Source organism: Flavobacterium sp. NG2, from assembly GCF_034119845.1.
Taxonomy (GTDB): Bacteria; Bacteroidota; Bacteroidia; order Flavobacteriales; family Flavobacteriaceae; genus Flavobacterium.
The window spans coordinates 1,424,117-1,481,787 of the sequence record NZ_CP139420.1 but is presented as its reverse complement, the minus strand read 5'-3'; the positions used below and the strand labels follow the sequence as shown (position 1 = coordinate 1,481,787).

The following is a 57,671-nucleotide window of genomic DNA, read 5'->3' as shown; positions in this document are numbered from 1 at the left end:
GCTGTAGCAAAACAAACGCAGAAAGTACTAGAAAATCAAGTTGGCTTTTCAACTGAAAAAGAAAATCAGCCTATATTCTACACCAACACAAATCCATCTGTTTTAAAAGGTATCCTTGGAAAAGATTTCCAAGTAGAAGAACTAGACTTTTAATTCTAGAACACTTCTTTTAGAATTTATTTTAGATATAATACTCTTGTCCCCTCTGAGGTATCGTACAATCATAACCATAATCCTCTCTAATCTTAAATCGAAGTTCGTCAGCAGGGCCATTTTCTCCATGTACTAAAAAGACTTTTTTAGGTTTGCTTTCTAATTCGGAAATCCAATTTAATAAATCCTTTTGGTCTCCATGTGCCGACATTCCTTGAATTTCCACGACTTTAGCACGCACCGTATAATAATTCCCATAAATCTTGATTGACTTAGCACCTTCCAACAACTTTCTCCCTCTTGTACCTTCTGCCTGATAACCTACAATAGCAACTACAGTTTCTGGCAGACCAATATAATATTCTAAATAACTTAAAACGCGTCCACCCGTTATCATACCGCTGGCCGCAACTACAACCTTAGGACCTTTATCATAAATAGCATCCAATGTTTCTTGATAATCGGAATGAATACTAAACATTTTACTCATGGCTTGACAATCAGCCAACGATAATTTATGCCAATCCGTATTGTTGAAAAAAACTTGAAAGGCACTTGCTCCCATTGGAGAATCTACGATATATGGAATGTCTGGAATTTTCTTTTCTTTTTTTAACTGCCACAACAAATACATTACCCCTTGGGCTCGTTCAACAGCAAAACTGGGAATAATGATTGTTCCCCGCTTTTCAAAAGCCGAATTCACATATTGCTCTAATTCCAACTTTGCATCGGTATCAGGATGTAACCTATCGCCATAAGTACTTTCTAGAAAAACGTAATCAGCATGTTTAGGCTTAACAGGAGGATCTAACAACAAATCATTATCCCTACCAACATCACCAGAAAAAACAAGTGACTTACCCTCTATTTTTAAAGTTATGCTACAAGCCCCAATAATATGACCTACAGGAGTAAAAATAGCCGTCACATCCTCAGCTAAAACAACCGAAGCAAATGGTTTAACAGTCCGAAACAAAGGAAAAACTTTTTCCGCTTGTTCGACAGTATACAAAGGCTCAGCTTGTTCATGCTTCGAATAATTCTTTTCATTTGCTTTTTCAGCCTCTTCCTCTTGAATTTTAGCACTATCTACCATAATCAATTTTGCAACCGAAAAAGTAGGACCTGAACAATAGATCTTTCCGTTAAAACCCTCATTGACTAATCTTGGTAGCCATCCACAATGGTCTAAATGTCCATGAGTCAACAAAACAATATCTATTGTAGATGCTAAAATAGGCAAAGGCTCCCAATTGAGCTCTCTTAACATTTTGACACCTTGAAAAAGACCACAATCAATTAAAATTCGCAATCCATCACTCTCTATTAAAGTCTTCGAACCTGTCACTGTCCCAGCTCCTCCTATAAATTGAACTCTCATATGCTTTAGAATTTAAAATTAAAACTGAAGTTTAACCCAAAATCTGCATTAGGATTTTTTTGTTTTTTTATGCAGACCTTTATACAAACAGGCCTATGGTCCAATGCGGAATCTAGATCTAAAAACATTTACATAATTCTTCAACCTCTCTTAAAACATTTATCTTTCTTTTGGAACTAATATTTAATTCATTTAACACTTCGGGCTCTTCAAGCAATTCTCTAGCTAAAATCACTCCCGCATTCAACAACTTATCTTTTTCGGCGGAAGCCAAAGTCGTTAAACAAGTTACTGGATACAGGCAATCTCTAAGATTTTTAGTTTCCAAATTATTGTTTTCAGGATAATCCCAACTCAACAAATTAATACCTGAACAATTTGCAAAATCAATAGCATCAGTTGTAAAACGATTGTTAGTTACTATCAAGCAACTGCTTATTACATCTTTATGCGAAAATATTTCATGCTCTTTTACATTTAAATCATTGTATCGAGAAAGGATATACATTGGAATTTTAACATCTGAAACCGCTGCTTGACTACCATGAAACTTACATTCAACCATTTCAATTCTATCATTTTTTTTAACCAAGATATCCACCTCATGCGACACACATTTTCCTTGTAAGGTCATATTAATCTTGGTTTCAAATTTTTCAGACTCAAAAAGCCGAGCAATATATTTTTCAAAATGGAAACCTGCTGGACCCAACATTTGAATGGCTGTCTTAACATTATATCTAGCCGCAAAAGAATTTGCTCCCTTCTTTAGTAAACCAAAAGCTTTTTTATAAATATTCTTAGTAGAAATGCCATCGTAAACCTCATCGCTTACTTTTTGTAAAATCAAATCTACAACAGCGACACTGGCACCAGATTTAAAAAGGGAACTTCTTAATTTTTCAGGTTCAAAATTTACACGTTCTCCTGATTGCTTTATTACTTTCATATCTAAGAGTATTGATTTTCAATTTAATAAAACCTTCCTTTAAAGATACAGAAAAAAAAGCTATTTGGATTGTTTTTGATAATAAAAGGCTGGAATAAACAATAAAACAAACAGTGGTTGAATCAAAAATCTACGGATATAAAAAAGCATTAAATTATTGCTAGCCCCATAAACATATATAACACTAAAGAAGCAAATAATTAAAAACGAAAAGAATAAAATATAGAGTAAGAAAGAAAATTTAATCATTTCGATTTCTTTGAAAATAACATAAATCAAAGCCAATGAAATCAACATATTCAATGAATAGCGAAACAATAATCCTAAAAACAATTGAAACGAATGAAATAATGGCAAGGGTTGATTATGAAAATCACCTTCAAAATACCCCAAGAACGGGTCATAAAACAAATCGTGTTCAAAAACACGAACCAATGCCAACAAGAAAACCAAGCAAACGCCAAGTAAAAACCTAACCTTATGTTGGAATAGTATTTTTAGCATATAAAGAATATTTATTAACCCAGATTACCCATAGCACAAAAACAAAACCGTAGATAAACAACGGAAAAAAGACACGATGCAAAATTGTTTCTTGTTCAGGAAAAGAATACAACAACACACACAATATGGCAACTCGCAAGACATTTAAAGTATAAATCAAGACAGAACCGCCTAAAATAAACAACAATGTCGTTTTTATTTTCCCCGAAAAAGAGACAATAAAAGCAATAAATAAAATCACAATACTAATGGCATTACAACCTTCCACCATACGAGCGACATATTTTTGATTGTATAGCAATTTAATATACTGCTCTGAATGATTTTCTTCTATTTTGAAATCAACATTAAAAACATCAAGCACATTGGTCGTGTTTTTAGCCACCAATACAGTTACCGCATCAATATCATTTGCCCCATAACGCTGCAAATAGGCTTGATAAACCAAAGTCAGCAAGAAATAAGTCAAGAAAAATTTAGCTAAAAAAAGCAAAAATGGTTTGTAAATTATAAGGTATTTTTTCAAAATAAAATTTTAACAGAACCAAATTTAAGGAATTTTTAAAGTCTTCTCTCCAATACTTATAAATTATTAGCCTTTCAATTGACCATTTAGATATAAAAAAACATTTGGACTCCTCAATTTTGCTTTAAAATTGCCAATTAATTATCCCTAACCATTTTATCTTGAATATTTCGACTACAAAAAATATATTTTCAAAAAATAAATACTATCTTTGCGCCCGTTCTGCATTAAACTGCTGGACATACATAAAAATCATTTAAAAAAATATTAGCATGTATTTAACTAAAGAAGGAAAAGCGGAAATTTTCGCTCAACACGGAGGAAAAGCAGAAAACACTGGTTCTGCTGAAGGGCAAATCGCTTTGTTCTCATTCAGAATCAACCACTTGACTGGACACTTGAAAAAAAATCGTCACGATTACAACACAGAGCGTTCACTTGTGAAATTAGTAGGTAAAAGAAGATCTTTACTTGACTACTTGAAAAAGAAAGATATCAACAGATATCGTGAAATTATCAAAGTATTGGGTATCAGAAAATAGTCAATATAAAAAAGAGGTGCGCAAGTACCTCTTTTTTAATTTATAGATTTAAATGTTTTTAAAATTTAGAATAGATTTTAAAAACATTAAGAAGTTAAGACTTCAAACCAAATGAAACTTAATTCCTTAATGGTTTAAATTAGATTTTTTTTATCTAAAAAATTTAAATCTTTCCGTTTTAGTACAATAAAAAAAAGTTTGGTTTTTCATTGGGTTTTCGCATTAACTACGCGAGCAAAGACAACACAACTAGTCACCCATTTATTAATCAAAAAAACAAAAATTTATGATTCCACAATTATTTGTAGAAAACATCGATTTAGGTGATGGAAGAAACATCACAATCGAAACAGGTCGTTTAGCTAAACAAGCTGACGGTTCTGTAGTAGTAAGAATAGGAAAAACAGTTATTTTAGGAACTGTAGTTGCTGCAAGAAAAGCAAGTCCTGGAATTGACTTTTTGCCACTTACTGTAGATTATCGTGAAAAATTTGCTGCTGCGGGACGTTTCCCAGGTGGATTTTTCAAAAGAGAAGCGCGTCCAAGTGACAGCGAAGTATTAACAATGCGTTTAGTAGACCGTGTTTTACGTCCACTTTTCCCAGATGATTACCATGCAGAAGTTCAGGTAATGATCCAATTAATGTCTTACGACGAAGACGTAATGCCAGATGCATTAGCAGGTTTAGCAGCATCAGCAGCTTTAGCTTTATCTGACATTCCTTTCGAAAAATTAATTTCTGAAGTGAGAGTAGGTCGTGTTGATGGAAAATTCATTGTTAACCCAAGTCGTGCACAATTAGCATTATCTGATATTGATATGATGATTGGAGCTTCAACTGACTCTATCGCAATGGTAGAAGGTGAGATGAAAGAAATCTCAGAAGCTGAAATGCTTGAAGCAATTAAATTTGCTCACGAGCACATCAAAGTACAAATTGCTGCACAAGAACGTTTGGCTGCTGCATTTGGAAAAAAAGAAACAAGAACCTACGAAGAAGAAAAAGAAGACGAAGCTATTTACGCTAAAGTAAAAGCTGCAGCTTACGATAAAATCTACGCTATTGCTAGCAAAGGTTCTTCTAAACAAGAACGTACAGCTGCATTTGAAGAAGTAAAAGAAGAAGTAAAAGGGTTGTTTACTGAAGAAGAATTAGCTGAAAACGGAGATTTAGTTTCTAAATACTTCAAAAAAACAAATAAAGAAGCTGTTCGTAACGTAACCTTAGATTTAGGAACACGTTTGGACGGAAGAAAAACTACTGAAATCAGACCTATCTGGAGTGAAGTAGATTATTTACCATCTGTACACGGATCAGCTTTGTTTACACGTGGAGAAACTCAAGCTTTGGCTACTGCAACTTTAGGAACTTCTAGAGAAGCTAACCAAATTGACTCGCCTAGCGAGCAAGGTGAAGAAAAATTCTACTTACATTATAACTTCCCTCCTTTCTCTACTGGTGAAGCACGTCCTTTGAGAGGAACTTCAAGAAGAGAAGTAGGTCACGGAAACTTAGCTCAAAGAGCTTTGAAAAACATGATTCCTGCTGATTGTCCTTACACTATTCGTGTAGTATCTGAAGTTTTAGAATCTAACGGATCCTCTTCTATGGCAACTGTTTGTGCTGGAACTTTATCATTAATGGATGCTGGTATCCAAATGATTCGTCCAGTTTCAGGAATTGCAATGGGATTAATTACTGACGGAGAGCGTTTTGCTGTATTGTCTGATATTCTTGGTGACGAAGATCACTTAGGAGATATGGACTTTAAAGTAACTGGAACTTCTGAAGGAATTACAGCTTGCCAAATGGACATCAAAATTGATGGATTGAAATACGAAATTATGGAAGCGGCACTAGCACAAGCTCGTGATGGTCGTTTGCATATCCTTGGTAAATTAATCGAAACATTGGCTGCTCCAAAAGTAGATGTAAAAGCACACGCTCCAAAAATCATCACAAGAACCATTCCTGGTGCTTACATTGGTGCATTAATTGGACCTGGTGGAAAAGTAATTCAAGAATTACAAAAAGCTACTGGAACTACCATCGTAATCAACGAAGTAGACGAGCAAGGTGTTATCGAAATCTTAGGAACGGATCCTACTGGAATCGAAGCGGTATTGGCTAAAATTAAGTCAATCACTTTCAAACCACAAGTAGGAGAAGCTTACGAAGTGAAAGTAATCAAAATGCTAGATTTTGGTGCAGTAGTAGAATATACTGAAGCTCCAGGAAACGAAGTTTTATTACACGTATCTGAATTGGCTTGGGAACGTACTGAAAACGTAACCGATGTAGTAAACATGGGAGATGTATTCCAAGTGAAATACTTAGGTGTTGACCCAAAAACTAGAAAAGAGAAAGTGTCAAGAAAAGCACTTATCGCTAGACCTCCACGCGAGGCAAAACAAGAGTAATCCATCTTAGTTTACTAAAGGTTTATTTATAGAAAATCCCGTTTCATTCAGTTGAAACGGGATTTTTGTTTATAATCGTTTTAGATTTCCAGGAGCAGAACAATTGGTGTTTTCAGGAAAGTTGGTTTCCTGCCATTCGCTATATCTTGTGGCGGCATAAATGCCAGCCGCCACAAGGATGCCGCTGCTGTCAGGGCTAAGGAGGGAGATTTGTAATTTTAGGAAGATTTTAAAAAAAGAGAATAGAACAAAGAAAAATAGACATAACTTCGGGATTTCTTGGCGGGGAATGCCCTAATTTATCTTCTATTTGAAAATAAAATAAAATTTCTTTATCCTTTTTGTAACTTTTTCGGAACTCTGTACGTATAACTACATGTACACATTTAAATTTGAGGAGATAAACACATGAGACAACTTAAAATTACCAAACAGGTTACTAATCGTGAAACCGCATCATTAGACAAATATTTACAAGAAATAGGTAAAGTTGATCTTATTACTGCAGACGAAGAAGTAGAATTAGCTCAAAGAATTAAAGCCGGAGACCAACGTGCTTTGGAGAAATTAACTAAAGCGAATTTACGTTTCGTGGTTTCGGTTGCTAAACAATACCAAAACCAAGGATTAACCCTTCCCGATTTGATTAACGAAGGAAACTTAGGTTTGATTAAAGCGGCACAACGTTTTGATGAAACGCGTGGTTTTAAATTTATCTCGTATGCTGTTTGGTGGATTCGTCAATCGATCCTACAAGCTTTGGCTGAACAATCACGTATCGTTCGTTTGCCATTGAACAAAATTGGTTCTATCAATAAAATCAACAAAATGTATGCTTTATTAGAGCAATCTAACGAGCGTCCACCATCTGCTGAGGAAATTGCTAAGGAACTTGACATGACGGTAAATGATGTGAAGGAGTCTATGAAAAACTCTGGTCGTCACTTATCAATGGATGCGCCTCTTGTTGAAGGAGAAGATTCTAACCTTTATGACGTTTTACGTTCTGGTGAGTCTCCAAACCCTGATAGAGAGTTAATCCACGAATCATTACGTACCGAAATTGAACGTTCTCTTGAAACATTAACTCCACGTGAGGCTGATGTGGTTCGTTTGTATTTTGGCCTTGGTGACCAACACCCAATGACGCTAGAAGAAATTGGAGAAACTTTTGACCTAACTCGTGAGCGTGTACGTCAGATTAAAGAAAAAGCAATCCGTAGATTAAAACACACTTCTAGAAGTAAAATCTTAAAAACGTATTTAGGTTAAGCCCTAAATCGCGGAAATACCATAGAAACGCCGACCATTTATTTGGTTGGCGTTTTTTTTTTGCACTTAGAATCGGCATCATTTTATCCCAAAATCAGCATTTGGATTTTATTGATAGTTTTCACGCAGATTAGGCAGATTCTATGTTGTAAAACGATTAAAAAATCTGTGTAAATCCGTTACATCTGTGTTCCAGTACGTAATCTAGTTTATTCACATGACCAGCTATGTCAACTAACCTAAGCAAGGCGCCTTTTCACAATCAAGAATCTATGTCCCTATGTGTTTAAAAAAATATGTTCAAAATAGATAGGCACTGCATTGCCTATCTACAATAGACCATTAAACAAACCCAAATAAAAAATTTTCGGTTTTGTTTTAAATAAACTAATTTTGCAGCCAACAACACACTAAACAAAAAAAATGAAAAATACACTTATTGCGCCATCAGTATTGGCTGCTGATTTTGCCAACTTACAACGCGATATCGAAATGATTAACAAAAGTGAAGCGGACTGGTTTCATATTGACATCATGGATGGTGTTTTTGTGCCTAATATTTCTTTTGGAATGCCCGTTTTAGAAGCAATTAAAAGACATGCAACTAAAACTATCGACGTACACTTGATGATTGTGGACCCTGACCGTTACATCTCTACTTTCAAAAAACTAGGAGCTGATGTATTGACTGTTCACCTTGAAGCGTGCACACACTTACATAGAACCCTACAAGCTATCAAAGCTGAAGGTATGAAAGCGGGGGTTGCCTTAAACCCACATACTAATGTTGATTTACTAGAAGATGTTATTAATGACATTGACCTAGTGTGTATCATGAGTGTGAATCCAGGTTTTGGAGGTCAATCGTTTATCGAAAATACTTATGACAAAGTAAGAAAGTTAAAAGCCTTAATCAACAAAAAAGGCGCTTCGACTATCATTGAAATTGACGGTGGAGTTACCAATAAAAACGCCAAACAACTTGCCGAAGCTGGAGCTGATGTTCTAGTAGCAGGTAGTTATGTTTTTGGTGCTGCTGATCCAATTGCAACAGTTGCTGATTTGAAGCAATTGACTGCTTTCTAACTAAAAAACACATACTACATATTTAGCACCCTTAAAACAGTAATTGCTGTTTTAAGGGTGCTTTTTTTTTCACCAAACTTATACTCCTAATAGAGAATCAGATTTTTTCTGTCCTAATAGGGCTTTTATTTTTTTATGAAAAAATTCACTTTTAAATCAAAATAATTCTCCTACAAGCATTATTTCAAGATTTACGACCTTTAAAAATTGATTTTTATTAAAAAAAATGCCAAAATATGATGTTTTTAAGTCTAAAAAAGCCCTTAAAAACCAATTTTATTTTCACCCGTACTTTTTCTGTCTAACAAGCCTAAAATAGTCGTTTATTCATACAAAAAAATAACTATTGATTCTTACTTTTTAAAATTGACTATATAAAAGTTATTTTTCATTTTACAAATCCCGCTAACTTCTTTTATTCTAGTAAACTCCACCATTTTCAACAAAACAAATTATTAGACTGAAAATGGGTTTTAGCCTCTCTTCAATTCTTACACTTTTTACGCATTAAAAATACGGTTTTTAAAAATTGACAATTAAGCATATTTTGACTCGTTTTAAACTCAAAAACGAAGTTAAACTCATCAAAATGGCTAGAAAATTTTTATTAACGCAAAAATATGCGTATATTGCAAAATCTAAAACTGGTAAACCAATCTAATATTCCAGATTGGTTTATTCAAAATTATTAATCCAAACTAATCCATTATGAATTTAAGAATTAAATTATCATTACTGGTCATTCTACTATTTAACATAGTGGCTGTTGCACAAAACAGCTATAAATTGACAGGAACAGTAGTATCAGCATCTGACAAACTTCCTATACCAGGAGTAAACGTAAATGTTTTAAAATCCAAAAAAGGAGTTTCTACAGATTTTGATGGTAATTATGCAATTGAAGTAAAAGCCGGAGATGTCCTTCAGTTTTCCTATATTGGTTTTACTACACAGGTACAAATTATAGATAAACAAAAAAAGCTCGATATAGTACTTAAGGAAATCGCTTCGCAATTGGATGACGTAGTAGTAATTGGATATGGTACTCAGAAAAAATCACATTTGACGGGTTCGATCTCTAAAGTTGTAAATGATGATTTAGACCAAATAGCAGTATCTAGAATTGATGATGCATTAGTTGGTCAAGTTTCTGGGGTAAATATTCAAGCTACAGATGGAGAAGCTGGTGCAGCACCAACAATTACCATTAGAGGGGTAGGTTCTATGGCTGGTGACTCAACACCGTTAATTGTGGTAGATGGAATCATCGTTGATTCAAGCTTCTTAGGTTCCTTAAACATGAACAATGTTGAATCATTTGAAATATTAAAAGATGCCGCATCATCTTCAATATACGGTTCTAAAGGATCTAATGGTATTATCATGATTACTATGAAATCTGGAGTATCAGGAAAAACAAAAATCAACTACAGCACCTACACAGGTATCAAAACACCTAGAAAAAGTGACGCCTATGGTTACACAACAGCTGATTGGGCAAAACAGCAAACAGATGCTGGTTTAACACTTTCTCCCTATACAGTTGCGCAATTGCAAATAGGAACAGATCGTTCTTGGCAAGATGTGTTTTTTGAAACAGGTGTTATCACCAATCATGCTATTTCATTAAGAGGTGGTAATGACAAAACTAAGTTTGCCACTAGTTTAAACTACACTAACGATGAAGGTGTGATGTTATTAGACAACTATAAAAAATACGGTGCCAGATTAAAAATGGACAGTAAATTGAGTGATAAGTTTAGCATTGGTGCCAATTTAAGTCCTTCTTATACTAATAGAAGAAGATTTTCTGAAAACATACATAACGTAGCGAGACACCAACCTTGGTTACCTATTTATCATACCGAAGAGACACTACGTTTTATTGACCCTAACGGTGTATATGCAGGACTTGTTCCTGGAGACTATGCTAGAATGGTTCATTTTGAAATGTTCGATTTAGATGGCGATGGTCAAATAAACGATAGATTAACCAATATAGGTAATAGTAACAACCAAAACCCTTACGCTAGAGTAACTGAACGTAATCGAACAGATAAGAAATTCCAATTATATGGAAGTTTTTACGGTCAATATAACATTACTAAAGATTTAACTTTTAAATCTACATTGGCAGGTTCTTATGACGATACCAAAAGAACAGATTACTTAGGTACTCTAGGAAAAGAAAGCCCTACAGATGCCTATATGACTGAGATTGCTCAAAAAGAAAACTACATGATTTTTGACAACTTTTTCAACTACAATAAATCATTTGGAAAACATGATTTAGGTGTAACTGCAGGTACCTCTGTTGAAAGTAGAAATTATTTCTTTTCAACAGTTACAGGAACAGGATACACTAATGATGTGGTACAACAAATTACAAATGCTACCACTATATCGGATGCAGATGCTTTTGAATGGCAAAAACGAGGAATATCATATGTATCAAGAGTTAACTATGCTTATAACAACAAGTACTTAGCATCAGTTAGTATGAGACGTGATGGAAGTTCTATTTTTGGATCTAAATACAAATATGGTAATTTCCCAGCAGCCTCAATTGGTTGGAATATTGGTAAAGAAGATTTCTTACTAGAAAGTAATTTCGTTAAAAATCTTAAACTGAGAGCAAGTTATGGTGTTACTGGTAACGACCGTCTAAACACTGGTTCAGTTGACCCAGATGCTCAAGGAAGTACATCAACATTAAGTACTGGTAACATCCTAGTTGACTACTACCCACATTTAGCTTTATTAACAGCCGATGGTTCTAGCTATAGTGTTGACGGTGGTGTTCAAGCAGGTTTATCACCAGCAAATATTGCTAACCCAGAATTAAGATGGGAGCGATTAATCGAATTTAACCCTGGTTTGGATTTTGGAATTTTAAATAACAAAATAACAGGGTCTATTGATTGGTACCAAAGAACTAGTGACCAATTATTACTTCCAAATCCTATTTCAGCTACTACAGGTTTTTCAAACGCTTTAGTAAATTTAGGTAAAGTTAAAAATAGCGGTTGGGAATTTGAATTAAAAACAAGAAACATCAGTTCAAAAAATTTCAAATGGAGCACCACATTCATAGGTACTACTAATAAAAATACTTTGATTGATTTTGCAGATTCTAATGGTCAAATTACCAGTTTAGATCCTAGCAGACCTGCTGAATGGATTAACTTAGAAGGACAGCCTATCTCTTTGTATTATGGATATGTTGTAGACAAAGAATTATCATTTGATGATAGAGACAGACCTTGGAGACATGTAGGTGCTCAAGCAGGTTTAGTTTATGTTAAAGATTTAAATGGAGATGGAGTTTTAGACGACGAAGACAAAACTGTTTTAGGAAACCCTTACCCTGAATTAATTTGGAGTATTACAAACGAATTTAGCATTGGAGACGTAGATGTATCTTTTATGTTCCAAGGTTCGCATGGAGCTGAAGTTAGAAACATTGCAGACCATTATTTATTTAGTAACAATAACAACAGAACCTACTTAGATTCTGCAACAAATACAGAGTTTTTAGTAGATAAATTTTTCACAAGTAGCATCATTCAAGACGCATCTTATATAGCGTTAAGAAATGTTAGCATCGGTTATAATTTCCCAAAAGACTTGTTAAACAAAATTGGTGTTTCTGGTTTAAAGATTTATGCAACAGGACAAAATTTAATTTACAAAACTGCATCAAATTACACAGGATGGAATCCTGAGGCCTTAGACAAAACAAGTCCAACTCAATATGGATATCAAAGAGGTGGATCACCTATTTACAGCACGGTATCTTTAGGTTTGAATTTAGACTTTTAATGATTTTTTTTAACGAATAAAATAAATAATATTATGAAATATATAAAATATCTCTCTGTGATTTTAACAGTAAGTGTATTTGTTTCTTGTAGCGATTTCCTAGAGCCCGTTCCAAGTTCTAGTATAACTTCTGGTAATTATTACAACAATGCAGCAGAATTAGAAACTGGATTAATTGGAGCCTATGCAGCTGTCAAAGGAATTAACGATTATGACAAAGACAACAATCACGGTATCCAATATGAGTTTTATGTAACTGAAATGCGTAGTGACAATACTAGTACAAAAAGTCCTGATTCTGAAGATGCTTCTGATGCTGGTCAATTGGAAAGTTTCAACATACTTCCTACTAACAGTTTTGTATTGAATTACTATTCTAGTTATTTTCAAGTAATTTACAGAGCCAATGTCATATTAGAAAATTTAGGTATTGTGACTGATGCTAAAAAAGCAGCCTCACTTGAAGCAGAAGCTAAGTTTTTAAGAGCATACGCCTATTTTAATCTAGTTCGACTTTTTGGAGACTTACCTTTAATCAATCGTGTTATCTCTCCTGCTGAAACCGACATTCAATATACAAGAGTAGGTACCGGTGCCATTTACGACTTTATAGTATCTGATTTAAATACTGCTATTTCTGGATTAGACCCTGAAGTTACTGGATTTCCAACTTACAAAACAAGAGCTTCAAAAGCAGCAGCTCAAGCTTTATTAGCCAAAGTATATTTGACCATCAAAACTCCAGAGTCGTATACCAAAGCACAACTATTATGTGAAAGTATAATTAATAGTAAAAAGTATTCTTTAAAAGATAATTTCCACGATGTATTTTATAGCGAATTAAACTCTGAAATTATTTTTGCTATAGGTTACGAAAATGGAGTACAAAACAATAGTCAATTATTTTCATCTGAATGGATGAATGCTGTAGGGAGAACAAGTGGTGTGAATTATGCTACTACCGATGTTGTTGCAGCGATTGATGCCAATGGAGGAAGCAGAAAAGCGGATTCATATAGAGCGGATCCAATTTCAACTGGTACGATTAGATACCAAGTAGCAAAATACTTCCCAAATGGAGAAACAGGAGGAAGTGACGGAAAAACCTTTAGCGGACTACCACGATTAGCAGGAAACGATTGGATTGTTATACGTTATGCTGATGTGCTTTTAATGCATGTAGAAGCCATTATGGCAGGTGCAAGCGAAACTTCAGCTTCAACAGCGGTAGCTTCATTTAAAGAAGTACGAGATAGAGCAGATTTAACGACACCTAGTATCATCAAAAAACAAGATTTACTATTAGAAAGACGTGTTGAATTTGCCTTTGAAAATCAACGATTTTTTGATTTAGTTCGTTTTGGTGAAGCAGAAACTATACTTAGAGCTTTTGCATTAGCTAATGATTTCAAATTTGAATCAACAGATTTATTATTACCAATTCCGCAAAACGAAATCAATTTAAGCAAAGGAGCAATGAAACAAAATCCAGGCTATAATTAAGATAAATAAAAAATATTATTATGAAGAAAATTAGTATAATAAAAAAACGAATAGAAAAAATAAGTAGCTGTGCGCTAGTACTTATAGCTTGTTTTTTAATCACGTCTTGCGATCCTACTATTGATGCTTTGGCATTTGATTTGCCAGAGGCGAACTCAAAAGCTGATATAAAACCTCCTGTAGCTAGCTTTGTAGCAACCGTTACCTCTGATTATTTAACCTATACCTTTTCGAACACCTCTTCAAGCGCAACTGATTATGTTTGGAATTATGGAAACGGAACAACAGCTAATACCAAGGATGGTACCGCTACTTTTCCAGGAGAAGGAGACTTCACTGTAACCTTAACAGCCTCAGACAAATTAGGAAAAACAAGCACCTTTTCATTAATCATTACAGTTGTTAAGCCAGCAATTCCACCTGCAATAATTCCGGAGATTTTAAACGGAGATTTTTCAGACGGACAAAATAATTGGAAATTTAGCAGTTTCTCTGGTGGAACGACAAGTCCTTACAACACTAGTAGTGATGGATCATGGTTAAATTATGACGGATCAGATAATGGTTCTAAAACCGCTGGAGCAAAATGGACGCAATCTACTTCTGCTGGCCCTTATTTAAGTAGTTCTACTAGATATGCTTATCAAGCAATAGTGGTTACTCCTAATACACAGTATATTTTAGAATTTGAATACGCCATTAAAACGGAATCAGAACAATCAGGAGTTGCTCCAGGTGGAAACCGAATTATTGGAGAGATTTTAAATGGACACTTTTCTGATGGAGCTGATGCAATCGTAAGTTCAAATGCAGGCCCATTAGTTAGACATATTGGAGATCAAGTTTTAGGTAAAACTAGCTTCACTAAGGTTACAAAAGTATTTACATCTAATGCTACTGGTGAAGTATCTATTTTGATATATGGTGTAACTGATGTTGATGCTTATGTTGACAATGTGAAAGTATATCCCGCAAATTAATTAATAAGATGAAAAAAAAGCTAAAAAGCTTATTTTCAATTCTATTAATCGCATTTATTTCTGTTAATGCTACTTGCCAAGATAAGGCAAGTAGCGCTACAGATTCAGGTTCAAAAATTGAAAAGAAAGCTAGAAAAAAGAAGAAGAAAAAAAGATATAAACTACCAAATATTGATTTAAGTCACTGGAGTGTAACCACACCTGAATTAAATAAGAAAGGGAGTGCTATGAACATACAGCCACCCGAAATCTTGAATTACGCAACAGACGAAAGACTCTTGCCTTATATGTACAATGACTCTACAAGTGGTGCTTTAGTTTTTTACTCTTTCCCTAGTGCTGCTAAAACAGCCAATACTAAATACACCCGATGTGAATTAAGAGAACAGATGGTTCCAGGCAGCAACAAGGTCAACTGGACTTTTGCTCAAGGAGCCAAAATGAAAGGTAAACTTGCCATGGGTGAGGTATCAAAAGATTCAAACGGAAAATACCACCGAGTAATCATCATGCAAATACATGGTATATTGACTGATGAGCAACGTGACTTAATAGGTCAGAAGGACAATAATGCGCCACCAATTTTAAAAATCTATTGGCAAGACGGAAAGATAAGAGTTAAAACCAAAATCTTAAAAAACCTAGATGCAACTGGAAACGAGCTTTTACATGAAGACGCTTGGGATGATGACCATGGCTTTAATTTTGAACAAGAAGTTGGTTTCGGAAAGTTCACTTTAGAAGTAAAAGTATCTGATGGCGAAATGGTAGTCATTTTAAATGAGAGCGAATATAAAGTATACGACAGTATCCACATCAGAAAATGGGGTATATTCGAAAATTATTTTAAAGCTGGAAACTATTTTCAATCAAGAGATGAAGGCGCTTATGCTAAAGTCAAATATTATGAATTAGACGTTAGCCATTAATACCACATTTTATATAGTTTTTATAGGTCCTTATTTAAAGCAGGAATTATAATAAAAAGAATAAGGCTGTCCGTTTGGACAGCCTTATTCTTTTTTAATTAAATGACATTATTTTTTAGTCATCATGAAATTTTTAATTTCAGCATCACTGATTTTAGGATTAGCTCCCTCTTGTCCAGCAACTAAAGCACCAACAGCACAAGCATAATTCAATGCTTTTTGTGGTGATTTCCCTCTAAGCAAACGCAAGATCAAAGAAGCTAAAAAAGAATCACCTGCCCCAACAGTATCTACCACTTTAATAAAATAACCACTATTATAATAGAACTTTTCATTACAATATAATACTGCTCCAAATTCTCCCTTTGTAACACAGACTTGTTTCGAGCCTGTTTTTTCGGCAATAAACTTTATGTTCTGTTCAAAAGAATTATAGGGTGAGCCTAATTTTTTGCTGATTTCTTTTAATTCTTCATCATTTAATTTAATAAAATTAGCTTTTTGCATCAATTCGAATAGCACTTCTACTGTATAATAGGGAGCTCTTAAATTAGCATCCAGTACTTTGAATTTTGCCAAATCTAATAAGGAATACAAAGAAGATCTAGAAACCTCATCCCTACAAGCCAAACTTCCGAAAACAAAAACATCTGATTTTGAAACTTTTTCTTTAATTGTTTTATTCAACTCAATTTTGTCCCAAGCAGAAGGATAAGCAATATCATAAGAGGCATTTCCCTTTTCATTAATCATCACATTAACAACGCCCGTTTTATACTCTTCAGCAGTTTGCACTTCGTCAATATTAATGTCATTTTCTTTCAAAAAACTGATGATAGCATCTCCATTGCTATCCGTACCAACACGACTTATCATAGTCGTTGCAATCCCTAACGAATTCATACGCAAAGCGACATTTAAAGGCGCTCCTCCTATCTTTTTGTGAGTGGGAAAAACATCCCATAAAACCTCTCCAAAACAAACCGCTTTTAATTCCTTTTTATTTTTCATAATCTTAAAATTAAGAACATTATAAATGTTCTATAAACAATTCAAATTACAATCAATTACTTAATCAATAATGATCTCATTTAATTTCTGTTTTAATTGGTTTTTATAAAAAGTTAAAGGCAAGCCTAAACTTGCCCTTAACATCAATCAAACTTCAATCAAACATCAATAACCAAATTGAATCATAAATAACCTGGATTTTGTTTGTATAATCCAGCTGTAAAATTAATTTCTCTTTGAGGTATTGGATAGTATTCATCTCTACCTGCTGTAAACTTAGCATTAGAAAGGAAATCTCTTTTTGTTTTCTCTTTAGTAAGATAAGCATTTAATACTGGCTCAGCAATACCCCATCTTACAAGGTCAAAAAATCGAGGTCCTTCCATACCAAACTCTAATCTTCTTTCAAACATCAAGGCTTTCATCGCATATTCTTTTGATGGAAAAGCAACATCGTATGTAGAAATTTTATAAACATTAGATGCTCCAGCTGCTAATGGCATAGCAGCACTAGCCGCTGCTCTTGCTCTAATACGATTGATAATAGGTCTTGCTTCTTCTTGACGATTTAACTGGATTAAGGCTTCTGCTTTGAATAACAATACGTCAGCATATCTAATAAAATCAACATTTTTTGAAGTTCCAATAAATGGTCCGTTTTTCACATAACAAGCGCAATCTGGTGATTGTTGCTCTTTCATGTTTCCAAAATACCCGTAAACACCTGGATCTCTAGCCCAACTAAATTTATAAATCATATCTCCAGCGTCTTTCAATGTGTTTTTATACTTAAAAGGTCTTCCTGGAATCCCTACAGTATGGTCAATTCTTGGATCAAGAGTTACACCCGAAGCAAGTGGAGCATTACCATTACTATCCACACTATTATAGATATCAGAATTATTAAAAGTATCAAACATTGGCAATCCAGCAGCATCTGTTTTAAAGGCATTCACCATATTTTGGCTTGCTAAGTGAAAACCACAACATCCATATAGAGGTGTTCCGTGAGGAGAGTTTAATCCCGTTACATAACTTACTCTTCCTACATTCGTTCCATCATTGATAGAAAACTGCACTGCCCAGATAGACTCTTGTCCATTATCATTTCCATCTAAGAAGTTTTTACCAAAATCTGTTTCTAAGTCACCTGTAACAGCATCAGCATAAGTAATCACCTCTAGTAATCTTGCTGAGTTTATACTTGTCACTTGATGTCTATCATCTTGTTGGTACGCTTGATATAATCTTAATTTTGCTAAATAAGCCGCTGCTGCATTTTTATCAGCTCTACCTACTTGCTCTTGTGCTTGCTCTAAATTATTGAACGCAAAAAGAAAATCCTCAGCTATTTTATCCCACAATTGATCACTTGTCAAATCATTAGATGTTTTTAAAATTTGCTCTTTCGTTAAATCCTCAGTAATGAAAGGAACTTTATTAAATAGTAATTTCAACATAAAATGAGAATGTGCTCTTAAAAAACGCAATTCTGCTTGTCTTGTTTTCTTCTTTGGAAATTCAGCTTCAGACAATCCGTTCACAACTGACAAGGCAAAGTTAGCTCTTGAAATCGCTTTATAGTGATTCGTCCAAGTTCTTGGCAACATCCAATCGCCAAAATCAGCAATAGTAGTATTGTATTGTTCGTAACGATCAATTACATCAACATCGCCACGTCCTCCACCGCCTTTGTAAGCGTCATCAGAACGCACACTTCCGTAAACCCATTGGTTGGTAATTGGTCCAACCATTTCGTCATTCCCAATTGCTGCATAGGCAGCAGTTACAAGTGCTTCAGCATTTTCAGCTGTTGCAACACTTTCAGAAGTCAAGACTCCTGTTGGTTCATAATCTAAAAAATCGGAGCTACATGCTGCCAAGAATAAAATTGACAAGCAGCTTAAAACTATTTTATTATATTTCTTCATGATAATTGCTTAAAAATTAATGTTTAGACCTAATGAAAATGTAGTTGGAACTGGAATTCTATTCACGTCAGTTCTCTCAGGGTCTTGTCCTATATATCCATTTGGTGTAAACCAAAATAAGTTTTCACCTTGTGCATAGATTCTACAGTTTGTGATGAACCCTGTTTTTTCTACTAATTTTTCAGAAAGTGTATATCCCAATTGCATGTTTCTAACTTTGAAATAAGAGTTGTTTCTGAAAAAATAATCAGACACTTGGTTGTCATTGTTAGCCAATGAAAGTGCTGGTACATCTGTATTCGTATTTGTTGGTGTCCATGCATTTAAAGTCCCAGGACCTGCATTTTCTCTACCTTGAACAAAGTTGTTCCAATAGATATAAGGATCTTGTCCGATACGTCCTGTTACACCAGAACCAAAAACAGAAAAATCAAAATCTTTATACGCCAAACTAATATTAATACCGTATTCTAGTTTTGGCAATGTACTTCCGATAAAAGTTCTATCGTCAGAGTTAATGACACCATTCCCATCAAGATCAACATATTTGATACCACCTAATCTAGCAGCTACTTGTGTTGCATGATCATCAATTTCTTTTTGATTTTGAAACAATCCAGCTGTTTTATATCCAAAAATTTCAAATTGAGAATGTCCTACGATTGAATTAGCAGCTGTTCCTGGATAAGCAGCTCTTACCTCTTCTGGTAATTCTGTAATTTTATTTTTGGTTGCACCAAAGTTAGTCGTTACATTAAAAGTCAAGCCGTTATCCAAAGTTTCTCCATAACCTACACTAAGTTCCCATCCTCTGTTTGCAGTCGAAGCACCGTTTACAGAACGTTGTTGACCTTCACCAACAGCAGATGCTACAGGTGGTACAATTAAGATACCGTCAGTTTTTCTAGAGAAGTAATCAAAAGATCCAGATAATTTATTTCCAAAGAAACCAAAATCTAAACCAACATTGTATTCCTTAGTGGTTTCCCACTTAAGACCTGGATTTACACCTTGTGTAGATACAAAACCAGAAGGTAAATTTCCTGTATTAGTACCATTCAAATCGTATGCAGTACCTACATTATAGTAAATATTGAAAAAATCTGGAGCATAAACATTTTGATTAGGACCATATCTCGTCTCGAACAAACCAAAACGAGCATTGTCTCCAATATTTTGATTTCCTACTTCACCATAACCAGCACGTAATTTAAGATTTGAAACTGCCGTAATGTCTTTAAAAAACTCTTCATTATTAATTCTCCACCCTCCAGATACTGATGGAAAAATACCAAATCTATTATCACTACCAAATCTTGAAGAACCATCTCTACGAATGGTAAAAGATGCTAAATAACGATCAGAAAAAGCATAATTAAATTTACCAAACTGTGATACTAATCTACTACCAGTTGTTATTCCATTATTGGTTCTAGCTCCAGTGGCTGCAGCCAATGTAAAATATGATTCCGTTTCAACTGCAAATCCTTCAGCACGTGCAAATAAAGAGTGAAAATCTATTTTAACAGATTCTGTTCCTACCATAACTCCAAACTTATGATCAGAAAGTTTTAAATCATAATTCAATGTATTCGAAATCGTTAAACTTGAATATTTATTAGTATCTAATGCTAAGCTATTTACATTTCTAGTAATAAAACCATTGTTTACTCTTCGTTCAATGTCTTTACGCTTAAGGTCATTGTAATCCATACCTATACTGTTTCTAAAAGTCAATCCTGTAAGGATATCAAATTCAGTAAAAATATTACCGTATAATGCCATCTTTCTAGTATTATCCCACTGATTAATATCTTGCATTAACAAAGGGTTATTTCTATCAGAATATCCAGAACCAATAGGTCCTGCATATTGTCCTGTACTTGTATAAACCGGAATTGTTGGTGCCAATGAAATAGCTAAACCTGGCGTTGGAGCACTACCAACGTCAGTTGAAGCACTTCTTTCATCAGATTGTGTAAATTGAGAGTTAATTCCAAATTTTACTTTGTCATTAAATAACTTAAAATTCGCATTCAATCTGGCAGTGTATCTTTCGTAATTAGTGAATTTCAACATCCCACTATTATCCAAATAACCAAGGTTTAAAACCGCATTGGCTTTATCAGAACCACCTGAAATTGACAAATCATTATTTACTAATAATCCTGTTTGATAAACTGCATCTTGCCAATCTGTATCACCTACAGGTACGTTTGTATCACCTCCTACAAAAGGTTTAACCGACACACTATTTAAGACTGGATTACTGAAATCGTTATTCCAATCAAAATTATAGATTTCTCCATATCCACCTGCTGGATCTGCTCCGTCATTTACAGAGGCTTGCCATAATACCTTACCTCTATCAAGAGCATTTAGCATTTTGTAACGTTGTTTTTTCTCAGAAAGAACTGAAACGTTTGTACTAAATGAAACCGAAGTAACATCGCCTTTTCCTTTGTTTTTAGTCGTTACAATAATAACTCCATTTGCTGCTCTAGAACCATATATAGAAGAAGCAGAAGCATCTTTTAAAACTTGAACTGATTCAATTACACTAGGGTTAATACTTGCAAAAACTTCTGGTCTTACCGTAGGCACCCCATCAATTACATACAAAGGGTCTGTATTTCCTAAGGTACTTACCCCTCTAATTAAAATTTTGCTGCTTCCACCACTTGGATCTCCAGATTTTTCAACTGCTAAACCTGCAACCCTTCCTTGTAGGGCCTGCATTGCGTTACCAGAACTCATACTTTGTCCTTCAATTGGTTTCATTTCGACAACAGTAATCGCACCTGTCAAATCGGCTTTTTTCTCTCTAGAATATCCCGTTACAACCACATCTTCTAACATCATTGAGGTTTCTTTCAATACAATATTAATAGTCGTTTGTCCATTAATTTTAACGATTTGTGTTTCGAATCCAGTATAGCTAAATTGCAAACTAGCATTTTTATCTACTTTGCCTATTACGTATTGTCCATCCATATCAGTTGTAGTTCCAATATTTGTACCTACCACCATTACAGAGGCACTAGGTAAAGTCATGCCATCACTAGAGGATTTCACAACCCCCTTTACAGTGATATTTTGTGCTGTTAATGAGAAAAAGGATCCCATTAAGATTAAGTAAAGAATAATTTTGTTTTTCATAATCGAGATAGTTTAGTTAAAATTTAATTGGTTTATAATTAATTTATCAACAACAAATTCAGTTTTGGCTGTTGAAACCGAAAATGTTTCCATTGGTTTTTCAGGAAAAAATGTTTCCGTCATTACTGTTTTTCCATTATTGTAAAATATTTCTATTGAAGTTTTATCTACTATAACACGTACATCAATTGAATTAAAATCTTCAGTAATTGGAGCTTTTGAAATTACATTGGCAAACAAATCAGAAAAAGCAAGGTTTCCTGACTTAGTTCTATCAATAAAAAAGTATTTATCCTTTTTATTAATCCCAAACTTTATAGTATTCTTCGAATCATTTGAAAGTGAGAAAGTATACGTATCATCCTTTAAATTTTTCAACGTAAATCGAACATCCATACTTGCCAAATTCACTAAGGATTTATCGATGATTATAGTCTCTTTATCAATTTTTAGAGCTTCTTTTTTAATGGTTTTAGCAACATAATTTTGCAGTTCTTTTACCGGTCTTGAACTCACACTATAATGTCCTTTATCTTTTACCAGTACTAATTCTCTTGCTATAGTCATACTACTTCTCCAAGTTTCTGTAGGGACTTTTTGAGCATAATTCCAGTTTGACATCCAACCGATAAATAATTTTCTTCCATCAACCTCAGATATATTTGAAAAGGTTACACCAGCATAATTATCTCTTCCGTAGTCAATCCAAACTCCTTTATCCCCTTTAATATCTTCAGTAAAAGATTCGTCTAGTTTAAATTTCTTTCCGTCAAAATCTCCAACGAAATATTGAGTAGCGGATCCTCCATTAGGTCCTCCAGGATTGATACTTAAAAGAAGTACCCATTTATACTCATCGGTACCTTCAACTGCTAGTGGAAAAAAATCTGGACATTCCCAAACGCCACCATGAGCACCAATATCAGACCCGAAATCAGACTGAAGCGTCCATTCTTTTAGATTTTTTGAAGTATAAAACATGGTTCTATCTCCTGCAGCTAACACCATCAACCATTGTTTATGAATGGCATCCCAAGTCATTTTTGGATCTCTAAAATCTTTGATATTTGGATTTTCAATAACTGGATTAGCTTCATATTTGGTCCAAGTCATTCCTTCATCTAATGAGTATGCAATGGCTTGTGATTGATATTTTGTTTCACCTGCTTTTTCTTTATCCATATCGTGATAGGTAAACATTGCAATAATTGGAGGGTTTTTCAAACTTCCAAAACCTGAGGTGTTATTAATATCTACAACTGCACTTCCTGAGAAAATATAGCCTTTCTCATCAGGATAAATAGCAATAGGTTTTTCTGTCCAACTAATCATATCTGTACTAATGGCGTGCCCCCAGTGCATTGGCCCCCAAACATTATCATCTGGATAATATTGAAAAAACAAATGATAATACCCATTGTAATAAAACATTCCATTAGGATCATTCATCCACCCTTTTGCTGGAGTAAAATGAAAATTAGGTCGATACAATTCTGCTTCCGTATAGTCTCCTTTATCTTGGATTGATGAATCTTTACAACCAAATAAAAGGCTGACTGTTAATACGCAAAACAGCAATCTGAGCGGCTCTTTTTTTAATACATTTTTCATATGCTTACTCTTTAGTTAATTTTTTACTTAATTCTTCTAGGGAAATTCCTTTTGTTTCTGGCATCATAAATGCCACAAACAATAATTGAAAGACCATCATCACTGCAAAGAACAAAAACACGACTCCTGCTCCAACGGTCGAAAATAAATACGGAATTAATGATGGTATAATCGCAGCCAAAATCCAGTGTGTGGTACTCCCGAAGGATTGTCCAGATGCTCTTAGGTGATTTGGGAAAATTTCTGAAATAAATACCCAAATTACAGCTCCTTGACCAATAGCGTGGGCAGCGATAAAGAGGAATAAAAACATTGGTACTGCCATTCCTTCCCAATGAAAGAAGAAAGCCATAGCAACTAGTGTAAGTGAAATTATATACCCAACCGAACCAATGTACATCAAAACTTTACGGCCCAATTTATCAATCAAGAAAACCCCTAATAATGTAAAAATTAGATTCACCACACCAATTCCGATACTGCTTAACAAAGCGGTACTTTCACCCAAACCTGCTTCTTGAAAGATTCTACTTGAATAATATAAAAAAGCATTAATACCTGATAATTGGTTGAAAAACGCCATTAAAAAAGCCAATATCAATGGAGTCCTGTATTTCTTTAAAAAGATATTGTCATTTGCAAGTGCAGCATTGTCATTATCTTCCTCAATTTCTTTTTTCATTTTCTCATAATCTGCTTCTTGTCCCATCATCACCAAAACTTTTCTGGCTTCCTCATTTTTGAATTTGGATAATAACCATCTTGGACTTTTTGGAATAAACAAAACAAGTAACACATATATAATAGAAGGAAAAGCTTCGACACCCATCATCCATCTCCAAGCATTTTCACCAACATCTTTTAAAAGATAGTTCGACAGAAAGGCAACTAAAATTCCAAATACAATATTGAATTGATAAAAAGCTACCAACTTCCCTCTGTCTTTAGCAGGTGCTATTTCAGAAATATAATTTGGTGCCGCAATTGTAGAAGCTCCTACTCCAAGACCTCCTATAAATCTAAAAACCGCAAACACTATTGGATCATTTGCTAAGGCAGAACCTATTGCAGAAACCATAAACAAAATACCAATCCATAGTAAGGTTTTCTTTCTACCTAATACATTAGTAGGAATCCCACCAAATATGGCACCTATTACAGTACCCCACAATGCCATTCCCATTACCACTGTTCCATGAAATGCATCTGATGAATTCCATATTTCTTGCAGCTTTTTATCAGCACCAGAAATCACTACTGTATCGAAACCAAAAAGGAATCCTGCTAATGAAGCTATCAATGCCCAAACGAATATTTTTTTCATTATGTGTTTTTATTTTATTGAATTGCTAAGGTATATGTAAAAAAAGGCGTCTTATTTTACAGATGTTACAAATCACTTCAATAACGTTAATAAAAACATAAAACGGCACGCAACCACCTTAAAACCAAGGAGATTTATAAAATTAACAGCTTACACTATTTCGTTGTAGATACACTTATGTTACATGAATTACAATCATGTTACACTCAGATTGGCTGTTTTCAGGAGTTAAAAAATCAACGGCACTTTTCTTAGAGCATTTTGAAGTTATTTTGGCAAAAAATAAAAATTGAATCGAAAAAATTAACAATTTCTAAGCCTAAAATGAAAGTATAAAAAACAAAAAAACCATCCTATAGAGATGGCTTCATTTGTATTATTATATGATAAAAAGGAATTACTACATAAAGTAAACTACACTTACTTCTAAGCTTTCAATGATTATTTAAAAAAGCACAATTAAGACTACACCCTAACTGCTATTTAATTTTTAAATTCTTTAGGAGAGACACCAAATTTGTTTTTGAAGATAGTAGAGAAATAATTTGGAGACGAATACCCAACAGCATAAGCAATCTCTGAAATATTCATATTAGAACTTACTATCAAGTCTTTGGCCTTATCTAATCGAATATTATTGATGTGATCACTCACGCTAATTCCTAAAATCGCTTTTACTTTACGATACAGTTGCACCCTTGAAATGCTTAAATCATTGGCTAAATCCTCAACGGTATAAACCGAGTTATCAAGATTGGATTCTATCAATCCATTAAGTTTTCTTAGAAAATCTTGTTCAGAGGAACCAAAGTTCTTTTCTTCATTATTAACAATTTTGTCGATATTATTCGAATAATAAAAACGCAACTTTTCACGATTAAACAACAACCCCTTGATGGACTGAACTAATACTTTCAAACTAAAAGGCTTGGTTAAGAAGATATCCGCACCACTTTCTAACGCACTTAAATAAGCTTCTTGATTATCTGTTGCAGTTAATATTATTACAGGAATATGAGAAGTCCTCAAATCTTTCTTTATTAATTGACAAATTTCAAAACCATTTTTCCCAGGTAAATTCAAATCACAAATTACAATATCAGGAATAATGTCAATTACTTTTTCAATAGCGTCAGTGCCATCAGAGGTATAAACCATATATTCAACTGAAAGCTTTTGACTCATGAAATCAAGTAATTCCATATTGTCTTCGATATATAAAATGGAATATTTATCATCAGCGTTAGTTGGCTCACTCAATTGAAAGACTTCGGCTTCTAAATAATCCATTTCATTAACATGTTCAAAAGCAGCGACATCAATTACATTCTTAGCCTCCAGATGCTCTTTCCCTAACGGTAAGCTGATAACAAACTCCGTTCCGTGCTTAGAATGCACTTCAATACTTCCTTTATGTAAATCAATAAAGTTTTTGGATAAATGAAGTCCAATTCCAGAACTGTTTCGATAATTATTAGAACCTTGAAAGAAAGCTCTAAAAACATTCTTTAATTCATGCTCCGGAATCCCAATTCCAGAATCTTTGAAAATCAATTTAACTTCATTCTTGGCTGTATCTTCTTTAATAGCTATCGAAATTTTCCCATTTTCAGGAGTAAATTTTAACGCATTTGATAGCAAATTGAAATATACTTTATCCATCAAATTACGGTCAATGTACACTTCAAGCTCTGGGTTATTGGTTTCTAATGAAAAGTCAATTTTCTTTTTCATTATTTCCTTCTCAAAATCTTTAACTATAGCATTAGAAAAATCTAAAATATTGGTTTTAGATGCTTTTAACTCAAACTTTTTCTCTTCTGCCTTTCTATAGTCTAATAACTGATTAATGAGTCGCAATAACCTTTTAGAATTATGATACATTAAACTGATTTCCTTATTTACCGCTTTTCCTTTATCCTTATAATCATTTGCTAAAGACTCAACAGAACTTAAAATCAATGTCAGCGGCGTTTTAAATTCATGCGATAACCCCATAAAAAAACTTAAACGAGCTTCATTACTCTCTTTTAACTCTTGAGAATACTTCTTGATTTCATTGCGCTGGTATTTTATTTTTCTATTGTTAATTTCTAATTCTCTTTTTTTACGGCTTATGGCTATTTTAGAATAAATACTATAAGCCGCCAAGCAAATTGCAAGTACACTTAAAAAGATTAAAATCTTAACCAAATTACTTTGAGTAGCATACTCTTGCTCTCGGTTTTTAATAATGGATTGTTGTTGTTCAATACTGGATTGCTGAATCGTAATCTTATCCAATTGATTGCTCATAATATCCGCGTTCAGCGAATCAATCAATATCGTATTCAACTTATTATTTTTTGGAACTATCTCCTTATTTATAATTTTCAGTGCTAACTTAATGGCTTCGCTTCCTCCAGTAGGATACAATATCGTCGAATTCAAAATACCGTCTTTGACCAATTGAATTCCTCCAAGAGGACCATTTAAACCATCGACACCAATAAATTTTATTTTATTTCTATGTTCTTTTCTTTTATTGACTATTTTCCATGCGTTGTATGCAATGACGTCATTAAAACAAAATACATAATCTATATTTTTCAAAGTATCTAATACCCTTTCAAAATCAGGTTTTGGATACCCATAATTATCTGAGCTAATAGTATGCACTTTGATTCCAGGATAGTCACGAACAAAATTGTTAAAACCTTCACTTCTTTCTATACCAGGAGAAGTGGTATAATCACCATTTATCTCTACAACAGTTCCAACACCTTTTGACAAAGACACAATTTGTTTTCCAGCCAACTGTCCCACCTCTCTATTATCAGCACCTAAATAAGTAGTATAATTAGAGGTGTTTGCTTTTCTATCAATTAATATAACGGGGATCCCTAGGTTAGTAGCTTTTTCAATAACAGGAACAATCGAGTCTCCTTCAAATGGAGAAACTATTATGACATCAACTTTTTTATCTATAAATTTCTGGATATCCTTAATCTGCTGCTTAGCTTCTTGATGCGCATTATAAATGGTTAAATCCACATTTGGATGAAGTGCCGCTTCAACTTGCATCGAATGATTCATTGACAAACGCCATAAATCATTCCCCACACTTTGAGAAAATCCTATAGTAATTTTATCTTCATCGTTAGATTTACAGGAGTACAAAAAAGCCACCAAAAAAAGCAGTATTATATACCAATATTTTCTTATCATCTAGTAGTTTGGTTAGTTGTAAAAAAATGGATTAATCGAGCGATTTAAAAAACTTAGCAGTTCACAAACAAGAGAGGAAACACTTGTAAATCCATATGTTTTCGATTGAAGAAGATATACAAATATAGTTTTATTTAGCATAAATACATAATCATTTTAAAAAAAATAATATGTCGAATTAAAAGCAAAACCAGCCTATATCAACCCCTTACAAAAGTAATAGTATGCTTACCCAAAATATTTCTCATCAATATTAATCATTCTAGAAACTGAAGTAAAAAGTTCAGGATGTTGTTTTTTAAACATTTGAGGCGTTTCAAAAAAATGCTCTAATATGACTGCTAAAAATTCAAATGGATTACTATAAGCATACAATCGGAAGTAGCCTTTTTGAATTAATGCCAACAGTTTTTCTTCTTCATTAAAATACTTCATTACCTCGACAAATTCATCCTGAAAAATAAGTGCGCTTGTTTGATTGCTTTTTAAACAATAAAAATGCAAAGCATGTGCAAATTCATGCAATCCAAGATTAACATTATCATTAGTTACATTATGTCCCAATAAAAAATCTTCCCAAGAAAACACTATTGCTTTCATTCTCGGATTAAATTCTCCTTTATGATAAACTTTATTTACAGAGGAATAATAGGCAGATGGATAAATGATGATACGAGAAAACAAACCGATTAAATAATCCCTCATTCCGAAAGTCAGCATTATATAAGTAGCACCAATTAGAATTTCCATTTCATCAGTGATTTGAATTTCTTTACCAATAAATTCATATTTGGTTAAAAATTCTTTTAATCGATGTTGAAAAAACTTTTTCTTAGCCGACGATAATTTATTATAAAATGGGAAATTATTTTCTAAAATATGCCTTTGTTTTGAAGACACTTTTTTAGGAAACGGATACCAATATAGATAGAGTGGTCTTTTAAAGACAAACATAAACAATGGCTCTAGAACTCTAAAAAAAAGCACCACAACAAATGGAGCCAAAAATACTAGTAAAATAAAACATTGTAGAAACTTACTTAAAGACATAGCCACTAGCACAGCAGATTACATAAAGAAAGTTTCAAATCACTCTAATTGACAACCCCTTTAAACTTTTACCAAGATATAAAAAAACTATTAATCTTCTGCGTCGTATTGACTTAACAAATATTTAATCAAATCTGTTGTTGTGACAATCCCTACGAGGTTTGAGCCGTCACATACGGGCAAGGCATGAAACTCTTTCTCTGCCAATAGTGTGGCTACCTCTTTAATTGTAGTATAAGGCTTGACTGTAACCACCTCTTTACTCATAACTTGAGCAATTGTAAACATATTATAAACAAGGGACTCAACCCCTTCATTTTCAGCATCGTCAATAGATTCTGGACATGACACCCTCATCAAATCAGTAAGGCTAAGGATTCCAACTATTTCACAATGATTCACCACTGGTATATGCCTTATTTTATTATTCTTAAACAAGACTTCAGCCTTACTTAAATCATCGGTCAGATTTAACTTTACAATATTCTTGGTCATGATTACTGAAACTGGCACCTTTTGTTTCATAAGTTCTAGGTATTGCTATTAAAATAATAATTACTTAACTAACAATTAGTTACACGTAAATTTACAAACAAAAAACAGAATAAAAAAATGAGATAAGGAATCATAAAACACCCAAAGGTTTGTGACTTAAAAAATAATATTCAATAAACTTAGATTACGCATTGGAGCAAGGAAAACACAGATGAAACGGGTTGACACAGATTATTTAATTGTTTTACTATATAAAATCTGTAGAAAACTGCCTAACCTATCTGTTGGCAAACAGGTTTTGTGAATTGAATAATAAAATCCTACTGCCATTTTGGGATAAAAAAAAAGGATAGAAAAACAATTATGTCTCTCTATCCTTTTGGTGACTGCGGAGGGGTTCGAACCCCCAACCCTCAGAGCCGAAATCTGATATTCTATCCAGTTGAACTACGCAGCCAAAATATAAAATTCCAAATTTTAAAAATTCCAAATTCCAAGTATATCATTGGAATTTGGAATTTCTATTTTTGGAATTTACACTTTTATACTAATAATTTTTTTACAATCGAAGAGATCGTTTTTCCTTCAGCTGTTCCACCTAATTGAGCAGATGCAATTCCCATTACTTTTCCCATTGAAGCGATTCCTGAAGCTCCAGTATCAGCAATGATTTTAGCAATGATTTCTTCGATTTCTGCTTCGCTTAATTGTGCTGGTAAAAATTTCTCGATTACTGCAACTTGGGCTAATTCTGGTTCAGCTAAGTCAGGACGATTTTGCTCCGTATAAATGCGAGCACTTTCTTTTCTTGTTTTCACCAAACGTTGTAGCAATTTAATTTCCTCATCTTCTGACAATTCTTCTTTTGAACCAGAAGCTGTTTGTGCCAATAACAATTCTGATTTAATTGCTCTTAAAGCTTCTAAAGCAACAGTATCTTTGGCTCTCATGGCTGCTTTAATTTCGTCCATGATATTTGCTGATAAACTCATATTCTTTTTTTATTTATTTGATGAATCGTTATTCGATTGTTGAATTATTGTTGTGAACTATCTGTCTGCCCCAGATGGAAGTGAAAAGCATTTTGAGAGCCAATGGATTTTTTTCTTGGATTTAAAAAGCGACCAGAGGAAGCTCTTTTAAATCCTTAGAAAAAACCATTTGGCGACAAAATCTTGTAACGAACAGCTGGATTAAGGCACAAAAAAATCTTTTCCCTAAAATAGTGGTGCGAAGATAAAAAAAATAACCCGAAAATTAAATTCAATTTTCGGGTTAGCTCTTTGCGATAAGCAGATTATTAATCTACGTTGTCGTGTAAATAAGAATTGTTAGAACGCAATTGCAAATCGTTGTTACTATCCATTCCTACTGATATTCTTGAGTTAGCATTATTGGTTTGCTGATTTGAAATATCAATTCCTAAACGCTTATATGCTGGCTCTTTTTCGTATTCATCTACCTTAGATACATTGTTGTGAAACTTGTAGTTGAATTCTTTTAATTTCTTTCTTCTTTCGTCAGCTCTCATTCTCAAAGTTTCTTCGATAGTCATTTCCATTGGGGAAATTTCCTCAAAATTAACTTCTTCTTTTTGAGAGAATTCCACTTTTTTCATAGTGATATTTAACTCTTCTGGAACCACTTCCTCTACCACTTTAGCAACTGGCTTAGAAGACATTAAATCATTCTCAGCTTCCATATATTCTTCTAACGAATATTTGATGATACCGTTTTCAGACAGTTCAGTTACTGGAACAAATTGAACTGGTTGGTTTACTTTGATTTCACGAGTTTCGTTAGTCAATTCGAAGATTGTATTTTCTTCTTCTTTCACTACCGCTTTTGGCTTATCGATAGGCAAATCAAAAGTAAAAGCCGTTTGCTCTTGTCTTTCAACAGCTTTTGGTTGCTCTACTTGTTTTACTTCTTCTACCTTAGGAGCTGTAAAAGTAAAATCAACATCCTTCATTGGAGAAACGATTTCGAAAGTCACATCTAAATTCTTAATGAATTCTGACATCACTACTAAATCATCGTTCTCAGCCACTGGAGCAACTACTGGAGCAACAGCAACTGGCTCAGGTGTAAATACTGGTTCAGGAGTAAGTTCGTCTTCAGTTAATTCGAAAACGATTCTTTTTTCTTCCTCTTTCTGTGCAATTGGCAATTCAGCATTTACATCAAAAGACTGAACTGTTTTTTGAGATAGATTATAAACATTACTTTGTTCATCCTCTAATGCGTGAATTATTTTTTTTGGCTCCGTATTTACGATTCCGTTTTGTTGTTCAATATCAAAACCTGTTGCAATAATAGTAACTGCAATAGCATCACCAAGAGATTCATCCTCACCAACACCCATAATAATATTAGCATTGTGACCAGCTTCATTTTGAATATGGTCATTGATTTCTCCAATTTCATCTAAAGTGATTTCATTTGAGCCAGAAACGATGAGCAACAATACGTTTTTGGCACCTGTGATTTTATTATCATTTAGTAATGGAGAATCTAAAGCAGAAATAATTGCTTCTTTAGCTCTGTTTTCACCTTCAGCTTTAGCCGATCCCATGATAGCAGTTCCACTATTAGACAAAACGGTTTTAGCATCACGTAAATCGATATTTTGAGTATAGTGATGTGTAATTACTTCGGCTATACCTCTAGAGGCTGTTGCCAATACTTCATCGGCTTTTGAAAATCCAGCTTTGAAACCAAGATTTCCATAAACTTCTCTTAATTTATTATTATTGATAACAATTAAAGAGTCTACTTGTTTACGTAATTTTTCGATACCTATTTTTGCTTGTTCTTGACGCACTTTCCCTTCAAATAAAAACGGAAGTGTTACAATACCAACGGTAAGAATTTCTCTTTCTTTTGCTAACTGAGCAATAACTGGAGCTGCACCTGTACCAGTTCCACCCCCCATTCCTGCAGTAATAAAAACCATCTTAGTATTTCGATCCAACATCTTTTCGATATCGGCAATACTCTCAATAGCTGATTGCTGTCCTACATCTGGATTTGCACCTGCTCCAAGACCTTCAGTAAGATTTACCCCTAACTGAATTTTATTAGGAACAGCACTGTTTTGTAATGCCTGAGAATCAGTATTACATACAATAAAATCCACTCCTTTAATTCCTTGTTGAAACATGTGATTGATAGCATTGCTACCTCCTCCACCTACACCTATAACTTTGATTACATTTGATTGATTTTTTGGTAAATCAAATGAAATACTTCCAAATTCTGAGTTGCTCATCATTTTATTTGGTTTTTGATATTAATACTAATATTGTTATTCTTCCTTTTGGGTAAAACCCCTATTCTGCGTTATCTAAAAAATCTTTAATCTTATCTACATAACGATCAAAAAATGACCTTTTGATTTTATCTCCTGTAGATTCTTCTTTTTTAGTATAGACCACTTCTCGCTCTTCTTCTTGCTCCTCCACTTGTGGTGCACGCTCGTACTGATCTGCCATTTGCCGTACTGGTTCACGATAAAAACCTGCTTTTGGTTGCACTAACTCTTCCACGCGTACAGCACTCTGAGAATTGTTTTCGATACTATTCATTACCAAGCCAACAGCTGTAGCATATAATGGACTTGAAAACTCTTCATCAGAATCACCAGCTAAATGCTCGTTAGGATATCCAATTCTAGTATCCATCCCCGTGATATATTCAACTAATTGCTTGATGTGTTTAAGCTGTGCTCCTCCACCAGTAAGTACAATACCTGCAATTAATTTCTTGCGAGGATCTTCATGACCGTATGCTTTTATTTCTGTAAAAACTTGCTCAATTATCTCAACCACTCTTGCATGGATGATTTTTGATAAGTTTTTCAACGAAATTTCTTTTGGTTCTCTTCCTCTTAACCCTGGTATAGAAACAATCTCATTGTCTTTATTTTCTCCTGGCCAAGCTGAACCAAATTTTACTTTCAATAACTCCGCTTGTTTTTCAATAATCGAACATCCTTCTTTAATATCATCTGAAATTACATTTCCTCCAAAAGGAATAACCGCAGTATGACGAATGATTCCGTCTTTGAAAATAGCTAAATCTGTTGTTCCACCACCAATGTCAATTAACGCTACACCCGCTTCTTTTTCTTCTTGACTCAAAACAGCATCAGACGATGCTAATGGCTCTAATGTCAATCCAGATAACTCGATCCCTGAACTCTGAATACAACGTCCTACATTGCGTATTGACGATGCTTGCCCTACAACGACATGAAAACTAGATTCTAGTCTTCCACCGTACATTCCTATCGGCTCTTTAATTTCAGATTGCCCATCAATTTTAAATTCTTGTGGCAATACGTGAATAATTTCTTCCCCTGGCAACATGGCCAATTTATTCACTTGATCAATCAACAATTGAATATCTGCTCCTCCAATTACTTCTTCTGGATTATTTCTGCTGATGTAATCAGTATGTTGAATACTACGTATATGTTGACCCGCAATACCTACAACTACATCTTTAATTTTATATCCCGAATTATTTTCAGCTTCTTGTACTGCCTGTTGTATGGATTGAATGGTTTGTGTAATATTATTTACAACTCCCCTAGCCACACCTAAACTTTTAGATTTCCCGACACCTAAAATTTCGAGTTTCCCATACTCGTTTTTTTTACCAATCATGGCAACAATTTTGGTCGTCCCAATATCTAGACCCACTGCAATGTTCTCTTTTTCCATTATCTATTATTTAGTGCAAACTACTTGTTGTGTAAACCTGAGATCAATTTTCTTATAATTGTACAAGGAACTATCCAAAATTGCTTTTTGAAAAAAAGCTTTATAATTTTTGAATTTCCCTTCAACATTTATAACACTACCAAAATTTATTTGATAATTAAAATCTCTATTGAGCATTTTTAAGCTTCCGTTCGGCATAATTTCAATCGAAATGATATTTTTTTTCAAAAAATCATCGTCATAAATAATGCGTAATAAATCAGCTATTTTCTCTCTGTTTTTTTCATTAATCCTGCCCGAAACAAGTGGAACTCTAGCTGTAAAGTTATCGGATAATGGCATTTTACTCCCCTCATACCCAATATAAAAAGAACTATCACCATCAAAAACTCTTGCTATTGGAGTCTTCTGCTTTACCACTGCTTTAAGAATACCATCAACACTTACAAACACATCTGATTTCTCAATCATTTCATTTGAATCTAGTGCATTCTCTAGCTTATTCAAATCTAATTTATCTTTTTCAATGCTTGAAGCATTCCTATTATTTTCTATTAACAATTTATTAACCGTTTCTCTTTTTAAAAAAAGAGGATTATCTCCTACAAAAACAACTACAGATTTTTTTAATTTTCGGCTTTTATTTCGGTTTGAAGTAAAGGAAAATAACGAAAATAAAATTCCTACAATAAGAAGCAATCTAATATTTGTCCAATTAATTAGTTTTTTCATTTAATGCCGATTTTATGGTTCCTACTAATTCTCCAATATCACCAGCACCAATTGTTACAATTATTGGCGCATCAGAAGACAAAATAGCCGGTATTAATGCTTCTTTTGAAATCAATTTTTTATTCTCTGAAGTCATTTTACTCATCAACCAAGTTGAGGTTACACCTTCCATTGGCAATTCACGAGCTGGATAAATATCCATTAAAAGAATTTCATCAAAGGCTGACAAACTTTTTGCAAAATCATCTGCAAAATCATTTGTTCTACTAAATAAGTGAGGTTGAAATACCGCCAACACTTTTTTTCCTGGATATAATTCCCTAACCGCTTGGTGCACTGCATTTATCTCCGTTGGATGATGTGCATAATCATCAATATAAACTAACTTTTCGGATTGAATTTGGTACGAAAAGCGTCTACGAATCCCTTTAAATGAAGCTAAGGCCATTGCAATTTTGTCGGTTGGGGTGCCGTAAATATCAGCCATTGCAACGGCCATTAAAGCATTCATTAAATTATGTTTCCCAGGTAATCTAAAACGAAAATCTTTCAGAATCCCTTTAGGTGTTTTTATATCAAATACGTAACTACTATTTTCGATTCTTACATTAAAAGCAGAATATACGGCTTCTTCATTAACAGCTACTGTAATTCCTTTTAACGGCAATTCATTAGTAACAATTAGATTTTTTGTGTCTTCAATTTTATCAGCAAACTCCACAAATGATTTTTCAATTTCATCACTTGTGCCATAAATATCTAAATGATCCGCATCCATGGAAGTCACACATGCGATATTAGGATGCAAGTGCAAGAACGAACGATCAAATTCATCAGCTTCTACAACAGTTACCGTTTTTCCACTACCAATTAAGTTAGAATTGTAATTTTCGACAATACCTCCAATAAAAGCGGTAACATCAGCCCCTGTTTCATATAAAATATGACCTAAAATACTTGAAGTTGTCGTTTTACCATGGGTTCCTGCAACAGCAAAACAAAAAGTATCTTTAGTAATTATCCCTAAAACTTCAGCTCTTTTTCTAACATGATAATTGCGCTCCAAAAAGTAATTCCATTGTGAATGCGCTTTTGGAACAGCCGGCGTTATGATAACCAATGTGTTTTCGACAAAATAGTCCTCAGGAATCAAATCAATTCTATCTTCAAAATGTATTGAAATCCCATTTTCAATCAACTCAGAAGTTAGCAAAGTTGGTGTTTTATCATATCCAGATACGTTCTTACCGATATTTTTAAAATAACGAGCCAAAGCACTCATTCCGATACCTCCGACACCAATGAAAAAGACGTTTTGTATTTGATTTAAATTCATTTTTTTATATTATTATGCCACAAAGCGGCTAAGAAACAAAGTTTTAAGTATTACTACTTTATTAATTTCACTATGACATCCGCAATCTGTTTCGTTGCTTCAGGCAGCGCTAATTCTTTTATATTCTCACTTAACTGAGCTTGTTTACCCTCGTCTTTTAATAAAGCTTCAAAAACCACTCGAAACAATTCATCAAGTTCATGTTCTTTCAATAACAAAGCTCCTTTTTTATCAACTATTGCTCTAGCATTTTTTGTTTGATGATCTTCGGCAACATTTGGAGAAGGGATAAAAATCACTGGTTTCCCCACAATACACAACTCTGAAACCGAGGAAGCTCCCGCTCTCGAAATAATCACATCTGCAGCGGCATAAACCAAGTCCATTCTTTCAATAAACGAAACAACTTGTACATTCTTTGAATTGTACTTTTTGTAATCCTCATAATAAAGTTTACCACATTGCCATAGGACTTGTACATTAAGAGCACCGAAATTATCAAGTTCCTTCTCTATCAATTGATTAACTCTACGAGCTCCTAAACTCCCACCAAGAACCAATAATGTTTTTTTATTAGGGTCTAGATTAAAATGGAAAAAGGCCTCTTCACGTTTACTAGCAATATCAATTAAATCTTGACGCACTGGATTTCCAGTAAGGATCATTTTTTCTTTTGGAAAAAAACTTTCTAAATTTTCATAAGCCACACAAATAGCATGAGCTTTTTTACTCAATAATTTATTTGTAATACCAGGAAATGAATTTTGCTCCTGAATCACTGTTGGAATCCCCAACATATTAGCTGCCTGCAATAACGGACCACTAGCAAAACCACCAGTACCTATTACTACATCAGGCTTAAATTGTTTTATAATCTTCCTAGATTTCCATAGACTATCTACCACCTTAATTGGAAACAAAGCATTTTGCAAGGTTAATTTTCTCTGTAAACCTGCAATCCACAACCCTTTTATAGCATAACCTGCTTGCGGGACTTTTTGCATCTCCATCTTATCCTGAGCACCTACAAAAAGGAATTCTGCGTCAGGGAAACGGGCTTTTAATTCATTGGCAATAGCAATGGCAGGATAAATATGCCCTCCAGTTCCACCACCACTTAAAATGAATTTATAAGGTTTCATTGTATCGAAAATTTAATTAATTATTTATTTGCTACAGCATCCATCGGATTTGAAGATTTATCTTCAATTGAATAATCACCTACAACTGATTCTTCATCAGCCAAGAGTTGTGCATCTATTAATTTTTGCAAAGCTTCTTCACGTTTAGCCGCTTCTTTTTGTTCTTCTTCAATTTCTTCTTCTTTCTTGGTAACATTAATAATAATCCCCAACGAAAAACAAGTCATCCATATGGAGCTTCCTCCACTACTAATCAACGGCAAGGTTTGCCCCGTTACCGGCAATAATTCGACAGCTACCGCCATATTAATCATTGCTTGAAAAATCATTGGAAAACCAAGTCCTATCACCACTAATTTTCCAAATAAGGTATTCGCTTTATGAGAAGCTACAACAAATCGAAAAAGCAATAACAAATACAAAATTAAAACTCCAAAACCTCCCACAAGTCCATATTCTTCGACAATAATCGCATAAATAAAATCGGAGGATGATTGTGGTAAGAAATTTTTCTGCACACTTTTTCCAGGTCCTAAGCCGTAAATTTTACCCGAAGCAATTGCGATTTTCGCTTTTTCTATTTGATAATCATCTTCATCTGGTTTATCTGTGGTAAAATTTTCTATTCGACTTTCCCATGTATTCACACGACTAAAGAATCTAGAATCTGGAAAAGCTTTTGCTAAAAGCACAAAAAACAATAAGAAAACAACACCTGAACCGATGACATACATCAAATACTTCAAAGGATATTTCCCCACAAAAACCAACATGACAACCATTGAAAAAATCAATGCTGTTGTTGAGAAATTGGCAGGAAGTATAAACATCAATGTAATAAACACTGGAACCCACAACTCCTTCAACGAACTAACAAAATCAATTGGTTCTTCTCTGGTTTTTGACAAGTAGCGCGCTACATATATAAACAATACAAGGGCTGCCACTGTAGAGGTCTGAAAGGTAATCCCAACAAACGGAATTTGTATCCATCGACTTGCATTTGCTCCTGCAATAACTGTCCCTTTGACTAAGGTATACAATAATAACAGCCATACAATAGGCAAGCCAATTCTTGACATTCCCCTAAAATAATGGTAAGGAATTTTATGAACACCATAAATAATTCCAAAACCAATACATACATGAAAAAAATGTTTAATCAAGTATCCCAAAGTATTCCCAGTACCATGACCTAGGTAAGCCAAATTACTACTAGCACTAAAAACAGGCATAAACGAAAACAAAGCCAATAAAGCCACAAAGGACCAAATTCCTTTATCTCCCTTTAAATTGTTTACTAAGTTTTTCATTTGTTATTTAGGATTTGGTATTTAAGAATTAGAATTTACATTAAAATCCTAATTCCTAAACCTTGATTTTATTATAAATTCTGAACGGCTTGCTTGAATTGATTCCCTCTATCTTCGTAATTTTCGAATAAATCAAAACTAGCACAAGCAGGCGATAGCAAAACTGAATCCCCTTTTTCTGTTAATCGTTGCGCCATGATAACCGCCTCGCGCATATTGTGCACTTCGACCATCACATCAACAACATTTCCAAAAGCATCTATAATTTTTCTATTATCAACACCAAGACAAACAATTGCTTTTACTTTTTCACGAACTAACGACATCAATTCGTTATAATCATTCCCTTTATCAACACCTCCAACAATCCAAACTGTTGGTGTATTCATACTATCTAAAGCAAAAAAAGTAGCATTTACATTTGTTGCTTTAGAGTCATTAATATATTGTACATTTTGAATTTTCAACACTTTTTCCAAACGGTGTTCTACCCCTTGAAAATTAGATAAACTCTCACGAATTGTTGCTTTTCTAATTTGCATCAATTTAGCTACAGAAGTTGCTGCCATTGCATTTTTCATATTATGCTTTCCTTCTAAAGCAATAGTTTCTGTTTCCATTTTAAATTCGTCTTGGTTGATTGTTACTTCCATAATGTTATTTTGTATAAAGGCTCCTTCACTGAATGTTTGCGTCAACGAAAAAGGAATTAGTTTTGCTTTTGTTTTATTAGTCTTTAACCAGTTTGTTATTGCCTCATCATCGGCATCGTAAATCAAATAATCATCTTCCGTTTGATTCATCGTAATCCGAAACTTAGCTTCAATATAATTTTCATATTTATAATCGTATCGATCCAAATGATCCGGACTTATATTTGTTATTATCGCAATATGTGGCTTGTAATTAACTATCCCATCAAGTTGAAAACTACTTAACTCTAGAACATAAGAATCATAATTTTCATCAGCCACTTGCCAAGCAAAACTTTTTCCAATATTCCCTCCTAAACCCACATTCAATCCAGCTGATTTTAGCAAGTGATAGGTCAACATGGTTGTGGTTGTTTTTCCGTTACTTCCTGTTATCCCAATGGTAACAGCATTGGTAAATTGTGCTGAAAACTCAATTTCAGAAATAACTGAAACACCTTTAGCTACCAACTTTTTGATAATCGAAGCTTTGTCTGGAATTCCTGGGCTTTTCATCACAACATCGGCATTGAGAACCAAATCCTCGGTATGCTGTTCTTCTTCCCAGCCTATTTCATTATCTATAAGAACTTGTTTGTATTTATCTTTTATCTTTCCAAAATCAGATACAAAAACATCATATCCTTTTTTCTTTCCTAGGATAGCAGTACCTACACCGCTTTCTCCTCCTCCTAATACCACTAGTCTCATCTTATCTCAATTTTAGTGTCACAATAGATAAAATGGCGAGCAAAATAGCAACAATCCAAAATCGGGTAACTATCTTACTTTCATGATACCCCTTCTTTTGATAATGATGATGTAAAGGTGACATCAAGAATATTCTTTGGCCTTCGCCAAAACGTTTTTTGGTATATTTAAAATAACTCACCTGCAATACCACCGATAAGTTTTCGACTAAGAAAATCCCACATAATAAAGGAATCAACATCTCTTTTCTTACGGCTATAGCCAAGACCGCAATGATTCCTCCAATGGTTAAACTTCCTGTATCCCCCATAAATACCGAAGCGGGATAGGAATTATACCAAAGAAACCCAATCAATGCCCCAACAAATGCCGAAATGAACACTGTCATCTCTCCCGAATTTGGGATGTACATAATATTGAGATAATTCGAAAAAATGATATTACCCGAAAGGAAGGTGAAAATACCCAGTGCAAGTACCGAAATAGCTGATGTCCCTGCGGCTAGTCCGTCAATACCATCCGTTAGATTTGCACCATTAGAAACAGCAGTAATAATAAAAATAACTACTGGTATAAATACTAACCAAGCCCATTTTTCATAGCCTTCACCTGTCCAAGCTAAAATTTCAGCATAGTCAAATTCGTTGTTTTTAAAGAACGGAATGGTGGTTGCCGTAGATTTTTCTTCTACTGGAGCAGGATATATTATATTTTCAGTTGGTACTTTAAAAACATCTCTTTTGCTGGTATCTGTTCGCACCACAACATCTGGACTGAAGTATAACACATAACCCACAATCAATCCTAAACCAACTTGTCCAAAAACCTTAAAAATACCTTTTAACCCTTCTTTATCTTTTTTGAATATCTTGATATAATCATCTATAAAGCCAATAGTTCCCATCCACAATGTTGTGACAATCAATATTACAATATAAATGTTATGCAATTTGGCAAACAAGAGCACTGGAATCAAGGTTGCAAAAATAATAATCAATCCCCCCATGGTAGGTGTTCCAGCTTTTTCATTTTGCCCCGCCAATCCAAGCTCACGAACTGTTTCGCCTACTTGTTGTTTTTGTAGAAAAAGAATCACTCGTTTACCATAAATAGTAGACAGTAAAAGAGAGACTATAAAAGCCAAACCAGACCTGAATGTGATGTATTGAAATACTCCCGTTCCAGAAACGTCTAGTGTTTTGTTTAAATATTCAAATAAATAGTATAACATATATTTTCTTTTTAAATTTCAAAATCCAATTAGTTAGAAATTCCTATATTTTTAATTCTTATATTCCAAACTCGCAAATTGGAATTTGAGAATTGACAAAGTGAAAAAATTATTTATTTAGCAACTCCAATAATTCTTTCACGGTTTCCATGTCGTCAAAATGATGGCGAACACCATTGACCTCTTGGTACGTCTCATGACCTTTTCCAGCAATGAGAATAATATCATTAGGACGAGCCAATTGACAAGCTATTTTTATAGCCTGCTTTCTATCAGTTACTGAAAGCACTTTTTTATAATTTTGAGCTTCAACACCTTGTTCCATTTCACTAATTATCTCTTCTGGATCTTCATTTCTTGGATTATCTGAAGTCAGAATCACTTGAGTACTCAATTCCGAAGCAATTCGTGCCATTATAGGACGTTTCGTTTTATCACGATTTCCTCCACAGCCTACAACTGTAATCAATTGTTCATTTTTAGTTCGAATATCGTTGATAGTTTTCAACACGTTTTCGAGAGCATCAGGAGTATGAGCGTAATCTACAATCGCAGTAATATTAGTCTCAGATACAATAAATTGGAAACGACCCGAAACACTTTCTAAATCCGACAATAATCGAAGCGCTTCTAGACTATCCATTCCCAACTCGATTGCTGCAGCATAAATAGCTAAAAGATTATAAGCGTTAAAAGTTCCTATCAGTTTTACCCAAACTTCGTTATCATTGATTTTCAGCAACAATCCCGACAATTGGTTTTCTAAAATTTGCGCTCTATAATCAGCATATGATTTTAAAGCATAAGTGATTTTTTTAGAAACTGTATTTTGCAACATTACAGGACCATTCTTATCATCAATATTCGTGATTGAAAAAGCCGTTTTAGGAAGGTTATCAAAAAATGATTTTTTTACATCTCTGTATTCTGAAAATGTGGCGTGATAATCCAAATGATCATGTGACAAATTGGTAAAAATCCCTCCTGTAAAATGTAAAGCTTCCGTTCTTTTTTGGTGAATACCATGCGAACTCACTTCCATAAAGCAATAGTCCACACCCGCCTCTTTCATCTCAGCCAAATAATGATTGATTGTAATCGAATCTGGTGTAGTATGTGTGGCTTTGTATTCGATTTCGTCCACCATAATTTTGACAGTCGAAATCAAACCAACTTTAAACCCTGCTTTTTTAAATAATTGAAATAATAAAGAAGCAATAGTTGTCTTCCCGTTCGTACCTGTAATTCCAACTAATTTTATGTCTTTCGATGGGTTTTCAAAGAAATTCGCTGCCATAAAGGCTAATGCTTTATTGGTGTCAATTACCTGCACATAGGTTATTCCAGCCTCTAACTTTTCGGGTAAAGTATCACAAACAATAGCAACGGCACCTAAAGCAATCGCTTTTTGAATATAATCATGACCATCTGAAATCGTACCGCGAATGGCAATAAAAATGTCATTGGTTTCGATTTTTCTTGAATCAAACTCCAATTTATTTATCGCAACATCAGTTGAACCTTTTAAAGATTCAATAGCCACTTTATATAATATGTCTTTTAATACAATCACAGTAATTCTAGTGTTATAGTTGTGTTCTTAATTAAATTTTGTCCCGCCTGTAGCGATTGAGTTTTTACTTTACCCAAGCCTTTTGCTTGCACTCTTAATCCTAAATTCTCTAACAAAGCAATAGCATCCATTCCTGGCATTCCTTTTACATTTGGAACCTGATGCTGTGGTCTTTGCAGACTAGCAAAGTAATTATGATAACTTTTTTCTTGTTTTTCTATCTTTCTATTGACGTTTTTAATTTCGTTTGTCGAAGGAACATCAGTAAAAATCTTTTGAGCTATTCTTTTGAAAACTGGACCAGCAACATCTGCTCCATAGTAATTATTGTTTACTGTACTTGGTTTATGGACCACTACAATACACGAATACTTAGGATGATCTGCTGGGAAAAAACCAACAAACGAAGAGGCATAATATTTACCTGCTCCACCATCTTTACTATAATTTACTTGTGCTGTTCCTGTCTTACCCGCCATCGAAAACTCTTTGGAATACAACTTCGAACCTGTTCCTTTTTTTACCACATTTTTCAGAACTTCTTTCAGTTTCAAAATCGTTTCTTGCGAACAGATTTTAAGATTGATTACCTCAGTTTCAATTTTTTTGATGGTTTTGTTCCACTCTTTAATTTCTGAAACAAAATGTGGTTTTACCATCACACCATTATTTGCAACTGCATTATAATAAGTCAATGTTTGCATCGGTGTAACCGAAACCCCATAACCAAATGCCATCCAAGGCAACGAAATATTTGACCATCTTTTATCCGAAGGTTGTGGAATATAAGGTCTTCCTTCTCCTTTGAAATCCATGTTTAACCTCTTATTCAAACCGTATGAATTCACATGATTTACAAATCGTGATGGATTGTCTTTATAAGCATTGTAAACCGCTTGTACCATCACCGTATTCGAAGACAATTCAAATCCTCTAGCCAAAGAAATTTTCCCGTAACCTCCTTTATGCGAATCTCTAACTGCTTTTCCTGAATACCTAATTTCACCACCTTTACTATCATAAACGGTACTTGTATCAGCTACTTTGTCTTCTAATAAAGCCATCAAATCCACTAATTTAAAAGTCGAGCCAGGCTCATGTGACTCCGCTACAGCATAATTGGTTGTTTCATAATAAGTTCCATCATTTGCTCTTCCCAAATTTGAAATTGCTCTTACAGCACCTGTTTGCGTTTCCATAACTACCACGCAACCGTGATCAGCCTCAAATTCTTGCAACTGTTTTAACAATGCATGGTGTGCGATATCCTGAATATACACATCGATAGTCGATATCACATCATAACCATCTTGTGGATCCACTTCATTCAAATCACGAATTGGTTTCCATTGGCCTTTGGCAATCTTTTGTTTTAAAATCTTCCCATCCTTACCATTAAGATAATCACGATACGCCCACTCAATTCCTTTACCATCATAGGTGTTTTCACCTGTCTTTCTTTCATAACCAATGGTACGCTCTGCAATTTTGCCAATTGGATGTTCTCTAACTGTTTTTTGCTCTACAATAATTCCACCTTTATAAGCACCTAACTTGAATAGAGGGAATTTTTTTATTTTTATGTAGTCGGTATAACTTAAATCTCTACAGATTAAATAATAGCGATTATTAGTTGCTCTCGCTCTACGAAGTTCATTTTGAAAATAACCACTTGGCTTTCCTAAGACCGTTGCCAATGAATCCGAAAGAGCAGCAACATTCTTTTCAAACACTTCGGCTTTTGGAGCCAAGGCATCAAAACGTATTTCATAATTAGGAATTGAAGTCGCTAGTAAACTCCCATCGGCTGAATAAATATTTCCTTTATTAGCAGGAATCACAAAATTTCGAACCGTTCTTTCTTTGGCTAAATCTCTATAATACTCCCCTTCAACCCATTGAATATTGGTTAATTTTACAGCAATAGCTACTGCCATCAAAAAGATAACAAAAGCCACTAGGTACATTCTATACGATATGTTTTTATCCTCTACTGCCATATTTTTTTAAAAAAACCTTTTTCTTCTTCTTTTTTCACTTTAATTTTTACTGGAGGAACTGTTGCTGGATAAATTTCCTTAGCCTCCATTTTTGCCGACACCGTAGATTCCATTCTTAGTTTCATCAACTGGGAACGTCTGTCTACAAACTCCGAACGCAATTCTTTTACTTCGGATGTAATTGCTGCGATTCTGAACACTTTTTGCTCGTAACGCTGTGTATTTGCAATCATAATAATTGCCAAAACGATGATAAAAACAATAAACCGCCAATTCTTAACCGCATCATCATCGATAAGAAACTTTGCTTTTAATATGGCGTATAAACCGTGTTTCATATTTCCTCTCCCCGACCCTTCCGCCGCGGCGGAAGGGAGACTGGGCATTATCAGTTAAAATTTATTTTTTTTCGAATCTTTAAATAAATAATAAATTGTAATTATTATTTCTTTTCAGCTATTCTTAATTTTGCACTTCGAGCTCTATTGTTGACTTTTATCTCTTCATTATTAGGAATGATTAATTTTCCAACCAACTTAAAAGGAACTGAAAAATTTCCAAAAAAATCGCGCTCTGGTTCCCCTTCAAACATTCCATTTTTAATAAATCGTTTTACCAATCTATCTTCTAGTGAGTGATACGAAATCACACTTAATCGTCCTTCTGGGTTTAATATTTCTAAGGATTGTTCTAAAAACTCTTTCAAAACATCCATTTCCTGATTTACCTCAATACGGATGGCTTGATAAATTTGGGCCAATACTTTATTACGAACACGCTCCGGTAAATATTTCGCCAAAACCTCCTTCAATTCATCAGTCGTTTTAATAGGCATTTGTTCTCTAGCCTCTATAATAGTTCTAGCAAGAGCGGGTGCATTTTTCAACTCACCATAATCATAAAACACTCGTTTTAGATTTGCATCATCATATTCATTCACTACTTTATAAGCACTTAATGAATTTTTCTGACTCATTCGCATATCTAAATCAGCATCAAAACGAGTTGAAAAACCTCTTTCAGGAACATCAAATTGATGGGAAGAAACCCCTAAATCTCCTAAGATCCCATCTACACTTCTCACCCCGTAAAAGCGCAAAAAGCGTTTGATAAATCTAAAGTTCTCATTGATTAATGTGAATCGCTCATCATCCAAAGTATTCGCCAATGCATCTTCATCTTGATCAAAAGCAAACAATTTTCCATTTGGACCTAATCGACTCAAGATTTCTTTTGAATGACCTCCTCCACCGAAGGTTACGTCCACATATATTCCATCAGGTTTAATATTCAAACCGTCAACTGATTCCTTAAGCAAAACTGGATTATGATATTCCATTGTCATCGTCATTTAAATTTCCCATTACATCCTCGGCTAGATCCGCAAAATCAATATCATCGCCACTTATTGATTGCTCGTACAAGTCTTTATCCCAAATCTCCACAATATTTACTGCTGAAGAAAAAACGACATCTTTTGAGATTTTCGCAAAAGCAACAAGATCTTTAGGCACTAACAATCGCCCCAAAGAATCGATTTCAACCATCTTTACCCCTGCGGTAAAACGTCTAATAAAATCATTATTCTTTTTTACAAATCGATTTAGCTTATTGATTTTGGCCATCATCAAATTCCACTCTTCCATTGGATACAACTCCAAACAAGGTTGAAAAACGGAACGCTTCAAGACAAAACCGTCTTGAAGTGAAGCAGTTAATTGCTTTTTCAAAGGCGCAGGTAACAACACCCTCCCTTTAGCATCAACTTTACACTCATATGTTCCTACAATTGTATTCAAGAAAACTGTATTAAAATGATTTAAGCAAAAATATAAAAAATTCTACCACATTTTACCACAATATACCACTTTGTTGATAAGTTTAACCACTTTACAGCAAAAGACCTTAATTTTTGGACGCTCAGCTTGTTAGCTTCAAAAGAAATCACGTCAAAGAATATTCAGTAGTACTTAAAATCCATTGGTTTTTTCGCAAAGAATTAACGATAAAACCCATTTATTTACAGTCAAAAATCGGCCTCAAAAGAAACTATTTCTGATTATCAAAATCAAACCTCAGTAAAAAGTCAAGACTTGAAATATTCTATTCAAAAAACAGATACAAAAATTCTTTTTTACTTATTAAATCCTATATTTGTGAAAATTGAAATCTGGAATTATTAAAATGGAAAAAAACTATAAGATAGAAGGTAAATACAGCTATTATGAAGCTGGTGAAGGAACGCCGATTGTAATTTTACATGGTCTGATGGGCGGACTAAGTAATTTTGATGCTGTTGCTAGTTATTTTTCTGAAAAAGGATATAAGATTGTCATTCCAGACTTGCCTATTTACACTCAAAGCATACTAAAAACTAATGTTAAAGCTTTTGCAAAATATGTAAAAGACTTTATTACATTCAAAGGATTTGACAGAGTAATCCTTTTAGGAAACTCATTAGGAGGACATATTGCCTTATACCACACTAAAATGTACCCTGAAAAAGTAGCAGGACTAGTAATCACAGGAAGTTCAGGGCTTTACGAAAGTGCCATGGGAGATAGTTACCCAAAAAGAGGAGACTATGATTATATTAAAAAGAAAGCTGAAGATGTATTTTACGATCCAAAAGTAGCTACACCTGAATTAATAGACGAGGTATATGCCACCGTAAACGATCGAATTAAATTGATTAAAACTTTGACCATCGCTAAAAGTGCTATTCGCCACAATATGGCCAAAGATTTACCAAAAATGCATGTACAAACTTGTATCATTTGGGGAAAAAACGACAAGGTAACACCACCAGAAGTTGCTGAAGAATTTAAAAATTTATTACCAAATTCTACTTTGTATTGGATTGACAAATGTGGTCATGCAGCCATGATGGAACACCCTGAAGAATTCAATCAATTACTAGAAGAATGGCTCAATAAAACCAATTTACAAGCCTAGTACTAGCGAATTTATATATTAAAAACATGAAAATTAATACAGCCGAATTTATAGTAAGCAATTCAGACGTAACAAAATGTCCTAAAGACTTTTTGCCCGAATATGCTTTTATAGGTAGGTCAAACGTAGGGAAGTCATCATTAATCAACATGTTGACCAACCAAAAAAAACTAGCTAAAACCTCTGGACGACCAGGAAAAACACAACTTATCAATCATTTTTTAATTAACAAAAACTGGTTCTTGGTTGATTTACCAGGTTATGGATACGCTAAGGTTTCTAAAAAAACCAAATCTGTTTTTCAACAATTTATTACTGATTATTTCGAAACAAGACAGCAATTAGTTTGCGCCTTTGTCCTAATCGATATTCGTCACGACGCACAAGCTATCGATATTGAATTCATGTCGTATATGGGCGAAAGTGAAATTCCGTTTTGCATCATTTTTACCAAAGCAGATAAAATTAGCAAAACTAAAATAGACTCCCATATTGCAGCTTACAAAAAACAAATGTTTGCTAACAATTGGGCAGAGATGCCTCCATACTTTGTAACATCTTCTACAGAAAGCATCGGAAAAGAAGAATTACTAAGCTATATCGACGAAGTCAACCAAGACGTATTTAAAAATAACAATAGCCCATTTTAATCCATTCGGCTGTAAATCAAAAACCCCAAAAACATTTTTTATTTGTTTTTGGGGTTTTTCTATAAAAAACTATGTCTATTCTAAATACGACTTATAAACACCAATGATATTCTTTTTATTTTTTTGACAATTCAAAAAGACAAAAAAACATCTATTACAGGTACACACATACTGTGCTCCTAATTTTTTAAAAGTGTAATTTTCATATCCTCATCTTCTAATATCATTTTATCACTTTCAATGGTACTTTCGTATGAAAATGGAGTTCCAGTTTCATCCTTGATGGTTAAACTTCTACCTTTTTTTGTCAATATATAAATTCCATCATTAAAATCTCTTTCTAAATGCCCACTAACATATCCGTCATCAGTAAAAGTTAAAACTCCTTTTTCCAAAATATCATTTTTAACGGAATCCGTCATTGGTATTTTAGCTTCAACTTCTGTTACCTTCCAAGAATCGACCAGTTTTTTTCGTTTTTTATTGCATGAAACCATTACTATGGCCAATAATAAGATTACGAATACAAATAATTTAGATTTTTTCATGATTTGAGATTATTAAGTTAGACAACAACAAGTTACGAAAAAAAAATTTAAATCACTAACCGCTCCTTAATCACAGAAGTATTCTAAAAAAGAACTCTTATTAAACTAACGAACCATAAAAAGAAAAAAAACTCAAAAATAACTGCTGTTATCCTTGAGTTTTCCCGTTAAACATTTAAGAAAATAATTCCACGTATGGTTATGACTGCCCCAGACAGTAGCGACAGCCCCGACTGAAAAAAGCTGTTTTTTACGGGAGTTACAGAGCGACCGGAGGAAGCTCCTGGAACGACCTAGTAAAAAAAGCGTTTTGAAGGAGGGCTAAAGCGAATGGCTGGATTTGGCCCTAATACAATTATTTCCCTCCTGTCAATTCTAATTTCTCTGCAAAGTAATCACAGAAATCCCTCATCGTTGCTGACATTTTTTCGTCACCAGTAGCACGATGAAAAGTATCCGACATGGCGACTAAGGTTTGATGAAAGAAAACTTTCATTTCGTCGACAGGCATATCTTTTGTCCATAAATCAATACGCATACTCTCTTTGGCTTTGCTGTCCCAAATCGAAAGCATAATCGCTTTTGACTCTTCTAAAGTTACTCCACCATCTTGCGCAGACCATAATAGTTTTTCGGGCACACGGTTTTCATCTAATTCTACTAGAAACTTAATTTCTGATCTGTTTTTATCTGACATTATTTCTTGGGTTTGTATTTTGATTTTTCAAATATTTCTTTTGCATCAATATGCAGTAGGTCCTTTACAGAAACCTCATTGTTATCCATATAAGCTCGTACAATTTGCCAACCTATCCAAGCCCCTACTTGACCAGGGCTTTCGTTATCAATTTCCAAATAAAATTTAGAAAAAGGAGCTGGACTCACAAATCGGGAACCTAACTTTTGGTCATCACTATATAGTAATTGTTTCTCCATAAAGTATTCCCACATATAAACCTCATTTTCTTGACACCAGGTTAATTGTTCTGGTGTGTAGCCTATTTTATCTGCATCTGAATAACCAGGTAATAACACATCCTTTATATACAATTCTTTACCTGCATAGATCATCTTTGACAGAAAGTTTTTATCCAAATTAGGCTTGGTTTTAAATTTAAAAAATGCAGACACCACATCAGGCATGATTTGGTTTCTTTCAAAATTTCGCTTGATATAATTAGGAAATTGATAAAAACGATGGTCTTTACCTAAATACAATTCGAGCGCTATAACGACTAAACTGTCGGCATAAATAACTTTATTATTGTAATCCATATCACTAATCACGGTAACAACTTTAGGTGTTCTAGTTTCTGGAAAATAATATTTAATATGCTTATAGGTTTCTTCTAATTCATTTTTTACAGGTTCAAAATCAGCATACTTTTTTTGAACTTCTCTATATAATTCCCTCCATTGCGGGTTTTGCATTTTTTCAATCCAAACTTCATCATCATTACCCGGTGGAAAAAACAAAGGATATTCTTTTTTTACCTTATCCAAATCCTTAGGCGAGGCTTCAAAAAAAGCTTTATCAAAACGCTCTACTTTAATATTGACAGAAATATCTTGGATTATCTTTTCTGATTTGCTTTTTTTTCCACAAGAGAGCAAAAAGAAACTCAGAAGAATAGGAATAAAATATAATTTCATTTTATTTTAATTAAATTTGTGTCGGAAAAAATACTCTTTGCATCACATTTGTAAGCGATTGCAAATATACGTATTCCTACTTTTTAAAACTTAAACAAATATGACTAAAAAAAGTACGATTCCGGTTGAAAAAGTGAATACTCACATTGTCAACTGGTTAAAAAAATATGCTGAAAAAGCAAAAGTAAATGGATTTGTAGTTGGAATATCAGGAGGAGTTGACTCCGCCCTGACTTCCACTTTATGCGCACAAACTGGCCTACAAGTATTATGTGTCGAAATGCCTATTCACCAACACGCAAGCCACGTTAGTCGTGGACAAGAACATATCCAACAATTAAAAGAGCGTTTCCCTAATGTCTCTAGCGTCCAAACAGATTTAACTCCTGTTTTTGAAGCTTTCAAAAAAGAAGTTCCAACAGACTACGATGAAAAGAAATTACAACTTACCTTAGCCAATACAAGAGCTCGTTTACGAATGACCACATTATACTATCATGCAGGTGTTCACGGGTTATTAGTGGCTGGTACAGGTAATAAAGTTGAGGATTTTGGGGTAGGTTTTTATACCAAATATGGTGACGGTGGTGTTGACATTAGCCCAATAGCGGATTTATTAAAATCGGATGTATTTGCATTGGCATCATACTTAAAAGTTCCCGAATCTATCCTAACAGCCATGCCTTCAGATGGTTTATTTGGAGATGAAAAAACTGATGAAGAACAGTTAGGCGCTAGTTATGACGAATTAGAATGGGCAATGCTAGCTGACGAAAAAGGACTAGAAACAACTAACTTTTCTGAGCGTGAAAAAGTGGTGTTTGCCATCTACAAACGTCTAAATTTGGTCAACCAGCACAAAATGAATCCTATACCTGTTTGCGAAATCAACAAAATTTAATATTTTTTGTCGGAAAAACTTGCTATTCTGTTTTTTTATGACTAATTTTACTATCCCGTTTCTTACAAACTAACATAAATATAAATAAATACCACATAAATATAAATACCATGATAAAAGTTTGTTTAGCTGATAGCTTACCAGTAGTACACTTTGGAGTAAAATCATACTTCAAAGACCATTCAGATATCTCAATTGTTGCCAATGTTGGTAGCTTTTTGATGATTCGCGACATCCTTCTTACAAAAGAAATTGATGTTTTAATCTTAGATTTAGAACTTGAAGGTTTGTCAAGTATTTTCGAAGTAAAATCTATTTTAAAAAACTTTCCTAAGACTAAGATTATCATCTTTAGTAGTCTTTCAGAACAAATTTACGCACCAAATGCTATTAAAGCAGGAGTGTCAGGATATGTTCATAAAAAAGAAAAATTAGAAACTCTTGGTCAATCTATTATCAAAGTAAACCAAGGAAAAATTATTATGAACGAAACCGTGAAGAAAAATTTAGCCTTAATTGCTAAACAAAACAAAAGCGAGCGTTTGTACAGAAAACTTTCAAACCGTGAGGTAGAGGTTTTACGTTATTTGAGCGGAGGTAAAAAGAACCACGAAATAGCAGACATCCTAAACCTTAACGAAAAGACAATTAGTACTTATAAGTTAAGATTGTTAACCAAATTAAATGTGACTAACTTAGTAGATTTAGTAAACAAAGCGAAAACTCTAGAGATTGTTTAACTAAATCGAGACATTACTCTACCTAATTTTTTTGAAAAAGAATTTGTTAGGGTATTATAGTCCATAATCATTGACAAAGACTCCATATTATCTGTATCAGGTGATATGGAGTTTTTTAATTCTTCAATAATACTCCCTACTAAATACCATCGCATGGTCAAAATTGTTTCGTTAACATTTTGAGCAATGGTATCATTCTTCGTTTTGGGAAAAATATTTTGACCTTCCCAATTGTGCATGACTAACTTTTCATCTTCCATCAAGATATCCGTTACTTCTTGTGCATATTCTGGAGGTAAATGCATTAAATACTGCTCTAAACTAAAGCTTTCATTTTGCAAATAATGATTTATCAAATCATTGAAAATCGCTCTAAACAACGGATTTGCAAGTTCCACTTCGTCCTCTTGCAAACTTAGATAAATACGCTGAAACACTTTTAATGACTTTTTCTCCGTTACAGTTACAATCTCGCCTTCGTCATTGGTCTTTAAAAAAGTATCTTCAAATTCTTCTTCTTTATTTCCATAAAGCAATAAAATCTCAATTATTTTACGCTCCAAACGATACAAAATATCTACTTTTTCAGATGTTTGAGGTGTGTCATTTTTTACCACTTCAAAGGATTTCTGCTCCTTTTTAGCTTTCTTTTCGACCTCAACAACATCTTTTTGTGTTAACTGCGCCAAAGTACTCACTAACACTTGTTCCGAAATATCCATGATTCGGGAACATTCTTGAATGTACACCTCACGCTGAATTCTATCTGGAATTTTAGAAATACTCTGAACCATATCCCGTATCAAGTCGGCTTTTTTGATGGGGTCATTTTTTGCCTCATCCATCAAAAGTGACGCTTTGAATTGGATAAAATCCTTGGCATTATTCTCCAAATACGCCACTAAATCATCATAAGGCGTTTTTTTAGCAAAACTATCGGGATCTTCTCCGTCAGGGAAAGCACAAACTTTAACATTCATTCCTTCCTCTAGAATCAAATCGATTCCGCGAATGGAAGCACGCAAACCAGCAGCATCCCCATCAAATAATACGGTAATATTTTTTGTTAACCTATTTATTAATCTAATCTGGTCAGGCGTCAAAGCGGTACCCGAAGAGGCAACCACATTTTCGATTCCCGCTTGATTAAATTGAATTACATCTGTATATCCTTCGACTAAGAAACAGTTGTTTTGCTTGGCTATTGCTTGCTTGGCTTGATAAATACCATACAACACTTTACTCTTATGGTACAATTCACTTTCAGGCGAATTGAGGTATTTCGCTGCTTTTTTATCATTTGTCAAAATTCGGCCACCAAAACCTAAGGTTCTTCCAGACATACTTTGAATAGGGAACATCACACGACCTTTAAACCTATCAAAAGGGCGATCTTCTTTAGGAATAGTCAAACCTGTACTTTCAAGAAATTCCAATTTATATCCCTTTCCTAAAGCTTCTTTAGTAAAAGCATCCCAAGTTTCAGGAGAATATCCTAAACTAAATTTATTGATAGTTTCAGTAGTAAAGCCTCGTTCTTTAAAATAAGAAAGTCCGATAGCTTTACCCTCCTCAGTATGTAAAAGAGTTTTATGAAAATAATCTTTAGCAAATTCAGAAACTAAATACATACTCTCACGAGCATCCATATTTGCTTTTTCTTCGTTTGTTTGCTCAGTTTCTTCAATCTCGATATTGTATTTTTTTGCTAAGTAGCGAATTGCTTCAGGATAAGTAAAATGCTCATGCTCCATTATGAAGGCCACGGCATTCCCTCCTTTTCCAGAACTAAAATCCTTCCAGATTCCTTTTGCAGGCGAAACCATAAACGAGGGTGAACGCTCGTCCGAGAATGGACTTAATCCTTTAAAATTACTCCCTGCACGTTTCAATTGAACAAAATCGCCAATTACTTCTTCCACACGAGCAGTTTCGAAAACGGTATCAATAGTAGCTTTTGTAATCAATTTTTTAAGTGATAAAGTTGCAAAGCATCAAAGATACAAAGTAACAATATCAATGACAATGAGAATATCAAAAATCAATACATCTTTTAAATTAGCTCACTATGTTTCTGCTATTGAGGTTTTATTTCTTTCTTTCAATGACATAATTCACCATCAAAACTAAGGCTTTTTTGTATTCAGATTCTGGGTAAACATCTAAAAGAGATAGCGCTTCTTGTTGAAAAGCAATCATTTTGTTTTCGGCATACGCCAAACCGTTATTGTTTTTCACAAAGGCGATCACTTCCTTGACTCTTTTTTTGTCTTTATTGTGGTTTTTAATAGAATTAATCAACCAACTTTTTTCTTTTGGTGTACACGTATTCAAAACATGAATTAAAGGCAAAGTCATTTTTTGCTCCTTAATATCGATACCCGTAGGTTTACCGATGGCTTCCTCAGAATAATCAAATAAATCATCTTTGATTTGGAATGCCATACCTATCAATTCACCAAATCTTCGGATATTCTCCACTTGAATTTCATCATCAATAACCGACTTGGCACCGAGAGCGCAACATGCCGCTATAAGTGTTGCTGTTTTTTTGCGAATAATTTCATAATAAACCTCTTCAACTATATCAAGCCTTCTGGCCTTTTCTATTTGAAGCAACTCTCCTTCACTCATTTCACGCACGGCAACCGAAATAATTTTAAGCAAATCAAAATCGCCATTATCAATTGACAGCAACAATCCTTTTGAAAGCAAATAATCACCGACTAAAACAGCAATTTTATTTTTCCAAAGTGCATTGATAGAAAAGAAACCTCTTCGCCTGTTACTGTCGTCAACAACATCATCGTGAACTAAAGTAGCCGTATGAATTAACTCGATGACAGATGCGCCACGATAGGTTCGTTCATTAACTACTCCTGCCGAAACCATTTTGGCAGTTAAAAACACAAACATGGGACGCATTTGCTTCCCTTTTCGGTTAACAATATAGTAAGTAATACGATTCAACAACGCCACTTGAGAAGTCATCGATTCATGAAACTTTTTTTCAAAAAGTTCCATTTCATTAAAGATGGGTTGTTTTATTTGAGAAGTAACATTCATTTCGATTTCAAATATACTGTTTTTAATAAAAAAACACTCAATTAATTCTTCAACAAAACAAAAAAACTAAAATTCAAAAACAACTAGCCAACACAATATAACCAGCATCTTTAAAGTTATCTATTTCATAGATAGCAACTTATTATTTTTTGTATATTAGCAACTAAATCCCCCCCAAATTAAACCTTTTAACATTATTACAATCAAAGTATTATCCTTAACCTTAAAAAACCAAAAATCATGAAAACCAAAAATTTATTACTCGGACTTGCTCTAGCAGCTGGACTTTTTATTAGTTGCGATGTAAAAGACAAAATTGCTGACAACACTCCTTTAACAGCAGATGATGTTAGCACTGAAACAAAAATTGATGCCGCAATCGAAGATGTAGCCTTCATTGCCGAAGACCAATATGCTACTCAACAAGCATCTACTGCAAAACCAAGCGTAGCAAACCCTGGAAACTTACCTTCCTGCGCGACAGTAACAACAGTCGTAACTAGCGAGAGCTATACCAGAACTGTTGATTTCGGAACTACAGGTTGTACTCTTGCAAACGGAAATACAATCAAAGGAAAAATAATTATTAGTTTTTCTAAAGATTTAAGCGCTCCTTCAAAAACACTTTCCTATACTTTAGAAAATTTCTATCACAACGGAAGGCTTGTTCAAGGAAACAGAACTGTAGAATTAACAAAGAAAGCAACCACCCATCTAAACGAAGTTCATCCTGTGTCAACTTTAAATATTGATATGACTGTTACTTTTGAAAATGGAAAAATCTACACTCGTAAAGGAACCAGAACAAGAGAAATAATCGAAGGATACAACACACCGCAATTGACTGACAATGTACTTATCGTTACTGGTAACCACACAACCAGTTATCCAAACGGAACAACAATTACGAGCACAATTGACCCAAGATTACGTTTTCTAGGGAATTGCGTCTATCATTTTCCTGTTAGTGGAAAAATAACTATTGTTAAAAACAATAATCAAGGAGTTATCGACTTTGGTGATGGAACTTGTGACAATAAAGCCACGATAACAATTCAAGGAATAACAGTTGAATACACTTTGACTAAGTAAAAATTACAAACACAAACAAGAATCCCTTTTATGACACTGTCGTAAAAGGGATTTTTTATTTATTATACTTCTTTGTTAGCGAGTTGGCCACAAGCTGCATCAATATCTTTTCCTCGGCTTCGGCGTACTTTTACAACGACTCCTATATTTTGCAACCCTTTAATGTAAGCATTGATTGCTTCTTCTGAAGCTTGTTGAAATTCTCCATCGTCAATAGGATTGTATTCAATTAAATTTACTTTACAGGGTACGTACTTACAAAATTTCACCAAGGCATCTACTGATTCTTTATTATCATTGATTCCTTTCCAAACTACATATTCATAAGAGATTTTACTTTTTGTTTTTCGGTACCAATATTCCAAGGATTCTCTTAATTCCGCCAAAGGAAAATTAGCACTAAACGGCATAATACGTGCTCGGATTTCATCAATAGCCGAATGCAAAGAAACTGCCAATTTGAATTTCGCCTCATCATCGGCCATTTTTTTAATCATTTTAGGGATTCCTGAAGTCGAAACCATTATACGCTTAGGAGACATCCCTAAACCTTCCTCTGAAGTAATCATTTCAATTGCCTTCAACACATTGTTGTAATTCATTAAAGGCTCACCCATTCCCATAAAAACAATATTGGACAACGGATGATTGTAATACAACCTACTCTCTCTATCAATAGCTACAACCTGATCATAAATTTCTGCAGGTTCTAGGTTACGCATTCTTTTCAAACGTGCTGTAGCGCAAAA

Annotated in this window: 47 protein-coding genes and 1 tRNA gene (2 of these 48 running past the window's edge); 15 read left to right on the top strand and 33 right to left on the bottom strand. The window is 34.0% G+C overall.

What is annotated here, in order from left to right; translation table 11 throughout:
• On the top strand, positions 1–153 hold the 3' end of the coding sequence (gene murI / locus SLW70_RS06315; RefSeq protein WP_320891223.1) for a glutamate racemase. 624 nt of this gene lie to the left of the window's left edge; the window shows 153 of its 777 coding nt (coding positions 625–777); its start codon lies off the left edge, out of view; the stop codon is at positions 151–153.
• 28 nt (positions 154–181) lie between these two features.
• Here the strand turns inward: murI and SLW70_RS06310 are convergent, their stop codons facing one another.
• From SLW70_RS06310 to xrtF, 4 genes are all read right to left on the bottom strand, one after another.
• The gene (locus tag SLW70_RS06310) at positions 182–1,537 is read right to left on the bottom strand and encodes an MBL fold metallo-hydrolase (protein ID WP_320891222.1); all 1,356 of its coding nucleotides are present in this window, start codon (positions 1,535–1,537) and stop codon (positions 182–184) included.
• A gap of 118 nt (positions 1,538–1,655) precedes the next feature.
• Positions 1,656–2,486: a restriction endonuclease gene (locus SLW70_RS06305; RefSeq protein ID WP_320891221.1), complete on the bottom strand. Its 831-nt coding sequence runs from the start codon at positions 2,484–2,486 to the stop codon at positions 1,656–1,658.
• Between the two features lie 60 nt (positions 2,487–2,546).
• Positions 2,547–2,990: an exosortase F system-associated membrane protein gene (locus SLW70_RS06300; RefSeq protein ID WP_320891219.1), complete on the bottom strand. Its 444-nt coding sequence runs from the start codon at positions 2,988–2,990 to the stop codon at positions 2,547–2,549.
• Positions 2,965–3,516 (bottom strand): exosortase family protein XrtF, encoded by a 552-nt coding sequence (xrtF, locus tag SLW70_RS06295; protein ID WP_320891218.1) that lies wholly within the window; start codon positions 3,514–3,516, stop codon positions 2,965–2,967. Before xrtF ends, SLW70_RS06300 begins: the two co-directional genes overlap by 26 nt.
• Positions 3,517–3,788: 272 nt before the next feature.
• On the opposite strand from xrtF, the gene rpsO reads away from it, so the two are divergent.
• The 9 genes from rpsO to SLW70_RS06250 all read left to right on the top strand — a co-directional run bounded on the left by rpsO (position 3,789) and on the right by SLW70_RS06250 (position 16,072).
• Entirely contained in the window at positions 3,789–4,058 is a 270-nt protein-coding gene (rpsO, locus tag SLW70_RS06290; RefSeq protein ID WP_320891217.1) for a 30S ribosomal protein S15, read from the top strand.
• Between the two features lie 286 nt (positions 4,059–4,344).
• Complete coding sequence (locus SLW70_RS06285) at positions 4,345–6,480, top strand: polyribonucleotide nucleotidyltransferase (RefSeq protein ID WP_320891216.1); 2,136 nt, start codon at positions 4,345–4,347, stop codon at positions 6,478–6,480.
• Positions 6,481–6,888: 408 nt separating this feature from the next.
• Complete coding sequence (locus SLW70_RS06280) at positions 6,889–7,752, top strand: RNA polymerase sigma factor RpoD/SigA (protein ID WP_007804760.1); 864 nt, start codon at positions 6,889–6,891, stop codon at positions 7,750–7,752.
• 423 nt (positions 7,753–8,175) lie between these two features.
• Positions 8,176–8,838, top strand: coding sequence for a ribulose-phosphate 3-epimerase (rpe, locus tag SLW70_RS06275; RefSeq protein WP_320891215.1), 663 nt, complete (start codon positions 8,176–8,178; stop codon positions 8,836–8,838).
• 529 nt (positions 8,839–9,367) lie between these two features.
• Positions 9,368–9,499 (top strand): hypothetical protein, encoded by a 132-nt coding sequence (locus SLW70_RS06270; RefSeq protein ID WP_320891214.1) that lies wholly within the window; start codon positions 9,368–9,370, stop codon positions 9,497–9,499.
• A gap of 47 nt (positions 9,500–9,546) precedes the next feature.
• Entirely contained in the window at positions 9,547–12,660 is a 3,114-nt protein-coding gene (locus tag SLW70_RS06265) for a TonB-dependent receptor (protein WP_320891213.1), read from the top strand.
• Between the two features lie 33 nt (positions 12,661–12,693).
• Positions 12,694–14,163, top strand: a complete 1,470-nt coding sequence (locus SLW70_RS06260) for a RagB/SusD family nutrient uptake outer membrane protein (protein WP_320891212.1) — start codon at positions 12,694–12,696, stop codon at positions 14,161–14,163.
• Between the two features lie 20 nt (positions 14,164–14,183).
• Complete coding sequence (locus SLW70_RS06255) at positions 14,184–15,143, top strand: PKD domain-containing protein (protein WP_320891211.1); 960 nt, start codon at positions 14,184–14,186, stop codon at positions 15,141–15,143.
• A gap of 8 nt (positions 15,144–15,151) precedes the next feature.
• A complete protein-coding gene (locus SLW70_RS06250; RefSeq protein WP_320891210.1) occupies positions 15,152–16,072 on the top strand; it encodes a polysaccharide lyase family 7 protein in 921 nt (306 codons plus the stop codon).
• 108 nt (positions 16,073–16,180) lie between these two features.
• Here the strand turns inward: SLW70_RS06250 and SLW70_RS06245 are convergent, their stop codons facing one another.
• From SLW70_RS06245 to mraZ, 23 genes are all read right to left on the bottom strand, one after another.
• The gene (locus tag SLW70_RS06245) at positions 16,181–17,083 is read right to left on the bottom strand and encodes a carbohydrate kinase (protein WP_320891209.1); all 903 of its coding nucleotides are present in this window, start codon (positions 17,081–17,083) and stop codon (positions 16,181–16,183) included.
• 182 nt (positions 17,084–17,265) lie between these two features.
• Complete coding sequence (locus SLW70_RS06240) at positions 17,266–19,014, bottom strand: RagB/SusD family nutrient uptake outer membrane protein (RefSeq protein WP_320891207.1); 1,749 nt, start codon at positions 19,012–19,014, stop codon at positions 17,266–17,268.
• Positions 19,015–19,023: 9 nt separating this feature from the next.
• Entirely contained in the window at positions 19,024–22,173 is a 3,150-nt protein-coding gene (locus SLW70_RS06235) for a TonB-dependent receptor (protein WP_320891206.1), read from the bottom strand.
• Between the two features lie 12 nt (positions 22,174–22,185).
• The gene (locus tag SLW70_RS06230) at positions 22,186–23,784 is read right to left on the bottom strand and encodes a glycoside hydrolase family 32 protein (RefSeq protein WP_320891204.1); all 1,599 of its coding nucleotides are present in this window, start codon (positions 23,782–23,784) and stop codon (positions 22,186–22,188) included.
• 4 nt (positions 23,785–23,788) lie between these two features.
• Complete coding sequence (locus tag SLW70_RS06225) at positions 23,789–25,108, bottom strand: sugar porter family MFS transporter (protein WP_320891203.1); 1,320 nt, start codon at positions 25,106–25,108, stop codon at positions 23,789–23,791.
• Between the two features lie 483 nt (positions 25,109–25,591).
• Entirely contained in the window at positions 25,592–28,315 is a 2,724-nt protein-coding gene (locus tag SLW70_RS06220) for a substrate-binding domain-containing protein (RefSeq protein ID WP_320891201.1), read from the bottom strand.
• Between the two features lie 228 nt (positions 28,316–28,543).
• Positions 28,544–29,269, bottom strand: a complete 726-nt coding sequence (locus SLW70_RS06215; protein WP_320891200.1) for a zinc-dependent peptidase — start codon at positions 29,267–29,269, stop codon at positions 28,544–28,546.
• 186 nt (positions 29,270–29,455) lie between these two features.
• Entirely contained in the window at positions 29,456–29,890 is a 435-nt protein-coding gene (locus SLW70_RS06210; protein WP_320891198.1) for a CBS domain-containing protein, read from the bottom strand.
• Between the two features lie 350 nt (positions 29,891–30,240).
• Positions 30,241–30,317, bottom strand: a tRNA-Arg gene (locus tag SLW70_RS06205).
• Positions 30,318–30,402: 85 nt separating this feature from the next.
• On the bottom strand, positions 30,403–30,852 hold the full coding sequence (locus SLW70_RS06200) for a GatB/YqeY domain-containing protein (RefSeq protein WP_320891197.1): 450 nt from the start codon (positions 30,850–30,852) through the stop codon (positions 30,403–30,405).
• A 308-nt stretch (positions 30,853–31,160) separates the two neighbouring features.
• Positions 31,161–33,134: a cell division protein FtsZ gene (gene ftsZ, locus SLW70_RS06195; protein WP_320891196.1), complete on the bottom strand. Its 1,974-nt coding sequence runs from the start codon at positions 33,132–33,134 to the stop codon at positions 31,161–31,163.
• Positions 33,135–33,192: 58 nt separating this feature from the next.
• The gene (ftsA, locus tag SLW70_RS06190) at positions 33,193–34,587 is read right to left on the bottom strand and encodes a cell division protein FtsA (RefSeq protein ID WP_320891195.1); all 1,395 of its coding nucleotides are present in this window, start codon (positions 34,585–34,587) and stop codon (positions 33,193–33,195) included.
• Between the two features lie 6 nt (positions 34,588–34,593).
• Positions 34,594–35,319, bottom strand: coding sequence for a cell division protein FtsQ (locus tag SLW70_RS06185; protein ID WP_320891194.1), 726 nt, complete (start codon positions 35,317–35,319; stop codon positions 34,594–34,596).
• Entirely contained in the window at positions 35,303–36,655 is a 1,353-nt protein-coding gene (gene murC / locus SLW70_RS06180) for a UDP-N-acetylmuramate--L-alanine ligase (RefSeq protein ID WP_320891192.1), read from the bottom strand. The genes SLW70_RS06185 and murC overlap by 17 nt, the downstream gene beginning before the upstream one ends.
• A gap of 53 nt (positions 36,656–36,708) precedes the next feature.
• Entirely contained in the window at positions 36,709–37,797 is a 1,089-nt protein-coding gene (gene murG / locus SLW70_RS06175) for an undecaprenyldiphospho-muramoylpentapeptide beta-N-acetylglucosaminyltransferase (protein WP_320891190.1), read from the bottom strand.
• A gap of 20 nt (positions 37,798–37,817) precedes the next feature.
• Positions 37,818–39,110, bottom strand: coding sequence for an FtsW/RodA/SpoVE family cell cycle protein (locus SLW70_RS06170; protein WP_320891189.1), 1,293 nt, complete (start codon positions 39,108–39,110; stop codon positions 37,818–37,820).
• A 71-nt stretch (positions 39,111–39,181) separates the two neighbouring features.
• Positions 39,182–40,513 carry a UDP-N-acetylmuramoyl-L-alanine--D-glutamate ligase gene (gene murD / locus SLW70_RS06165; protein WP_320891187.1) on the bottom strand — a complete coding sequence of 444 codons (1,332 nt, stop codon included), beginning with the start codon at positions 40,511–40,513 and terminating at the stop codon, positions 39,182–39,184.
• Position 40,514: 1 nt separating this feature from the next.
• Positions 40,515–41,744 (bottom strand): phospho-N-acetylmuramoyl-pentapeptide-transferase, encoded by a 1,230-nt coding sequence (gene mraY / locus SLW70_RS06160; protein ID WP_320891186.1) that lies wholly within the window; start codon positions 41,742–41,744, stop codon positions 40,515–40,517.
• Between the two features lie 109 nt (positions 41,745–41,853).
• Positions 41,854–43,317, bottom strand: a complete 1,464-nt coding sequence (locus SLW70_RS06155; protein WP_320891185.1) for a UDP-N-acetylmuramoyl-L-alanyl-D-glutamate--2,6-diaminopimelate ligase — start codon at positions 43,315–43,317, stop codon at positions 41,854–41,856.
• Positions 43,314–45,317, bottom strand: coding sequence for a penicillin-binding protein (locus tag SLW70_RS06150; RefSeq protein WP_320891184.1), 2,004 nt, complete (start codon positions 45,315–45,317; stop codon positions 43,314–43,316). The genes SLW70_RS06155 and SLW70_RS06150 overlap by 4 nt, the downstream gene beginning before the upstream one ends.
• Positions 45,308–45,655, bottom strand: coding sequence for an FtsL-like putative cell division protein (locus SLW70_RS06145; RefSeq protein WP_320891762.1), 348 nt, complete (start codon positions 45,653–45,655; stop codon positions 45,308–45,310). Before SLW70_RS06145 ends, SLW70_RS06150 begins: the two co-directional genes overlap by 10 nt.
• Before the next feature lie 104 nt (positions 45,656–45,759).
• Positions 45,760–46,668: a 16S rRNA (cytosine(1402)-N(4))-methyltransferase RsmH gene (gene rsmH / locus SLW70_RS06140; RefSeq protein WP_320891183.1), complete on the bottom strand. Its 909-nt coding sequence runs from the start codon at positions 46,666–46,668 to the stop codon at positions 45,760–45,762.
• Positions 46,643–47,116 (bottom strand): division/cell wall cluster transcriptional repressor MraZ, encoded by a 474-nt coding sequence (mraZ, locus tag SLW70_RS06135; RefSeq protein WP_320891182.1) that lies wholly within the window; start codon positions 47,114–47,116, stop codon positions 46,643–46,645. Before mraZ ends, rsmH begins: the two co-directional genes overlap by 26 nt.
• A 385-nt stretch (positions 47,117–47,501) precedes the next feature.
• Here mraZ and SLW70_RS06130 point away from each other — a divergent pair, with 385 nt between their 5' ends.
• Both SLW70_RS06130 and yihA read left to right on the top strand, forming a co-directional pair.
• The gene (locus SLW70_RS06130; protein WP_320891181.1) at positions 47,502–48,272 is read left to right on the top strand and encodes an alpha/beta hydrolase; all 771 of its coding nucleotides are present in this window, start codon (positions 47,502–47,504) and stop codon (positions 48,270–48,272) included.
• 26 nt (positions 48,273–48,298) lie between these two features.
• On the top strand, positions 48,299–48,922 hold the full coding sequence (gene yihA, locus SLW70_RS06125; protein ID WP_320891179.1) for a ribosome biogenesis GTP-binding protein YihA/YsxC: 624 nt from the start codon (positions 48,299–48,301) through the stop codon (positions 48,920–48,922).
• A gap of 179 nt (positions 48,923–49,101) precedes the next feature.
• On the opposite strand, the gene SLW70_RS06120 is transcribed toward yihA, so the two are convergent.
• The 3 genes from SLW70_RS06120 to gldB form a co-directional block, all read right to left on the bottom strand.
• Positions 49,102–49,419 (bottom strand): hypothetical protein, encoded by a 318-nt coding sequence (locus tag SLW70_RS06120; RefSeq protein ID WP_320891178.1) that lies wholly within the window; start codon positions 49,417–49,419, stop codon positions 49,102–49,104.
• Between the two features lie 406 nt (positions 49,420–49,825).
• Positions 49,826–50,167: a gliding motility protein GldC gene (gldC, locus tag SLW70_RS06115; RefSeq protein WP_320891176.1), complete on the bottom strand. Its 342-nt coding sequence runs from the start codon at positions 50,165–50,167 to the stop codon at positions 49,826–49,828.
• Positions 50,167–51,123 carry a gliding motility lipoprotein GldB gene (gene gldB / locus SLW70_RS06110; RefSeq protein ID WP_320891175.1) on the bottom strand — a complete coding sequence of 319 codons (957 nt, stop codon included), beginning with the start codon at positions 51,121–51,123 and terminating at the stop codon, positions 50,167–50,169. The genes gldC and gldB overlap by 1 nt, the downstream gene beginning before the upstream one ends.
• A 100-nt stretch (positions 51,124–51,223) precedes the next feature.
• Between gldB and nadE the strand changes: the two genes are divergently transcribed.
• Together nadE and SLW70_RS06100 are read left to right on the top strand one after the other, a co-directional pair.
• Positions 51,224–52,024 (top strand): NAD(+) synthase, encoded by an 801-nt coding sequence (gene nadE, locus SLW70_RS06105; protein ID WP_320891174.1) that lies wholly within the window; start codon positions 51,224–51,226, stop codon positions 52,022–52,024.
• Between the two features lie 110 nt (positions 52,025–52,134).
• A complete protein-coding gene (locus SLW70_RS06100) occupies positions 52,135–52,764 on the top strand; it encodes a response regulator transcription factor (RefSeq protein WP_320891172.1) in 630 nt (209 codons plus the stop codon).
• Here SLW70_RS06100 and dnaG read toward each other — a convergent pair.
• On the bottom strand, positions 52,761–54,731 hold the full coding sequence (gene dnaG, locus SLW70_RS06095; protein ID WP_320891171.1) for a DNA primase: 1,971 nt from the start codon (positions 54,729–54,731) through the stop codon (positions 52,761–52,763). The genes SLW70_RS06100 and dnaG overlap by 4 nt on opposite strands.
• A 121-nt stretch (positions 54,732–54,852) precedes the next feature.
• The gene (locus SLW70_RS06090; RefSeq protein WP_320891170.1) at positions 54,853–55,830 is read right to left on the bottom strand and encodes a polyprenyl synthetase family protein; all 978 of its coding nucleotides are present in this window, start codon (positions 55,828–55,830) and stop codon (positions 54,853–54,855) included.
• Positions 55,831–56,070: 240 nt separating this feature from the next.
• Here SLW70_RS06090 and SLW70_RS06085 point away from each other — a divergent pair, with 240 nt between their 5' ends.
• Complete coding sequence (locus SLW70_RS06085) at positions 56,071–56,922, top strand: hypothetical protein (protein WP_320891168.1); 852 nt, start codon at positions 56,071–56,073, stop codon at positions 56,920–56,922.
• A gap of 62 nt (positions 56,923–56,984) precedes the next feature.
• Here the strand turns inward: SLW70_RS06085 and rlmN are convergent, their stop codons facing one another.
• Positions 56,985–57,671 carry the 3' portion of a 23S rRNA (adenine(2503)-C(2))-methyltransferase RlmN gene (gene rlmN, locus SLW70_RS06080; protein WP_320891166.1) on the bottom strand. It continues 357 nt past the right edge of the window, so 687 of the gene's 1,044 nt are visible here — the last part of the coding sequence; the start codon falls outside the window, past its right edge — the gene reads right to left on this strand; it ends in the stop codon at positions 56,985–56,987.

What these genes read in the sequence shown, in the direction of transcription:
- SLW70_RS06310 (WP_320891222.1), bottom strand. Translation starts at nt 1,537, where the DNA reads ATGAGAGTTCAATTTATAGGAGGAGCTGGGACAGTGACAGGTTCGAAG.
- SLW70_RS06305 (WP_320891221.1), bottom strand. Translation starts at nt 2,486, where the DNA reads ATGAAAGTAATAAAGCAATCAGGAGAACGTGTAAATTTTGAACCTGAA.
- SLW70_RS06300 (WP_320891219.1), bottom strand. Translation starts at nt 2,990, where the DNA reads ATGCTAAAAATACTATTCCAACATAAGGTTAGGTTTTTACTTGGCGTT.
- rpsO (WP_320891217.1), top strand. Translation starts at nt 3,789, where the DNA reads ATGTATTTAACTAAAGAAGGAAAAGCGGAAATTTTCGCTCAACACGGA.
- SLW70_RS06285 (WP_320891216.1), top strand. Translation starts at nt 4,345, where the DNA reads ATGATTCCACAATTATTTGTAGAAAACATCGATTTAGGTGATGGAAGA.
- SLW70_RS06280 (WP_007804760.1), top strand. Translation starts at nt 6,889, where the DNA reads ATGAGACAACTTAAAATTACCAAACAGGTTACTAATCGTGAAACCGCA.
- rpe (WP_320891215.1), top strand. Translation starts at nt 8,176, where the DNA reads ATGAAAAATACACTTATTGCGCCATCAGTATTGGCTGCTGATTTTGCC.
- SLW70_RS06265 (WP_320891213.1), top strand. Translation starts at nt 9,547, where the DNA reads ATGAATTTAAGAATTAAATTATCATTACTGGTCATTCTACTATTTAAC.
- SLW70_RS06260 (WP_320891212.1), top strand. Translation starts at nt 12,694, where the DNA reads ATGAAATATATAAAATATCTCTCTGTGATTTTAACAGTAAGTGTATTT.
- SLW70_RS06255 (WP_320891211.1), top strand. Translation starts at nt 14,184, where the DNA reads ATGAAGAAAATTAGTATAATAAAAAAACGAATAGAAAAAATAAGTAGC.
- SLW70_RS06250 (WP_320891210.1), top strand. Translation starts at nt 15,152, where the DNA reads ATGAAAAAAAAGCTAAAAAGCTTATTTTCAATTCTATTAATCGCATTT.
- SLW70_RS06245 (WP_320891209.1), bottom strand. Translation starts at nt 17,083, where the DNA reads ATGAAAAATAAAAAGGAATTAAAAGCGGTTTGTTTTGGAGAGGTTTTA.
- SLW70_RS06240 (WP_320891207.1), bottom strand. Translation starts at nt 19,014, where the DNA reads ATGAAGAAATATAATAAAATAGTTTTAAGCTGCTTGTCAATTTTATTC.
- SLW70_RS06235 (WP_320891206.1), bottom strand. Translation starts at nt 22,173, where the DNA reads ATGAAAAACAAAATTATTCTTTACTTAATCTTAATGGGATCCTTTTTC.
- SLW70_RS06230 (WP_320891204.1), bottom strand. Translation starts at nt 23,784, where the DNA reads ATGAAAAATGTATTAAAAAAAGAGCCGCTCAGATTGCTGTTTTGCGTA.
- SLW70_RS06225 (WP_320891203.1), bottom strand. Translation starts at nt 25,108, where the DNA reads ATGAAAAAAATATTCGTTTGGGCATTGATAGCTTCATTAGCAGGATTC.
- SLW70_RS06220 (WP_320891201.1), bottom strand. Translation starts at nt 28,315, where the DNA reads ATGATAAGAAAATATTGGTATATAATACTGCTTTTTTTGGTGGCTTTT.
- SLW70_RS06215 (WP_320891200.1), bottom strand. Translation starts at nt 29,269, where the DNA reads ATGTTTGTCTTTAAAAGACCACTCTATCTATATTGGTATCCGTTTCCT.
- SLW70_RS06210 (WP_320891198.1), bottom strand. Translation starts at nt 29,890, where the DNA reads ATGAAACAAAAGGTGCCAGTTTCAGTAATCATGACCAAGAATATTGTA.
- SLW70_RS06200 (WP_320891197.1), bottom strand. Translation starts at nt 30,852, where the DNA reads ATGAGTTTATCAGCAAATATCATGGACGAAATTAAAGCAGCCATGAGA.
- ftsZ (WP_320891196.1), bottom strand. Translation starts at nt 33,134, where the DNA reads ATGATGAGCAACTCAGAATTTGGAAGTATTTCATTTGATTTACCAAAA.
- ftsA (WP_320891195.1), bottom strand. Translation starts at nt 34,587, where the DNA reads ATGGAAAAAGAGAACATTGCAGTGGGTCTAGATATTGGGACGACCAAA.
- SLW70_RS06185 (WP_320891194.1), bottom strand. Translation starts at nt 35,319, where the DNA reads ATGAAAAAACTAATTAATTGGACAAATATTAGATTGCTTCTTATTGTA.
- murC (WP_320891192.1), bottom strand. Translation starts at nt 36,655, where the DNA reads ATGAATTTAAATCAAATACAAAACGTCTTTTTCATTGGTGTCGGAGGT.
- murG (WP_320891190.1), bottom strand. Translation starts at nt 37,797, where the DNA reads ATGAAACCTTATAAATTCATTTTAAGTGGTGGTGGAACTGGAGGGCAT.
- SLW70_RS06170 (WP_320891189.1), bottom strand. Translation starts at nt 39,110, where the DNA reads ATGAAAAACTTAGTAAACAATTTAAAGGGAGATAAAGGAATTTGGTCC.
- murD (WP_320891187.1), bottom strand. Translation starts at nt 40,513, where the DNA reads ATGAGACTAGTGGTATTAGGAGGAGGAGAAAGCGGTGTAGGTACTGCT.
- mraY (WP_320891186.1), bottom strand. Translation starts at nt 41,744, where the DNA reads ATGTTATACTATTTATTTGAATATTTAAACAAAACACTAGACGTTTCT.
- SLW70_RS06150 (WP_320891184.1), bottom strand. Translation starts at nt 45,317, where the DNA reads ATGGCAGTAGAGGATAAAAACATATCGTATAGAATGTACCTAGTGGCT.
- SLW70_RS06145 (WP_320891762.1), bottom strand. Translation starts at nt 45,655, where the DNA reads ATGAAACACGGTTTATACGCCATATTAAAAGCAAAGTTTCTTATCGAT.
- rsmH (WP_320891183.1), bottom strand. Translation starts at nt 46,668, where the DNA reads ATGACGATGACAATGGAATATCATAATCCAGTTTTGCTTAAGGAATCA.
- SLW70_RS06130 (WP_320891181.1), top strand. Translation starts at nt 47,502, where the DNA reads ATGGAAAAAAACTATAAGATAGAAGGTAAATACAGCTATTATGAAGCT.
- yihA (WP_320891179.1), top strand. Translation starts at nt 48,299, where the DNA reads ATGAAAATTAATACAGCCGAATTTATAGTAAGCAATTCAGACGTAACA.
- SLW70_RS06120 (WP_320891178.1), bottom strand. Translation starts at nt 49,419, where the DNA reads ATGGTTTCATGCAATAAAAAACGAAAAAAACTGGTCGATTCTTGGAAG.
- gldC (WP_320891176.1), bottom strand. Translation starts at nt 50,167, where the DNA reads ATGTCAGATAAAAACAGATCAGAAATTAAGTTTCTAGTAGAATTAGAT.
- gldB (WP_320891175.1), bottom strand. Translation starts at nt 51,123, where the DNA reads ATGAAATTATATTTTATTCCTATTCTTCTGAGTTTCTTTTTGCTCTCT.
- nadE (WP_320891174.1), top strand. Translation starts at nt 51,224, where the DNA reads ATGACTAAAAAAAGTACGATTCCGGTTGAAAAAGTGAATACTCACATT.
- SLW70_RS06100 (WP_320891172.1), top strand. Translation starts at nt 52,135, where the DNA reads ATGATAAAAGTTTGTTTAGCTGATAGCTTACCAGTAGTACACTTTGGA.
- SLW70_RS06090 (WP_320891170.1), bottom strand. Translation starts at nt 55,830, where the DNA reads ATGAATGTTACTTCTCAAATAAAACAACCCATCTTTAATGAAATGGAA.
- SLW70_RS06085 (WP_320891168.1), top strand. Translation starts at nt 56,071, where the DNA reads ATGAAAACCAAAAATTTATTACTCGGACTTGCTCTAGCAGCTGGACTT.